The 57,671-nt window shown below is 70.5% G+C and carries 37 protein-coding genes and 4 pseudogenes (1 of these 41 cut by a window edge); 18 read left to right on the top strand and 23 right to left on the bottom strand.

Annotation, left to right across the window (positions count from 1 at the left end; all coding sequences use genetic code 11):
• The first annotated feature begins 110 nt into the window (after positions 1 to 110).
• The gene (locus tag OG206_RS10140) at positions 111 to 1,136 is read left to right on the top strand and encodes an ATP-dependent 6-phosphofructokinase (protein ID WP_327114487.1); all 1,026 of its coding nucleotides are present in this window, start codon (positions 111 to 113) and stop codon (positions 1,134 to 1,136) included.
• Positions 1,137 to 1,246: 110 nt separating this feature from the next.
• Here the strand turns inward: OG206_RS10140 and OG206_RS10135 are convergent, their stop codons facing one another.
• The 3 genes from OG206_RS10135 to OG206_RS10125 all read right to left on the bottom strand — a co-directional run bounded on the left by OG206_RS10135 (position 1,247) and on the right by OG206_RS10125 (position 4,364).
• Positions 1,247 to 1,870, bottom strand: a complete 624-nt coding sequence (locus OG206_RS10135) for a helix-turn-helix domain-containing protein (protein WP_327122227.1) — start codon at positions 1,868 to 1,870, stop codon at positions 1,247 to 1,249.
• Between the two features lie 164 nt (positions 1,871 to 2,034).
• Positions 2,035 to 2,709: a response regulator gene (locus tag OG206_RS10130; protein WP_327114485.1), complete on the bottom strand. Its 675-nt coding sequence runs from the start codon at positions 2,707 to 2,709 to the stop codon at positions 2,035 to 2,037.
• Complete coding sequence (locus OG206_RS10125) at positions 2,706 to 4,364, bottom strand: sensor histidine kinase (protein WP_327114483.1); 1,659 nt, start codon at positions 4,362 to 4,364, stop codon at positions 2,706 to 2,708. The genes OG206_RS10130 and OG206_RS10125 overlap by 4 nt, the downstream gene beginning before the upstream one ends.
• Before the next feature lie 154 nt (positions 4,365 to 4,518).
• Here OG206_RS10125 and OG206_RS10120 point away from each other — a divergent pair, with 154 nt between their 5' ends.
• Entirely contained in the window at positions 4,519 to 5,886 is a 1,368-nt protein-coding gene (locus OG206_RS10120; protein ID WP_327114481.1) for a cation:dicarboxylate symporter family transporter, read from the top strand.
• A gap of 213 nt (positions 5,887 to 6,099) precedes the next feature.
• On the top strand, positions 6,100 to 7,332 hold the full coding sequence (locus tag OG206_RS10115) for a hypothetical protein (protein ID WP_327114479.1): 1,233 nt from the start codon (positions 6,100 to 6,102) through the stop codon (positions 7,330 to 7,332).
• A gap of 7 nt (positions 7,333 to 7,339) precedes the next feature.
• On the opposite strand, the gene OG206_RS10110 is transcribed toward OG206_RS10115, so the two are convergent.
• Complete coding sequence (locus tag OG206_RS10110) at positions 7,340 to 8,812, bottom strand: glycoside hydrolase family 16 protein (protein WP_327114477.1); 1,473 nt, start codon at positions 8,810 to 8,812, stop codon at positions 7,340 to 7,342.
• 118 nt (positions 8,813 to 8,930) lie between these two features.
• On the opposite strand from OG206_RS10110, the pseudogene OG206_RS10105 reads away from it, so the two are divergent.
• Positions 8,931 to 9,324: pseudogene (locus OG206_RS10105) on the top strand (IS701 family transposase); the annotation flags it as partial.
• Positions 9,325 to 9,558: 234 nt separating this feature from the next.
• Here OG206_RS10105 and OG206_RS10100 read toward each other — a convergent pair.
• From OG206_RS10100 to OG206_RS10080, 5 genes and pseudogenes are all read right to left on the bottom strand, one after another.
• Positions 9,559 to 9,951 (bottom strand): carboxymuconolactone decarboxylase family protein, encoded by a 393-nt coding sequence (locus OG206_RS10100; protein WP_327114475.1) that lies wholly within the window; start codon positions 9,949 to 9,951, stop codon positions 9,559 to 9,561.
• 344 nt (positions 9,952 to 10,295) lie between these two features.
• A pseudogene (locus tag OG206_RS10095) lies at positions 10,296 to 10,739 on the bottom strand (MFS transporter); the annotation flags it as partial.
• 320 nt (positions 10,740 to 11,059) lie between these two features.
• A complete protein-coding gene (locus OG206_RS10090; RefSeq protein WP_327114473.1) occupies positions 11,060 to 12,511 on the bottom strand; it encodes an aldehyde dehydrogenase in 1,452 nt (483 codons plus the stop codon).
• A 225-nt stretch (positions 12,512 to 12,736) separates the two neighbouring features.
• Positions 12,737 to 13,621, bottom strand: coding sequence for an SDR family NAD(P)-dependent oxidoreductase (locus tag OG206_RS10085; RefSeq protein WP_327114471.1), 885 nt, complete (start codon positions 13,619 to 13,621; stop codon positions 12,737 to 12,739).
• A 117-nt stretch (positions 13,622 to 13,738) separates the two neighbouring features.
• Entirely contained in the window at positions 13,739 to 14,578 is an 840-nt protein-coding gene (locus OG206_RS10080) for an oxidoreductase (RefSeq protein ID WP_327114469.1), read from the bottom strand.
• Between the two features lie 167 nt (positions 14,579 to 14,745).
• Between OG206_RS10080 and OG206_RS10075 the strand changes: the two genes are divergently transcribed.
• Both OG206_RS10075 and OG206_RS10070 read left to right on the top strand, forming a co-directional pair.
• Positions 14,746 to 15,291: a TetR/AcrR family transcriptional regulator gene (locus OG206_RS10075; RefSeq protein WP_327114467.1), complete on the top strand. Its 546-nt coding sequence runs from the start codon at positions 14,746 to 14,748 to the stop codon at positions 15,289 to 15,291.
• Between the two features lie 168 nt (positions 15,292 to 15,459).
• Positions 15,460 to 16,239 (top strand): SDR family NAD(P)-dependent oxidoreductase, encoded by a 780-nt coding sequence (locus OG206_RS10070; RefSeq protein ID WP_327114465.1) that lies wholly within the window; start codon positions 15,460 to 15,462, stop codon positions 16,237 to 16,239.
• Positions 16,240 to 16,742: 503 nt separating this feature from the next.
• Here OG206_RS10070 and OG206_RS10065 read toward each other — a convergent pair.
• Positions 16,743 to 17,135, bottom strand: a pseudogene (locus OG206_RS10065) (FdhF/YdeP family oxidoreductase); the annotation flags it as partial.
• A gap of 269 nt (positions 17,136 to 17,404) precedes the next feature.
• Here OG206_RS10065 and OG206_RS10060 point away from each other — a divergent pair.
• Positions 17,405 to 17,821 carry a MerR family transcriptional regulator gene (locus tag OG206_RS10060; RefSeq protein ID WP_327114463.1) on the top strand — a complete coding sequence of 139 codons (417 nt, stop codon included), beginning with the start codon at positions 17,405 to 17,407 and terminating at the stop codon, positions 17,819 to 17,821.
• Positions 17,818 to 18,162, top strand: coding sequence for a thioredoxin (gene trxA, locus OG206_RS10055; protein WP_327114461.1), 345 nt, complete (start codon positions 17,818 to 17,820; stop codon positions 18,160 to 18,162). The genes OG206_RS10060 and trxA overlap by 4 nt, the downstream gene beginning before the upstream one ends.
• 78 nt (positions 18,163 to 18,240) lie before the next feature.
• On the opposite strand, the gene glgB is transcribed toward trxA, so the two are convergent.
• The 4 genes from glgB to OG206_RS10035 form a co-directional block, all read right to left on the bottom strand.
• Complete coding sequence (gene glgB / locus OG206_RS10050) at positions 18,241 to 20,646, bottom strand: 1,4-alpha-glucan branching enzyme (RefSeq protein WP_327114459.1); 2,406 nt, start codon at positions 20,644 to 20,646, stop codon at positions 18,241 to 18,243.
• Between the two features lie 64 nt (positions 20,647 to 20,710).
• Positions 20,711 to 22,150, bottom strand: coding sequence for a maltokinase N-terminal cap-like domain-containing protein (locus OG206_RS10045; protein ID WP_327114457.1), 1,440 nt, complete (start codon positions 22,148 to 22,150; stop codon positions 20,711 to 20,713).
• Positions 22,151 to 22,398: 248 nt separating this feature from the next.
• A complete protein-coding gene (treS, locus tag OG206_RS10040; protein ID WP_327114455.1) occupies positions 22,399 to 24,105 on the bottom strand; it encodes a maltose alpha-D-glucosyltransferase in 1,707 nt (568 codons plus the stop codon).
• The gene (locus OG206_RS10035; protein ID WP_327114453.1) at positions 24,102 to 26,198 is read right to left on the bottom strand and encodes an alpha-1,4-glucan--maltose-1-phosphate maltosyltransferase; all 2,097 of its coding nucleotides are present in this window, start codon (positions 26,196 to 26,198) and stop codon (positions 24,102 to 24,104) included. The genes treS and OG206_RS10035 overlap by 4 nt, the downstream gene beginning before the upstream one ends.
• 709 nt (positions 26,199 to 26,907) lie before the next feature.
• On the opposite strand from OG206_RS10035, the gene glgP reads away from it, so the two are divergent.
• Together glgP and OG206_RS10025 are read left to right on the top strand one after the other, a co-directional pair.
• Entirely contained in the window at positions 26,908 to 29,586 is a 2,679-nt protein-coding gene (glgP, locus tag OG206_RS10030; RefSeq protein WP_327114451.1) for an alpha-glucan family phosphorylase, read from the top strand.
• Positions 29,587 to 29,761: 175 nt separating this feature from the next.
• The gene (locus tag OG206_RS10025; protein WP_442805942.1) at positions 29,762 to 31,564 is read left to right on the top strand and encodes a SpoIIE family protein phosphatase; all 1,803 of its coding nucleotides are present in this window, start codon (positions 29,762 to 29,764) and stop codon (positions 31,562 to 31,564) included.
• A gap of 93 nt (positions 31,565 to 31,657) precedes the next feature.
• Here the strand turns inward: OG206_RS10025 and OG206_RS10020 are convergent, their stop codons facing one another.
• The 4 genes from OG206_RS10020 to glgX form a co-directional block, all read right to left on the bottom strand.
• Positions 31,658 to 33,703, bottom strand: coding sequence for a M4 family metallopeptidase (locus OG206_RS10020; protein WP_327114449.1), 2,046 nt, complete (start codon positions 33,701 to 33,703; stop codon positions 31,658 to 31,660).
• 472 nt (positions 33,704 to 34,175) lie between these two features.
• A complete protein-coding gene (locus OG206_RS10015) occupies positions 34,176 to 36,047 on the bottom strand; it encodes an ABC transporter ATP-binding protein (RefSeq protein WP_327114447.1) in 1,872 nt (623 codons plus the stop codon).
• Entirely contained in the window at positions 36,044 to 37,858 is a 1,815-nt protein-coding gene (locus tag OG206_RS10010) for an ABC transporter ATP-binding protein (protein WP_327114445.1), read from the bottom strand. Before OG206_RS10010 ends, OG206_RS10015 begins: the two co-directional genes overlap by 4 nt.
• Before the next feature lie 172 nt (positions 37,859 to 38,030).
• Positions 38,031 to 40,265 (bottom strand): glycogen debranching protein GlgX, encoded by a 2,235-nt coding sequence (gene glgX, locus OG206_RS10005; RefSeq protein WP_442805830.1) that lies wholly within the window; start codon positions 40,263 to 40,265, stop codon positions 38,031 to 38,033.
• Positions 40,266 to 40,421: 156 nt separating this feature from the next.
• Here glgX and OG206_RS10000 point away from each other — a divergent pair, with 156 nt between their 5' ends.
• From OG206_RS10000 to OG206_RS09970, 7 genes are all read left to right on the top strand, one after another.
• Entirely contained in the window at positions 40,422 to 41,642 is a 1,221-nt protein-coding gene (locus OG206_RS10000) for a L,D-transpeptidase (RefSeq protein WP_327114443.1), read from the top strand.
• A gap of 204 nt (positions 41,643 to 41,846) precedes the next feature.
• On the top strand, positions 41,847 to 43,094 hold the full coding sequence (locus OG206_RS09995) for a L,D-transpeptidase (protein WP_327114441.1): 1,248 nt from the start codon (positions 41,847 to 41,849) through the stop codon (positions 43,092 to 43,094).
• An 88-nt stretch (positions 43,095 to 43,182) separates the two neighbouring features.
• Positions 43,183 to 43,950, top strand: a complete 768-nt coding sequence (locus tag OG206_RS09990; protein ID WP_327114439.1) for an enoyl-CoA hydratase/isomerase family protein — start codon at positions 43,183 to 43,185, stop codon at positions 43,948 to 43,950.
• 251 nt (positions 43,951 to 44,201) lie between these two features.
• The gene (locus tag OG206_RS09985; RefSeq protein ID WP_327114437.1) at positions 44,202 to 44,717 is read left to right on the top strand and encodes an ATP-binding protein; all 516 of its coding nucleotides are present in this window, start codon (positions 44,202 to 44,204) and stop codon (positions 44,715 to 44,717) included.
• 378 nt (positions 44,718 to 45,095) lie between these two features.
• Positions 45,096 to 45,899 carry a polysaccharide deacetylase family protein gene (locus tag OG206_RS09980; protein WP_327114435.1) on the top strand — a complete coding sequence of 268 codons (804 nt, stop codon included), beginning with the start codon at positions 45,096 to 45,098 and terminating at the stop codon, positions 45,897 to 45,899.
• Complete coding sequence (locus OG206_RS09975; protein ID WP_327114433.1) at positions 45,899 to 47,071, top strand: YVTN family beta-propeller repeat protein; 1,173 nt, start codon at positions 45,899 to 45,901, stop codon at positions 47,069 to 47,071. The genes OG206_RS09980 and OG206_RS09975 overlap by 1 nt, the downstream gene beginning before the upstream one ends.
• A 102-nt stretch (positions 47,072 to 47,173) precedes the next feature.
• Positions 47,174 to 47,389 carry an EF-hand domain-containing protein gene (locus tag OG206_RS09970; protein ID WP_327114431.1) on the top strand — a complete coding sequence of 72 codons (216 nt, stop codon included), beginning with the start codon at positions 47,174 to 47,176 and terminating at the stop codon, positions 47,387 to 47,389.
• Between the two features lie 198 nt (positions 47,390 to 47,587).
• Here the strand turns inward: OG206_RS09970 and OG206_RS09965 are convergent, their stop codons facing one another.
• The 5 genes and pseudogenes from OG206_RS09965 to OG206_RS09945 all read right to left on the bottom strand — a co-directional run.
• The gene (locus OG206_RS09965) at positions 47,588 to 48,595 is read right to left on the bottom strand and encodes a terpene synthase family protein (protein ID WP_327114429.1); all 1,008 of its coding nucleotides are present in this window, start codon (positions 48,593 to 48,595) and stop codon (positions 47,588 to 47,590) included.
• Between the two features lie 182 nt (positions 48,596 to 48,777).
• A complete protein-coding gene (locus OG206_RS09960; RefSeq protein ID WP_327114427.1) occupies positions 48,778 to 49,179 on the bottom strand; it encodes a GntR family transcriptional regulator in 402 nt (133 codons plus the stop codon).
• A gap of 49 nt (positions 49,180 to 49,228) precedes the next feature.
• The gene (locus OG206_RS09955) at positions 49,229 to 50,197 is read right to left on the bottom strand and encodes an ABC transporter permease (RefSeq protein WP_327114426.1); all 969 of its coding nucleotides are present in this window, start codon (positions 50,195 to 50,197) and stop codon (positions 49,229 to 49,231) included.
• Positions 50,194 to 51,132 (bottom strand): ABC transporter ATP-binding protein, encoded by a 939-nt coding sequence (locus OG206_RS09950; protein WP_327114424.1) that lies wholly within the window; start codon positions 51,130 to 51,132, stop codon positions 50,194 to 50,196. The genes OG206_RS09955 and OG206_RS09950 overlap by 4 nt, the downstream gene beginning before the upstream one ends.
• 144 nt (positions 51,133 to 51,276) lie before the next feature.
• A pseudogene (locus OG206_RS09945) lies at positions 51,277 to 51,504 on the bottom strand (carboxymuconolactone decarboxylase family protein); the annotation flags it as partial.
• Positions 51,505 to 51,859: 355 nt separating this feature from the next.
• Here OG206_RS09945 and OG206_RS09940 point away from each other — a divergent pair.
• Positions 51,860 to 57,671, top strand: partial view of a glycoside hydrolase domain-containing protein gene (locus tag OG206_RS09940; RefSeq protein ID WP_327114422.1) — the 5' portion only. 1,079 nt of this gene lie beyond the right edge of the window; the window shows 5,812 of its 6,891 coding nt (coding positions 1-5,812); it begins with the start codon at positions 51,860 to 51,862; its stop codon lies off the right edge, out of view.

Raw genomic sequence — 57,671 nt, 5'->3', positions numbered from 1 at the left:
GGAAGCACGTGGCCAGGGCCCGGCGTGGGACAATCGTCGTGGCTCACGGTACGGGGGTTTTCGAGGGGTCCCTGGAATGCATGCCACTAGCGAGCAGGAGACAGAGCACGATGCGCATCGGAATTCTCACCGCAGGCGGCGACTGCCCAGGCCTCAACGCCGTGATCCGGTCGGTCGTGCATCGTGCCGTGGTGGGGCACGGCGATGAGGTCATCGGCTTCGAGGACGGTTTCAAGGGGCTGCTCGACGGCCACTTCCGGCCCCTCGACCTGAACGCGGTCAGCGGCATCCTGGCGCGTGGCGGCACCATCCTCGGCTCGGCACGGCTGGAGCGCGACCGGCTGCGCGAGGCGGCGGAGAACTGCGCGGAGCTCTCGCTCCGTTACGGCATCGACGCCCTGATCCCCATCGGCGGCGAGGGCACGCTGACCGCCGCGCGGATGCTGTCCGAGGCGGGCATGCCCGTCGTCGGCGTCCCCAAGACCATCGACAACGACATCTCGGCCACCGACCGGACCTTCGGCTTCGACACCGCCGTGGGCGTCGCGACCGATGCCATAGACCGTCTCAAGACCACCGCCGAGTCGCACCAGCGCGTCATGGTGGTCGAGGTCATGGGCCGCCACGCGGGCTGGATCGCGCTGGAGTCCGGGATGGCCGGCGGTGCCCACGGCATCTGCCTGCCGGAGCGGCCCTTCCAGGTCGACGACCTGGTGAAGATGGTCGAGGAGCGCTTCTCCCGGGGCAAGAAGTTCGCCGTCATCTGTGTCGCCGAGGGCGCGCACCCCGCGGAGGGCTCCATGCCGTACACCAAGGGCGAGATCGACCAGTTCGGCCACGAGCGCTTCCAGGGCATCGGCAACCGCCTCGCCGCCGAGCTGGAGCTGCGCCTGGGCAAGGAGGCCCGGCCGGTCATCCTCGGGCACGTGCAGCGCGGCGGCACGCCGACGGCGTACGACCGCGTGCTGGCGACCCGCTTCGGCTGGAACGCGGTGGAGGCCGTGCACCGCGGGGACTTCGGCCGGATGACCTCGCTGCGCGGGACCGACATCGTGATGGCGCCCCTGGCGGACGCCGTGACCCGGCTGAAGACGGTCCCGAGCGACCGGATGTACGAGGCCGAGTCGGTCTTCTGATCCCTCCGCCGGGCTCGCGTCCGGCGCCCGCACGGCCTCGGTCTCCCTCTGGAGCGCCGGGGCCGTCGCCGCGGGACGGAGCCGCGCCCACCCGGGCGGGGCCACGGGGCTCAGATGCCCGCGGTCCGCCAGAACTCCTCGACGACCCGGCCGATGAACTCCCGTCCCGCGTCGCCCGCTGTGCCGGCCCGGTCCCGGTTCGTGGTGTTCCAGCTGAGTGTCGAGACCATCAACGCCTGGTAGTCGGCGTGCAGTTGTTCCAGCACGTCCTGCACCAGGATCCGGTCCAGCGGGACGAGTTTGTCCACCGGCCGTACGTAGGCCTGCCAGCGGGTCGTCACCGCCCTGGTCAGCAGGTCGGCGAGCTCCTCGTTGCGGCCGGTCGCGGTCAGGAACTGCGCGGCCGACATGTCCAGCGCCTCGCAGAGGGCCACCGCCTGGCGCTCGTTGCCCCTCCAGCGGCCCGACTCCTCGATCCGCGTGTACGCGCCCCCGGTCATCCCGAGCGACCGGGCCAGGTCCTCCACGGAGAGGTCGCGCGCGATCCTGTGCTCGCGCAGCGTGCTCGCGGCGGCCAGCAGATCACCCGGGGCGCACCACAGCACACCGGCCAGTGCCATCAGTTCGCGTTCGCCGGGCAGGGCCGTACCCCGCTCCCAGGCCATCACGGTTTCCGCCGTGATCAGCAGCCCGTACTGGGCTCCGAGACCGTACGCAACATGTCCTGGAGCCATTCCCAGTGCCTCGCGGAGTCGGCGGGCGGCGGGGGCGTTGAAGGGTGGAGTGGGGTGCACGGCCCCACCGTATGAGGCCGGGATCGGCCTGGCTACAGGCTGTTCTTATCAGTTCACCCTTCGTATGATCCTCCTAGCGCGTCGGCGGAGGGCTGCCGGGCTCATCAGCGGGTTTCGGCCACCCAGTGGTAATGCAGTTCGGGACGGCCCACCTGGCCGTAGCTCGGGCGCCGTTCGGCCCGTCCGGCGGTCACCAGGTGCTCCAGATAGCGGCGGGCGGTGATCCGCGAGATGCCCAGTTCCTCCCCGGTGGCCGCTGCCGTCGCCCCCTCCGGGGACTCCCGCAGGGCCCGGGTCACGGCCCGCAGGGTCGGCCCGCTCAGGCCCTTGGGCAGCGTCGCGGGGTCCGCGACCCGCAGCGCGCCCAGAGCCCGGTCCACCTCCTCCTGGCCGCTCGCCTCACCGGCCGCCGCCCGGAACTCGGCGTACCGCACGAGCCGGTCCCGGAGCGTGGGATAGGTGAAGGGCTTCAGCACGTACTGCACGACGCCCAGCGACACCCCCTCCCGCACCACCGCCAGGTCGCGCGCCGACGTCACCGCGATGACGTCCGCACCGTGCCCCGCCGCCCGCAGCGAGCGCAGCAGCTGCAGGCCGTGCCCGTCCGGCAGGTAGAGGTCCAGCAGGAGCAGATCCACCTCCGTGCGGTCCAGCGCCCGTACGGCCTCCGCCCGGGAGTGGGCGACGGCCGCCACCTCGAAGCCCGGCACCCGGCCCACGTACAGCTGATGGGCGTCGGCGGCCACCGGGTCGTCCTCCACGACCAGCACCCGGATCATGCCGTGACCACCTTCGCCCCCGCGGCGCGGCCGGTGAGCGGCAGCCGCACCGTGAACTCCGCGCCGCCGTCCGGCGCCCTGCCCAGCGTGACCGTCCCGCCGTTGCGGTGGACCGCCTGCCGCACGAGCGCCAGGCCCAGCCCGCGCCCCGTACCGTGTGTCGTCCAGCCGCGACGGAACACCTCGTCCGCGTCGTCCGGGCCGATCCCGCCGCCGGTGTCCGCGACGCGCAGCAGCAGTTCGCCCGCCTCGGTGAGCGCGGTCACGGTGACCAGGGCCCGCACCGGACCGGTGCGCTGCGCGGGTACGGGGCCGCCCCCGCCCGTCGCCGTCTCGGACGCGGCGTCCACCGCGTTGTCGATCAGGTTGCCGAGGATCGTCACCAGATCCCGCGGTGCCAGCGAACGCGGGAGCGCCCCGTCGTCGATCAGGCTGTCCTCGGCGAGGGCCAGCTCCACGCCGCGTTCATGGGCCTGCGCCGCCTTGCCGAGCAGCAGCGCGGCCAGCACCGGCTCGGCGACCGCCCCCACCACCCGGTCGGTGAGGACCTGCGCGAGCTCCAGCTCGGCCGTCGCGAACTCCACGGCCTCGTCGACCCGGCCCAGCTCGATCAGCGACACCACGGTGTGCAGCCGGTTCGCGGCCTCGTGCGCCTGCGAGCGCAGCGCCTGCGTGAAGCCGCGCTCGGAGTCGAGCTCGCCCGACAGCGCCTGCAACTCCGTGTGGTCCCGCAGGGTCACGACCGTGCCGCGCCGCTCACCGCCGACCACCGGGCTCGTGTTGACCACGATCACGCGGTCCGCCGTCAGGTGGACCTCGTCCACCCGCGGCTCGGACGCGAGGAGCGCCCCGGTGAGCGGGGCGGGCAGCGCGAGTTCGTCGACCCGGCGGCCGACCGCGCCCGGCGCCAGCCCCAGCAGCTCCCGGCCCGCGTCGTTGATCAGGGCGACCCTGCGCCGGCCGTCCAGCATCAGCAGCCCCTCGCGCACGGCGTGCAGGGTGGCCTCGTGATACGTGTGCATCCGGCTCAGCTCCCGGGCGTTCATCCCGTGCGTGTGCCGCCGCAGCCTCGCGTTGATCACGTACGTCCCGAGCCCGCCGAGCGCGAGTGCGGCGCCCGCGGCGGTCCCGAGGGCGCCCAGCTGCTCCCGCACCTGGGTCGACACCCGCTCGACCGTGATGCCCGCGCTGACGAGCCCGACGATCCTGTCGCCGTCGCGGATCGGCGTGACGACCCGTATCGAGGGCCCGAGCGTGCCGGTGTAGGTCTCCTCGAAGGTCTCGCCGGCGAGGGCGCGCTCGGTGTGCCCGATGAACCTCCGGCCGATCTGGGAGGGGTCGGGGTGGGTCCAGCGGACGCCGTCCGGATCCATGATCGTGACGAACGCGATCCCGGTGTCAGCCCGCACCCGCTCCGCGTAGGGCTGGAGTACGGCGGACGGGTCCGGGGTACGGATCGCCTCCCGTACGGAGGGTGATCCGGCCATCGCGAGGGCGGCCGCACGCACCTGGCGGGCCGCGGTCTCCTCGGCCTGCGACCGGCCCGAGGCATAGGCGAAGAAGGCGCACCCGGCGACGACCGCCGCCACGAGCAGGGCCTGCATCGCGAACAGCTGACCGGCCAGGCTGCGGGGCAGGGTACGGGGCAGACGCATGCCCCACAGTCTGCCTGGCGCCGGGCACCGGCCCAAGGTGGCCGATAAACGTCCGTGAACGATATGAACACAAGGGTGACGGGCGTCACAGGGAAGTGAATAGTCACCGGGGCCCCCAGGGACGGGGAGCCACCGCATACCCGAGGAGACCCCCGTGGCAGAGAAAGCCGCACGACGGGACCGTACGCACTACCTGTACCTGGCCGTGATCGCCGCCGTGGTGCTGGGCATCACCGTGGGCCTGGTGGCGCCGGACTTCGCCGTGGAGCTCAAGCCCATCGGTACCGGCTTCGTCGCCCTCATCAAGATGATGATCTCGCCGATCATCTTCTGCACGATCGTGCTGGGGGTCGGCTCCGTACGGAAGGCCGCCAAGGTCGGCGCGGTCGGCGGGCTCGCCCTCGGATACTTCCTCGTGATGTCGACGGTCGCCCTGGCCATCGGCCTCGTCGTGGGCAACATCCTGGAGCCCGGCTCCACCCTGCACCTCACCGACGCTGCACGGGCCGCGGGCGAGAAGCAGGCCTCGGGCGCAAGCGAGTCCACCGTGGACTTCCTGCTCGGGATCATCCCCACCACCATGGTCTCCGCCTTCACCGAGGGCGAGGTCCTGCAGACGCTGCTCATCGCGCTGCTCGCGGGCTTCGCGCTGCAGGCGATGGGGTCGGCCGGCGAGCCGGTCCTGCGCGGCATCGGCCACATCCAGCGCCTGGTCTTCCGCATCCTTGCGATGATCATGTGGGCGGCGCCGGTCGGAGCGTTCGGTGCCATGGCCGCGGTCGTCGGCGAGACCGGCGTGGACGCCCTGAAGTCCCTCGCCATCATCATGGTCGGCTTCTACGTCACCTGCGCCCTGTTCGTGTTCGTGATCCTGGGCACGATCCTGCGGGTGGTGGCCGGCATCAACATCCTGTCGCTGCTGAAGTACCTCGGGCGCGAGTTCCTGCTGATCCTGTCCACGTCGTCGTCCGAGTCGGCGCTGCCGCGGCTCATCGCGAAGATGGAGCACATGGGCGTCAGCAAGCCCGTCGTCGGCATCACCGTGCCGACCGGCTACAGCTTCAACCTCGACGGCACCGCCATCTACCTCACCATGGCCTCGCTCTTCATCGCCAACGCCACGGGCGACCCGCTGAGCATCGGCGAGCAGATCTCGCTCCTCGTCTTCATGGTGATCGCCTCCAAGGGCGCCGCGGGCGTCACCGGCGCCGGCCTCGCCACCCTCGCGGGCGGCCTGCAGTCGCACCGCCCCGAACTGGTCGACGGGGTCGGCCTGATCGTCGGCATCGACCGCTTCATGAGCGAGGCCCGCGCCCTGACGAACTTCGCGGGCAACGCGGTGGCGACGGTGCTGGTGGGCACCTGGACCAAGGAGATCGACCGGGAGCGGGTGGACCGGGTCCTCTCCGGCGTCCTCCCGTTCGACGAGCAGACGATGACGGACGACGCCCACAGCGGCGAGCCGCACGTCCCGGACGCCAGGGGCGGGGACGAGGAGAAGCCCTCGCTCGTCAAGGCCTAGGTGTTCTGTCCGAGGAGGCCTGGGCGCGACGGTGCGGCCGGCACGGGTATCCCGTGCCGGCCGCACCGCCATGCCCTGGCATGTCCGGCCGCCCTGTCACCGATGTCCGGTAATCGGAGAGCGTGATCATTCCGTGCTGGCGCCGGGCGTCCGCAGCGATCACGATCAGACTTTCCGGCCAGGCGCGAACAATGCCCTGACCAGGCGCAAGGGGTGGGCACACTGAATACCGCACGACACCGGAGAGCCGCAGCCGCGCTGCTGCTCCCGGTCATCATCGGCATGGCCGGATGCGCCGCCGAGGACAAGGCCCCGGCGGGGGAAGCGGTCTACGGAAGGCCGCTCGCCGAGCAGTTCCAGGCGGCGACCGACGCCACCCGCGACGCGGGCACCGCCGTCTTCAGCTCGACGCTGACCTACGGGGCGGCCGGCGGCGACGCGGTGGACCGCACGCGGGGCAGCCTGGACTACGCGCGCGGTACGTCCTTCGCGAAGCTCGGCCTCGACGCCGACCGGCACTTCCCGGCCGGGCTCCGGGAGCGGCTCGGTGCGGCGGACCCGAAGGGCGGGCGGGTGCTCGCTACATCCGGTGAGGACGTCTACGTTCGGCACGGAGCCTCCTCCTGGCTGAAGTTCACACCCCGCGCCGTCAACGAACTCGGTGAGTCCACCGGCGTGATCGCGGCGCACGCCGCGGGCGACGCGGCCCCGTACAGCGGCACCCTCGCGGATCTCGTGCCGCGCCTGATCCCGCGGGAGAAGCCCGTACGCAAGGCCGACGGCAGCCGGGTGTACGCGGTGACCGCTCTCCCCGAGGTCGCGTCCGAACTGCTGCCCCGCGACCTGCAGAGCCTCCAGGGCGACTGGGGCCTCGACCCGGTCGACGTCACGGTGCGCCTCGACGCCGACGGGCGGCTGTCCTCGGCCACCGCCGACCTCGGGCCCGTGCTGGACCGGCTCCACGAGCAGCGGGAACTCCTCGGTGTGAAGCGGTTGCGCGCGGCCTTCGCGCTCAGCGCCTTCGGTGAGCCGGTGAAGGGCAAGGGGCCTTCCGGCGGCAAGGGCGCCGAGGACGCCGCCGAGGTGCTGGCCCCGGTCGCCGGCCTCGCGGACGGGCGGTGTGCCACCACGGGTGACACGGGGCTCGGTGCGGCGGAGGTCGTGCGGCCCGTGGACTGCGCGAAGCCGCACGACCTGAGGGTGCTCGGCCACGTGAAGGTGGACCGGACCCTCCCCGGCGACCCCGATGTCCGGGGAGGCGACGGATATGCCAGGACCGCGTGCGAACGCGTCTACGCCGCCGCGCCGAAGGACTGGCGGCGCGGCGGCGCTTACGCGGACGGGTTCAGCGTCATGGGGGACTCCGAGGTGACCCTGACGGTCGGCCAGGGAGGAACGGAGACCACCGTGACGGGTGCCTACACCTGCTATCTGCAAAGGTCCTGACGAATCATCAGCCGTACGGGATGTGGACGACCGACTGGTTGCCGGTCCCCACGGTGCTCGTGCCGTTGCCGATGGCGTTCCAGACCTCGACCTTCACCGTCCCGTTGGACAGGTTGCCGTGGCTTCCGGTCGAGGACTTGAGCCCCTTGGACTGGGTGTAGTGCTCGTACCCGCTGACGGGATCGGTGGCGAAGTAGTTGTACGTCTCCGTGCGGTCCCAGGTCCCGTCGCCGGTACGGTCGTAACTGATGCGCACCTGCACCCCGTTGGCGACGGTGGTGCCCGAATCGGCGAAGACGTCGAACTGGGTGGAGCCGCCGTCGTACGCCCGCGTGACGCCGGTGGCCGTGAACGTCTGCGGGCTGTGCGGGGTGCCGTCGTAGTTGCCGCCACCCGCGGAGGCGACCGTCACGGACGAGGCGGAGGACTGGGCCGCGCCGAGGCCGCCGCCGGTGCGCAGGGCGAGGGTGGAGGAACCGGTCGGCGGGTCGGTGGGGGGATCGGTGGGCGGGTCGGTGGTCCCGCCGCCGCCCTTGGTCCAGACACCGACGTAGTCGACCAGCATGGGCCGGCCCGGCACCGTCTCGGCGGTCGGGGTGGAGCCGCCGAGCGCGTTCGGGAACGCCCCGCCGATCGCGAGGTTCAGGAGGAGGAAGTACCCGGCGTGGTCCGTCATGTTCGCCCACGTCGCGGCGTCCAGTTGGCTCTGCGTGATGCTGTGGAAGAGCTGGCCGTCGACGTACCAGCGCAGCGCGTTGGGGGTGACAGCGCGGTCCCACTCGAAGCGGTAGGTGTGGAACGCGGACTGGCAGCTCGCACCCGGGCAGGTCCGGTTGCTGGCGAGGCCCGTGGTCTCGTTGCAGGGGCCGCCCGGGTTGACCCCGCAGTGCAGCACGCCCCAGACGGAGTTGATGCCGTTGACGTTCTCCATGATGTCGAACTCGCCGATGCCCGGCCAGTTCCAGTAGTTGCCCCGGTAGGGCGAGCCGAGGGCCCAGAAGGCGGGCCAGTAACCCAGGGCGGCGTTGCCGGTGACGTTCGGCATCTGGACGCGGCCCTCGATGCGCAGGGTGCCGCCGGCCGGCGCCTTGAAGTCGGCCCGCTTGGTCTCGATCCGGCCCGAGGTCCAGTTGCCGGCGCCGTCGCGCAGCGGCGTGATGCGGAGGTTGCCGTTGCCGTCGAGGCTGACGTTGTCGGGGCTGGCGGTGTAGTTCTGGATCTCTCCGGTGCCCCAGTTGCCGGGACCGCCGGGGTAGCCGTGGCCCGTGTCGATCTGCCAGTTCGCCGACGACGGCAGGCTGCGGTTCGCGCCGTTGAAGTCGTCGCTCCACTTCAGGTCCCAGCCGGGTGTGGTCGGCACGTCGCCGCGGGCGGACCCGGAGCCGGCGACGGTGATCACTCCGGCGAGGGTGAGTGCCAGGGCGGTGAGGAGGGCGAGGAGGGATGTGCGTCTGTGGGGGACGGTGCGGCTCGTACGCAAGTGAACCTCCGGTGGGGACGTGCCGGGAAGGATTCTGAGAGCGCTCTCAGTGTTATGTAGATGCACCTGGGCCGACCGTCAATGGCCCCGGCCGCTCTACTTCCCGAAGGCTGCCCCGTCGCCCGGCGAATTCGCCTTCTGCCGCTGCTACTCGGCCGCCCAGGTTCTGTTGTCCAACCCTGGTGCGGGTCGCCGGACGCAGATGGACCGCCGAGGAAGCCCAGCCCGGCAAGGTGCTGGCCGGGCTGGACGAACACCAGGTGAGGCGGCTGGACGTCCTGGTACTACTGGGTCACCCTCGCGATGCTGGCCCGTGCCTTCCTCACCGTCGTCCGTACGGACGAACACACCCGTCATCCGAAGCCAGACGGACTGATACCGCTCACCTGCAACGAGACCAAGCGCCTCTTCATCGCTCTCGTCGTCCACCTCTTCCACGGCGCGGCCAACCGGCCGACTGGTCCCACGGGCGACGCCGCCACCAGACCCGACCCATGGCTGCCACTACCCACCCTCATATCTGTCGCGCCCCTGTGATCTCGGACGACTTTGACGAGCGCTTCGAGTACGGCATGAACGCCCTGCGGAAGGCTTTGGTGCCTGAAACCTGCTCCCGTCGGTTCAAGTGTCGGCAGCCCGAGTTCCACACCGGATACGGCCGATGCCCCTCCCGGCCCTTCATCTCCTCCGCCGTCACATGCCCGTGACGGGTGCAGTTCGAGCCTGCGCCAGGCACAACGCATGCATCAGACGCCGCTGGAGGACGTGCCCTCAGCGAAGACGGCAACGGCGATCTGGTAGGTCTCGAACGCGCGAGCTACACCCGCGTAGACCGCAACGTGGATGAACAGGTCAACGACCTCGTCCTGGGTGACACCGTTGTTGAGCGCGATGCGCAGCTGCCCGCGCAGCGGTTCGAATGCGCCCAGTGTGGCGGTGATGGCGACTGAAACCAGAGACCGGTCGTGCTTCGAGAGTGCGGTACGGGTCCAGGAGTCTCCGAAGGCGTGGACCGTCGCGACCTTTCGGAAGTCAGCCCCGGATGGAGGCTCGCTGGGGCTCAGCGGGAGTTCCAGGCGCTGTCCGAGGAGTTCACTTGCGGTGTCCAGAGCCCGTTCGTAGGCCGCGTCCAAGTCCATGTCCACTCCTCGTCGGTAGGTCGGTTCAAGCAGGACAGGTGACCCCGGAACCCATCTCACGGGGTCCGTTCCCGGCTCAGCGCCGTGGCTTGGTCGACCCCGATCCCCCGTCACCGAGAGGCCGCAGCAGTTCGCACTTCGCCGCACCCTTTCTCGTTACCACGCCCCATTCACACGCAATCCTGCCTGTCGACCGCGTGAGCCCTCCGGGCTAGGGGATGAACGGAAACGTGTACGAGACCGGCTCTCCCCGAAGCCGGGAGCCCGGCGGAACTAGCGCGCTATACGGGACCGAGTTGCCCGGTCGGCGGCCGTCACCAAGGGGACCGGTTGGAGCGGCGAATGACGGGGATCCAGAACAGCCAGTGGTAGTCGATGATCGGGCCTGCAGCAACCGTACCGAGGCCGCCGCCGGCGGCGATCACGGCAGACAGGTTGCTGATGCTGCTGCTGGCCTTGTCGCGCGCGAACTCTGGTCGCGGATGATGCCGGACGGCAACGGGAAGAGGGCTCCGCCGGCACCCTGGATCATCCGGGCGATGATCAGGACACCGATGTCCGGTGCGAGGGTGGCGAGCAGGCAGCCCGCAAGGACGGTCACCAGGACGGCGACCATGGTCCGCTTCTTGCCCCGAGCAGGTCGCCGGCGCTGCCAAGATCGGCGTGAACACCTAGGCGGACAGCAGGAAGGCGGTCATCACTCAGGTCGCGGTGGACCGGGAAGTGTGCAGTGCGTGCTGGACCGTCGGCAGAGCCGGTGCAATCAGTGACTGAAGCATCGAGAACACGCCGGCACCGGTCGCGAGGACCGCGAAGGTGAGTCGGTTGGAGAACGGGGCATGGAGCGACTCTCCGGGGCGGGTGCGGGCGGGCCGGGTCCGTCCTACGGGCGCGTTTCTGACGCAGGCAGGTAGGACGGCGGCGGTATGGCCCGCGTTGCGGGTACTTGGGGAGGAGACCCACGGCGGGCTCATGCCGGCCACCGGTCTCGGCCACTGGGTGCAGTAGTGGTGCAGGCGGGGGCACGGGCTGGGGGAGAGGCCGGTTGGACCGGCGCTGAGGTGGGACGGGCCCTGTGTGCTTGAGGGCCCGTCCCGATGGAGCGTGACTACCGGGTGCGGGTGATCGACTTGTGCTCGACGTAGCCGGTCAGGCCGACCTTGCCGTACTCACGGCCGAGACCGCTCGCCTTGTATCCGCCGAAGGGGCCGTCGAAGCTGATGGGCGATCCGTTCAGCGTGACGGTGCCGGTGCGCAGGCGTCGGGCGACGTCCAGGGCACGGTCGGCATCCGACGCCCATATGCCGCCGGACAGACCGTACTCGGAGTCGTTGGCGATGCGGACAGCGTCGTCCTCGTCGTCGTAGGCGATGACGACCAGAACCGGGCCGAAGATCTCCTCCTGTGCTATGCGCATGCTGTTGTCGACGTCGGCGAAGACGGTCGGGGTGACGTAGTTGCCCTTTTCGAGCCCCTCGGGGACCTGCGGTCCGCCGGTCACCAGCCGCGCGCCGTCCTCGATGCCGATGTTGATGTAGTCGATGACACGCTGCTGCTGGTCGCGGCGGATCATCGGGCCGATGAAGGTGTCGGGTGCGGCGGGGTCGCCGACCTTCAGTGACTCGACCATGTCCTTGACGGCTGCCACGACCTCTTCGTAGCGGCTGCGCGGGGCCAGGATGCGGGTCTGCAGGATGCATGCCTCACCGTTGTTACCGAGCGAGCCGAATCGCAGACCCTGCATCGCGGCGGTGAGGTCCGCGTCGTCCAGGATCAGGGCAGCGGACTTGCCGCCCAGTTCCAGGCCTACGCGCTTGAGCTGCTCACCTGCGATGGACGCGATTCGCCGGCCGGCTCGCGTCGAGCCGGTGAAGGAGATCTTGTCCACCCCGGCGTGCGAGACGAGGTACTCACTGGTCTCACGGTCCGCCGGAAGGACGCTGAGCACACCCTGGGGCAGGCCGGCTTCGTGCCAGAGGTCCGCCAGCAAGGCCATGCTCAGCGAGTTCTCCGGGGAGACCTTCAGCACGACGGTGTTGCCGGCCAGGAGAGCCGGGATCAGCTTGGCAGTGGCCGCGGAGAAAGGCGAGTTCCAGGGGATCACTGCGGCAACCACGCCGATCGCCTCGCGGCGCACGATGGTGTCGAAGGCCACCGACGGGTCGGAGGGTGCGACGACCTCTTCCCAGCCGAACTCCTCGGCCGCCTTGAGGTAGGCATTGACCTGGCGGGTCAGGAAGGGCTGCCCGACCTTGGTGAACCAGCCGGCGGAACCGTTTTCCGCAGAGATGGCCGCAGCGATTTCGTCTGCGCGGGCGGTACGCAGGGCGTCGTAGCGGCGGACGACCTCCTGGCGTTCCTCCGGCGTGGTGTGGGGCCACGGGCCGTGGTCGAAGGCGGCGCGGGCCGCGGCCACAGCCTTGTCAACGTCGGCCGGTGCGGCCTGCGCCACACGGCCGAGGACCGATTGGTCGTGGGGGGAGAGGATGTCGAGGGTCAAGCCTGGGTCACTGGGAGCGATCCAGGAACCACCGATGTACAGGTTGTTACGCACAGTCATGTCTGTCGTTCCTTCGCGTGCATAGGGGGAAGAGGTGGGGAGATCAGGGCGTAGGCGCGCTGATGGGTCCCGATCGGGTCTTGTGCGACGTGCTGCGGAGGCAAGCCGGACTGGCTCGCGAGCCTGCGATAACGGCGCGCCGAAGGTCGCAGCGGTGGTGGTGCCAGCCGTTCTGCGGGAGCGAATGCTGCTGGGCGGCACGCCTGGCTGGCAGTCCAGCTGTGGTCAGTTCCTCGTGGGCGGGCGGACCATTCGGGCGACTGCTGAGTCGGCGAAGTCTCCGAGTCCGTCGCGGTCGGTGGAGGCGCTGACCTCGCGCCAGGCGGCGTCCTCGGCGGCGCGTGCCTCGGCGATCTGCGGGGCGAGCCAGGCAGCGTCGGAGCCCAGCAGCAGCCGCATCGGAGGTGCCGGCTCCTCGGTGAGGCGCAGGATCACGGCGGCCATCTTGACCGGGTCGCCACGCTGCACGTCGGGGTTGTTGTTGTACGTGCGGGCGAAGACGCCGACCGTTTCCTCGTACTCCTCGTGGATGTCCGGCACAGGCATGGGGGCTGCTGCCCAGGGGGTTCGGATGCCGCCCGGTTCCAGGAGTGTGACGCGGATCCCGATGGGGGCGACCTCACGCGCGAGGATCTCGGTAAAACCGCCCAGTGCCCACTTCGATGACTGGTAGGCGCCTAGACCGGGCTGGTTGCGGCGGCCGCCGATGGTGGAGAGGTTGATGATGCTGCCCGAACGACGCGGGCGCATCACCGGAAGTACGGCGCGCACCGTGTTGACGGCGCCGAAGAAGTTGACGTTCACGTCGCTGTGAAACGCGTCCTCGGACATGTCCTCGATGGAGCCGACGCTTCGGGCGCCGGCGCTGTTCACGAGGACGTCGATGGCTCCGAACTCGGCAACCGCGTGGGCGACGGCGCCACGGGCGGAGGCCGGATCGGTCACGTCCATGGCGCGTATGCGCAGTCGCTCGCGGTGCTCGTCGGGGACGGGCACCGCGTCGGGTGACAGGTCAGTTGCCATCACGTTGTGGCCGGCGGCGAGCGCCGCCTCGACGATGCGGCCTCCTAGGCCCCCCGCGGCACCGGCTATCAGAAAGGTCTTGCTCACTGCTTCTCACCTCTGCAGGAATCGGTGGTCTGCTCGACGGGGCGGACTGTCGCTGGGGTCGATGCGGCGGGCACGGCGCGGGTTTCGACCGGCGCGCGCCCTTTGCCCGCGGCGCTCTCAGGCGGAGGGGTAGTCCGTGGAACGGCTGACCTCGGCCCACTTGTTGGCCTCGGCGAGGCGGCCTTCTTCCGAGGCGATGGCGATGCCAAGGGCGTCGCTGCCGAGCAGCAGGCGGCGCGGGGGCTCCTCGGCGTCCACGGCTCGGGTGATCGCGCGGGCCATGCGGTCAGGGTCACCGGGCTCGTTGCCGGCGTACTCCGCGAACCGGGCCAGCCACAGACCCACGGTCTCCTCGTAGTCAGGGGTGATGGGGCCCGAAGGCTCCGCCGCACCCGCGGCCCAGCCGGTACGGATGCCACCCGGCTCGACAATGGTGACCTTGATCCCGAACGGTGCCACCTCGTTCGCCAGGGCTTCGGAGAATCCCTCGACGGCGAACTTGGCGGTCTGGTAGGCGCTCAGTCCCGGCGTTCCGCCCACGCGTCCGCCGATGGAAGAGATCTGCACGATGTGTCCGGACCGCTGGCGGCGCATGACCGGCAGGACAGCCCTGGTCACGTTGACCACGCCGTACAGGTTGACGTCGATCTGCGCGCGGAACTCGTCCTCGGGGAAGTCCTCGATCGAGCCGCTGGTTGCGTAGCCGGAGTTGTTCACCACGACGTCCACGGAACCGAACCGGTCTACCGCAGTGGCAACAACGTCCCGGGACTGGGACGCGGAGGTGACGTCCAGCGCCACCGTCTGAAGGTGTTCGGGGTTCTCGGCCTTCAGAGAAGCCAGCGCCTCAGGCTTGCGGGAGGTCACCACGACGTTGTCGCCGGCCTCCAGGGCGGCGAGCACGAGAGCCTTGCCCAGGCCCTGCGAACCCCCAGTGATCAGCCAAGTCCGTGACATTGAGTGTTCCTCGTTTCGTCTCGTTCAGCACCCCGAGTGGCGCAGCAACTCAACCGTAGACGAAACGGACACAAATGCAACAGCAGAGATGCAGAACAGTAGCGTGTTGCATCTCACGCTGGGACGATATCGATTTAAGTGACCCGAAGGGATAGGCTCGCCGGACCATGAGAGCTGACGCCGCACGCAATCTGACTGCGGTCCTCCATGCCGGAGCTCGGCTCCTGGCCGAGGACCCGGGCACCTCCATGTCGGCCATCGCCGCCGCCGCCGGAGTCGACCGAACCACCGTCCACCGACGCTTCGCGAACCGTGAAGCCCTGCTCAGCGCCGTCTTCCAGGCCAAGCTCGATTCCTCCGAGCGTGTCCTGGACGAGGCCCGCCTGGTGGAGGCCCCCCTGCCGGTCGCCCTCCACCGCTACCTGGAGGGGATCATCCCCGTCAGTCGCGAATGGCCTCTCGACACTCGCCGCTTGATGCAGAACGATCCCTCTGCCCGTAACCGTCGGCAGGAGCAGAGCGCACGCCTCGACTCCTTCATCCGCCGCGCGCTGGACGAGGGATACCTGCGCGCCGACGTCGACGCGGTCTGGGCGCGGAGCGTTCTCGACCAGCTCGTCGACACTGTCGCCCACCGGTTCCCCGACCTGGACCCTCCGCAGGCGGCGGACCTCGTCGCCTCCACACTCCTGAACGGCCTAGGCGCGGCCTGACCCCCTGCCCCTGAGCGGAACGAAGACGCCTCGCCACATCAGGCCGAAACATACTTTTGCCGGACCGCCAGGCGTGAACCGCATGCCTGGCGCGTCCCTGCGCAGACCCCGCAATCGCAGACGGGGGTTGCGGCTCACGCACCCATGCACACGAAGGGAAGGACCGTTGTGGACCTCGAACTCACAGGCCGCCGGGCTCTTGTGACGGGCTCCAGTTCCGGCCTCGGCGTCGCGATCGCGCGGCTACTGGCAGCTGAGGGCGCGGACGTTGTTGTGCACGGACGGGACGAAACCCGAGCACACGCAGTAGCACAGGACATCGGCGCGGTCGCGGCGGTAATCGGTGACCTCGCGACAGAGGACGGAGCCGACACCGTGGCCGATCGCGCCGGCGACATCGACATCCTGGTCAACAATGCCGGAGCATACGATCACGCAGGCTGGGACTCAGCCGACGCCGCCACCTGGACACATACCTACGAGGTGAACGTCGTTTCAGGCGTACGTATGATCCAGCGACTGGTGCCGGGCATGCGGGCCAAGGGCTGGGGGCGCGTCATCCAGATCGGCGGCGGACTCGCCTCACAGCCCATGGCCGCGCAGCCCCACTACAACGCCACGCTCGCTGCGCGTCACAACCTTGCCGTCTCCCTGGCTCGTGAGCTGAAGGGAACTGGAGTGACCTCGAACATCGTCTCACCAGGAGCCATCATGGTGGACGCCGTCCGGGACATGCTTACAGAAATGGCCCCCGAACGCGGCTGGGGTGATACCTGGGAAGAGATCGAACGCAACGCTGCCGACAGCTACGTGCCCAACGACACACACCGCTTCGGCCGACCCGACGAGGTCGCCGGCGCAGTCGCCTACCTCAGTAGTCCCTACGCCGACTATGTCAGCGGCGCGACCATCCGCGTCGACGGCGGCACCATCCGCTCCGTCATGTGACGTCGAGAGCCGCACGGGTCCCGTGATGCCTCAAATTCTGCACAGCGCTGTTTTCGTCCCACCACTTGGCATATCGGCTTCAGGGACGAACAGCAGGTGGAGCCATCGCAACCCGCGACGATCCTACGGATGTCCCCCGGCATCAGCCCATCTGCCCGATTACTCTCTGTCCTGTGGTCGTCTCGGTCACCGCATGCCTGAGCGCCGTGTCGATCGGTTTCGCGCTGGGGCAACGAGCCCTGGGCGATGGGGGTCGGCCGCCTGCCGGCGCCTTGCTCGGCCGGACGGCTGCGCCGTCGCTGAGTCAAGGACAGAAACACGACGCTACTGCTGCGATTTCCCACTGGCGCCTGACGTAGAACTGCTCAGCGGTAGTGGTCGGTTCGGCATTCGAAGGCGGCGAGTGTCAGCGCTTTCATCGCTGCTTGGGCGCGTTCCTCGTCCACAGCATCCACGATGCCTGCCCCGCCGTCGGATCACAACGTTGCGCGTCACGGTCGCCAGATTGTGCCGAGCGCCAGGGTGCCGGGCGCGGGGACCACGTCGGGCAGGGGCGCGGTGGAGAACTCGGCCTGGCCGCTCGAGGGTGAGGAAGACCAGTTCGCGGGCGGGCTGTTTGATGCGGAAGCCGAGCGGCAGACGCACGCGGCGGTTGAAGTCCTCGAAGCCGTCGAGGGTCTGCGCCATCGTGTCGCGGATGCGGTCGTAGTCCTCGACGGATGTGCTCTGGATGCCGCCGCGCTGGTGGTCCTTCTCGATCCGGCCGTGGCACGGCAGGGTGACGCGCGCCGTTCGTGCACGAGGTGGCTGAGGTTGAGCTTGGTGCTCACCTGGACGGTGAGGTCGCACCGACGGAGTGCGGCGTAGGGGTAGGGGGTGTCGGGCGCAGCTAGGGCCGACCGGTCCTCCTCGCCGCAGTGGCGCGGGCAGCCGCGACACCGCTGCGCCGTACGGACCGCGCGGACACAGCCCTGCAGGTGCTCGAGGAAGCACACGATGAGCTGAACGCCGGCCCCCGGCCGTCCGTGAGCGTCCTGGACGTGTCCGGCATGGTGGCATTGACCGCCGCGTACACCGCTGCCCAGGCCCGCATGCCCTCCGAGGCCGAGCAGTTCGCCCCTTCGGCTCTTGCCTTGACGCCGACGTCAAGGATTACGGTCGCGGTATGCGAATCGGGGAACTGGCCGAACGCGCCGGGACGACGACACGGACGCTGCGGTACTACGAGTCACGCGGCCTGCTGCACGCGCGCCGCGCCGAGAACGGCTACCGCACGTACGACGAGGGCGATCTGCGTCTGATCGAGCAGATCCGGACCCTGCAGGACTTCGGGTTCGACCTGGAGGAGACCCGCCCCTTCGTCGACTGCCTGCGCGCCGGTCACCCGGCGGGCGACGCGTGCCCCGCGTCTCTGGCGGTCTACCGGCGCAAGCTCGACGAACTGGACTCGCTCATCGACCAGTTGAAGTCCATTCGTGCGGAGGTGGGTGCCCAGCTCACCCGTGCCGAACTGGAGGCCTCCGCCGGTCTGCCGGGCGGCCCCGAACCACGATGCGAACTGAGCCGGGAGGACGAGGGATGATCCACGCAGAGGGTGTCGCCGAGGTCACGGACGCGACGTTCGGCGCCGAGGTACTGGAGGCGGGCCTGCCGGTCCTGGTCGAGTTCACGGCGGACTGGTGCGGCCCCTGCCGCCAACTGGCGCCGGTGCTCAGCGCTGTCGCCCGGGAGGAGTCGGACCGCCTCAAGGTCGTCCAGATCGACGTGGACCACAACCCCGGGACCGCGAGCCGCTACGCCGTGCTGTCGATGCCGACACTGATGGTCTTCCAGGGCGGCGAACCGGTGAAGTCGATGGTCGGCGCCAGGCCGAAGCGCCGCCTGCTCCAGGAGTTGGAGGACGTGCTCCCGGCGGCGGTCTGACCGGGCGGGCGCGTTCCGCCGCACGGGACGGCGAGGGGGCGGCGCCCCGGGAAACCGCGCGCCGTCCCCTCGCGGACCTCAGGCCGGCCGCAGCCAGACCGTCGCCAGCGGCGGGAGCGTCAGCGTGATGCTGGTGTCCCGGCCGTGCGCCGGCACCGCCTCCGGCTTCAGCGGCTCCTCGTTGCGCACGTCGCTCCCGCCGTAGCGGGCCGCGTCCGTGTTGATGATCTCCACCCAGGCCTCCGGGCCGTCCGGGACGCCGATGCGGTAGTCGTGCCGCACCACCGGGGAGAAGTGGGAGACGGCGATCAGCGGCGAGCCGTCCGCGTCGTAGCGCACGAAGGAGAACGCGTTGTCCTCCGCCGCGCCGCCGTCGATCCAGGAGAAGCCCGCCGGGTCGGTGTCGCGCTGCCACAGCGCGGGCAGCGCGCCGTACACGGCGTTCAGGTCGCCGACGAGGGTGCGTACGCCGCGGTGGTCACCGGAGGCCTCGTAGGTCTCGTCGAGCAGCCACCAGTCGGGGCCGTGGCCCTCGGACCACTCCGCTCCCTGTGCGAACTCCTGTCCCATGAAGAGGAGTTGCTTACCGGGGTGCGCCCACATGAAGCCGAGGTAGGCGCGGTGGTTCGCCCGCTGCTGCCACCAGTCCCCGGGCATCTTGCTGACCAGCGCCTGCTTGCCGTGCACGACCTCGTCGTGCGAGATCGGCAGCACGTAGTTCTCGCTGTAGGCGTACACCATCGAGAACGTCATCTCGTTGTGGTGGTACTTGCGGTGCACCGGCTCCTTGGACACGTAGACCAGGGAGTCGTGCATCCAGCCCATGTTCCACTTGAGGCCGAAGCCGAGGCCGCCGTGGTCGGTGGCGCGGGTGACCCCCTCCCAGGCGGTCGACTCCTCGGCGATCGTGACGACGCCGGGGTTGCGGCGGTAGACCGTCGCGTTCATCTCCTGGAGGAAGGCCACAGCGTCCAGGTTCTCCCGGCCCCCGAACTCGTTCGGCGACCACTGGCCGTCCTCGCGGGAGTAGTCGAGGTAGAGCATCGAGGCCACCGCGTCCACGCGCAGGCCGTCGATGTGGAACTCCTCGCACCAGTACGTGGCGTTGGCGACCAGGAAGTTGCGGACCTCCGTCCGGCCGTAGTCGAACTCCAGGGTGCCCCAGTCGGGGTGCGCGGCCCGCCTCGGGTCGGAGTGCTCGTACAGTGGCCGCCCGTCGAACTCGGCGAGTGCCCAGTCGTCGCGCGGGAAGTGCGCCGGCACCCAGTCCATGAGGACCCCGATGCCCGCCGCGTGCAGCGCGTCGACGAGGAAGCGGAAGTCGTCGGGGGTGCCCATCCGGGACGTCGGGGCGAAGAAGCCGGTGACCTGGTAGCCCCACGAGCCGCCGAACGGGTGCTCCGACACCGGCATCAGCTCCACGTGCGTGAAGCCCAGCTCGCGGACGTACGCGGGTAGCTGTGAGGCGAGTTGCCGGTACGTCAGGCCCGGCCGCCACGACGGCAGGTGGACCTCGTACACGGAGAACGGCGCCTCGTGGACGGGGCGGTCGCCCCGGTGCGCCATCCAGTCGGCGTCCTGCCAGGCGTGGTGGGACGCCGTGACCACCGAGGCGGTGGCGGGAGGCACCTCGGTGTGCCGGGCCATCGGGTCGGCCCGCTGGGTGTGCGACCCGTCGGGCCGGCAGATGTCGTACTTGTAGGCCGAGCCCTCGCCCACACCCGGGAGGAACAGCTCCCAGATGCCGGTGGAGCCCAGCGAGCGCATGGGGAAGGCGGTGCCGTCCCAGTAGTTGAAGTCGCCCGTGACACGGACGCCCCGGGCGTTCGGCGCCCAGACCGTGAAGCGGGTGCCCATGACGCCCTGGTGCTCCATGGGCGTGGACCCGAGCGCCTTCCAGAGCTCCTCGTGCCGGCCCTCACCGATCAGGTGGAGGTCCAGTTCGCCGATGGCCGGCAGGAAGCGGTACGGGTCGTCCACCTCGATCGTGTTGTCGTCGTACGCGACCTGCAGGCTGTAGGCGTCGGGCACCGCCGGCATCGGGAGGATTCCGGAGAAGAAGCCGTCGCCGTCGCTCTGCAGCTCGGCACGCTTGCCCCCGGCCAGCACGGCCACGGAGCGGGCGAAGGGGCGCAGGGCCCGGAAGAGCACCCCGCCCGTGACCGGGTGCGCGCCCAGGACGCCGTGCGGGGCGTGGTGCTCACCGGCGAGCAGCCTGCCCCGGTCCGCGTCGTCCAGGACGGTGGCGGGCAGTACGTTTTTGCTGCCCCCGCCGCGGCGCGGACGCGGCGGGGTACCGGTGGCCGCAGTGGTCCGCTTGGCGCGGGCACGCTTGACCGGTGCCGGTGCCGCGGCGGTGGTCTCCGCGGCCGGGACGGGGGGCTCGGCCGGAGCGGCCGCCGTGACCTCGGTGGTCACCGGCTTTGCCGCGGGCGGGGCCTCGATGGGCTCGGGCGACTTGCGGGACGGCTTGCGGGCGGTCACAGAGACTGCCTCCTCGGAAGACTCGAAGGGGAGAACGGGGAAGGGGGGAACGGGGAAGGGGAGTTCACGCCGGCGCGGCGGCCAGGCGCTGGATGGCGGCCATCGGGACGGGCAGCCAGTCGGGACGGTGCCGGGCCTCGTAGAGCACCTCGTACACCGCCTTGTCGGTCTCGTGGGCGCGCAGCAGTTCCGGCTCGGCGCGCGGATCGGTGCCGGCCGCGCGGGCGTAGCCCTCGCAGTAGGCGGTACGGCAGCGGGCCGCCCACTCCGGGTTCCACGGGTGGTGGGAGCGGGCCGCGTAGTCGAAGGAGCGGAGCATTCCCGCGACGTCGCGCACCGTCGGCTGCGGGCTCCGGCGCTCGGGCAGCGGTCTGGCCGGCTCGCCCTCGAAGTCGATCAGTGACCAGAAACCGTCGTCGTCCCGCAGGGTCTGACCGAGGTGCAGATCGCCGTGGACCCGCTGGGCGGCCCAGCCGCGTCCCGTCTCCCCCAGCGCCGCGACCGCGTCGAACGCGGTCCGCAGGCCCGGTACGTACGGGACGAGCGCCGGCACCGCCTGCGCGGCGGCCTCCAGCCGCTCCACCATCCCGGCCACCAGGTGCCGGGTCCGGTCGTGTGCCAGCGGGGGTGTCGGCAGGGCGGCGGCGAGCGCCGTGTGGACCTCGGCGGTGGCCCGGCCGAGCGCGTGCGCCTCGGGCACGAAGTCACGTCCGGCCGCGAGGGCGGCGAGGGCGAGCTGCCATCCGTCCTGTGCGCCGCGCAGGAACGGCTGCAGTACCCCGAGCGTGAGCGGCTCCGGCCCGGTGGCCGCCTCGAACCAGGCGACCGGGGCCGGGACCCGGCCGCAGCCCTCGCGGCCGAGGGCGAGCGGCAGCTCCAGATCGGGGTTGATGCCCGGAAACACCCGGCGGAAGATCTTCAGGATGAGCGCGTCGCCGTACACCAGAGAGGAGTTGGACTGCTCGGTGTCCAGGACCCGCGGGGTGAGCCCCGCCGGGACCGGACCGGCCCGGTCGAAGTGGAGGGGGCCGAGGGATCCGGGGTTACGGAATCGTTCCAGCAGAAGGTCGGCGACGCGGGGGTCGTGCAGCCCTTCGTACAGGGTCCGCCCGGCCAGCGGTCCTTCGGTGACCTGGCCGATGCGTGCCGCGGCCAGCCGTTGCGGCAGAGCCGTGCGCACACCGAGCAGGAGCTGGTAGCAGTCGCCCTGCGACTGCGCGGGCCGTGCGCTCGGCTGGTGGACCCGGACGAGCAGGTGCAGCAGTCCGGGTCCCGTGCCCGCGGCGTCCAGCGGCAGTATCTCCGTCGCGGCCACCAGCGAGAACCCGGTGACGGGCTGTCCTTTGCCCGCGAACCACCGCTGCCGGGGCACCCACTCGTGGAGGAGTGGCGCGAGTGACGGCAGCAGGGCGGTCGTGCCCGTGCTCGCCGGGTGTCGTCTTGTCGTCTTTCTCGATGTTGTGCTCTTCGCCAGGGCGACTCGAGTGGATGCAGCCTCCGACATGGCATCGCGTCCTTTCCCCGGGCACACCACAGGATGCGAAGAGTGTCCCGGATTGCGGCAATGGCTGTCCGGCTGTGCGGGACGTGTCGGGTGAGGAAATTCCGTACGGACTCGATCGATCGGCCCCAGGGGCCGGATGGAGCCCGGAGAGCTCGATATGGGGGAGAGTGCCCCGTGCGGGGCGGTGGAAACCGCCCCGCGGGTGGCGCCCCGGAGCCGGAGCGCCGTCGGCCGCCCGTTACCGGCGGTCAGCCGACCGGAGCATCCTTCCGCATCCGGAACCAGTAGAAACCGTGGCCCGCGAGTGTCAGCAGGTAGGGCCACTGACCCACGGCCGGGAAGCGCACCCCGCCGATCAGCTCCACCGGATGACGCCCGTCGAAGGCCCGCAGATCGAGCTCCGTCGGCTGTGCGAACCGCGAGAAGTTGTGGACGCACATGACGAGATCGTCCTTGTACTCACGGGTGAACGCGATCACCGCGGGGTTCGACGACGGCAGCTCGTTGTACGAGCCGAGGCCGAACGCGGGGTTCTGCTTGCGGATCTCGATCATCCGCCGCGTCCAGTGCAGCAGCGACGACGGCGAGGCCATGGACGCCTCGACGTTGGTGACCTGGTAGCCGTAGACCGGGTCCATGATCGTGGGGAGGTAGAGCCGCCCCGGGTCGCTGGACGAGAAGCCCGCGTTGCGGTCCGGCGTCCACTGCATCGGGGTGCGCACCGCGTCCCGGTCGCCCAGCCAGATGTTGTCGCCCATCCCGATCTCGTCCCCGTAGTAGAGGATCGGGGAGCCGGGCAGGGACAGCAGGAGAGCCGTGAACAGTTCGATCTGGTTGCGGTCGTTGTCCAGGAGCGGGGCGAGCCGGCGGCGGATGCCGATGTTGGCGCGCATCCGCGGATCCTTGGCGTACTCCGCGTACATGTAGTCGCGTTCCTCGTCCGTCACCATCTCGAGCGTGAGCTCGTCGTGGTTGCGAAGGAAGATGCCCCACTGGCACCCGGACGGGATCTCAGGCGTCTTGGCCAGGATTTCCGAGACCGGGTAGCGGCTCTCCCGTCTGACGGCCATGAAGATCCTCGGCATCACCGGGAAGTGAAACGCCATGTGGCACTCGTCGCCGCCCCCGGTGTAGTCACCGAAGTAGTCGACGACGTCCTCGGGCCACTGGTTGGCCTCGGCCAGCAGCACCGTGTCGGGGTAGTTGGCGTCGATCTCCTTGCGGACCCGCTTGAGGAAGTCGTGGGTCTCGGGAAGGTTCTCGCAGTTGGTGCCCTCGCGCTGGTAGAGGTAGGGCACGGCATCCACGCGGAAGCCGTCGATGCCCAGGTCCAGCCAGAAGCGCAGGGCCGAGATGATCTCCTCCTGCACCGCCGGGTTCTCGTAGTTGAGATCGGGCTGGTGCGAGAAGAAGCGGTGCCAGTAGTACTGCTTGCGGACCGGGTCGAAGGTCCAGTTGGACGTCTCCGTGTCGACGAAGATGATCCGTGCGTCCGGGAACTGCTTGTCGTCGTCGGCCCAGACGTAGTAGTCGCCGTACGGTCCGTCCGGATCGGTACGAGACTGCTGGAACCAGTCGTGCTGATCGCTCGTGTGGTTCATGACGAAGTCGATGATCACGCGCATGCCGCGCTGGTGCGCGGCGTCCACGAACTCCACGAAGTCGGCGAGGTCGCCGAACTCGGGCAGCACGGCGGTGTAGTCGGAGACGTCGTAACCACCGTCCCTCAGCGGGGACTTGAAGAACGGCGGCAGCCACAGGCAGTCGACGCCCAGCCACTGCAGATAGTCCAGCTTGGCGGTGAGGCCCCTGAGGTCACCGACACCGTCCCCGTTGGAGTCCTGGAAGGAGCGGACGAGTACCTCGTAGAAGACGGCGCGCTTGAACCAGTCGGGGTCGCGGTCCTTGGCGGGAGTGTCCTCGAACAGGTCGTGGACAGGCTCGTTGACGATCATGGTGTGGGTGACCCTCCGGTCGGCGGGGACGGTCGCAGGGCGACGATGTGCGCGGGTGTCACACCCGGCTCGAGACGCACATAGAAGGCCCTGCCCCAGTGATAGGTGTCGCCGGTGAGCTCGTCGCGCACCGGCACGCTCTCGTGCCAGTCGAGGCCGAGACGCGGCATGTCCAACGAGACCGTGGCCTCCTGGGTGTGGTGAGGGTCGAGGTTGACGACCACCAGGACGACGTCAGGACCCGATCGCTTGCTGTAGGCGATCAGTGCGTCGTTGTCGACGGAGTGGAAGTGCACGTCGCGCAGTTGCTGGAGCGCCGGATGGCGACGCCGGACCCGATTGAGGGAGGTGATCAGGGGTGCGAGCGAGCGGCCCTCACGTTCCGCCGACTCCCAGTCCCTGGGCCTGAGTTGGTACTTTTCCGAGTCGTGGTACTCCTCGCTCCCGGGATGCGCCGGGGTGTTCTCGCACAGCTCGAAGCCCGCGTACACGCCCCAGGAGGGGGACAGCGTCGCGGCCAGCACGGCCCGGGCCTCGAAGGCGGGGCGCCCCCCGTCCTGGAGGTAACCGGGAAGAATGTCGGGCGTGTTCACGAAGAAGTTGGGGCGCATGTACGAGGAACTCTCGCCCGAGAGCTCAGTGACGTACTCGGTGAGTTCGCCCTTCGTGTTACGCCAGGTGAAGTAGGTGTACGACTGCTGGAAGCCGACCGAGGCCAGCGCGCGCATCATCGCGGGCCGGGTGAATGCCTCCGCCAGGAAGATCACGTCCGGGTCGGTGCGGTTCACGTCGGCGATCACCTTCTCCCAGAAGACGACCGGTTTGGTGTGCGGATTGTCGACACGGAAGATCCGTACGCCGTGCTCCATCCAGAACCGCAGGATGCGCACGGTCTCGCGCACGATCCCGCTCATGTCCTTGTCGAACGCGATGGGATAGATGTCCTGGTACTTCTTCGGCGGGTTCTCGGCGTACGCGATCGACCCGTCCGGGCGGTGATGGAACCACTCCGGGTGCTCGGTCACCCACGGGTGGTCCGGTGAGCACTGGAGCGCGAAGTCCAGCGCGACCTCCATCCGCAGGGTGCGTGCCGTCGCCACGAAGTGGTCGAAGTCCTCCAGCGTCCCGAGGTCCGGGTGCACCGCGTCGTGGCCGCCGTCGGCCGAACCGATCGCCCAGGGCACTCCCGGGTCGTCGGCTCCGGGGGTGAGGCTGTTGTTGGGCCCCTTGCGGTGGGTGGTGCCGATCGGGTGGACCGGCGGGAGGTAGACGACGTCGAACCCCATCGCGGCCACGGCCGGAAGCCGCTCGGCGGCGGTGCGGAACGTGCCGCTCACCAGCCTGGTGGCCGGCGCGCCGATCTCCGCCGTGACCGCCGGGGTCTTCCTCCGCGCGGCGGCGGCCGTCTTCGCGGTCTTCGTCGCCCTCGGTTTCCGTGCCGGCTTCGCGGGTGTGACCGGCTCCTGCCGGGCGCCCTCCGAGCGCGGGAACAGCTCGTACCAGGAGCCGTACAGCGCGCGCCGCCTCTCGACGGTCAGCGGCAGCGGCCGGGACGCGGTGACCAGCTCGCGCAGGGGGTGGCGGCCGAGCGCGTCGTCCACCTCGGGGGCCATCGCGGCGGCGAGCCGGGCGGCCGCGGGGCGGCCGGTGTCGCGCAGCGCGTCGACCGCGGCCAGCACGGCCTCGCGGCCGTCCTTCTTGGGCACGCCCTCGGCGGCGCGTGCGTAGAGCTCGGCCCCCTCCGCGAGGACGAGAGCGGTGTCGATGTCCGCGGGGATCTTGATCTGCGCTGCCGTCCGCCACGTGGTGACGGGATCGCTCCACGCTTCGACGGTGTACGTCCAGGCTCCCTCGGCATCGGGGGTGACGTCGGCGCCCCAGCGGTCGGTGCCGGGAGCGAGCTCGCGCATCCGGGTCCAGGGGCCGGGCCGTCCGTTCGCGTCGCACAGGACGACGTTGGCGGCCACCGCGTCGTGGCCCTCGCGAAAGACTGTGGCGCCGACCTGGAAGGTCTCGCCCGCGACGGCTTTGGCCGGCCGTCTGCCGCAGTCGACGAGCGGAGTCACGTCCAGGACGGGAATGCGACCGATCATGGAATCACCTGGGGGTCGGAGCTCGGCATGCACGGTGCGCGACGTGGGCGTGAAGGGCTGACCGCGCGCGCCGCGATGGTGGGGTTGCGTCCTTTGTAGCTGCTCGGTCGTCGGCTGGCGGGCTGTGGGCATGGCCGCTCCTGTCCGCGTTCACTCGAATGGCACTCGAATGGCAGGTGCGCGGGGGATTCGGGCTCCTACCGGGGCACCTGGGGTGTGCAGCGCGGGACTGTTACCGGGGGAGCCTTCCCACCGTTCTCGGGCGGCCAACCCGGCGGTGTGTTAACTCCTGGGTGCAACCGGCGCACACGCTCATGTCCGCGCGCCGGTTCTCCGGCGGTTTCACGGGCACCTCCGAAGCCTTCCCTGTGGTGCGGGGTGCCACAAGTCCGCGTGAGGTGGGGAAATCAGCCATATCGCCCGTGGCAGATGGGTACGCAACTGGCGCATCTGGCCCACGGGACAGCCGGGGCTGAGAGAGCGCACGGGGCCCAGGTGGCGGATGGGGCGTCAGGGACGGCAGAGGGAGGGCGCGTACGGTGCAACGCGGGGGACGGGGGCGGGCGTGCCGGACTCCATGGGGCCCACTGAGCCGTCCGCGCGCCGTGGCCGCGTACGGCGGCACACCGCTACCGTCGAGGGTGACGGAGAGGGCGTCCACCGTCGTGCGTCCCCTCGGATCCGTACGTCCCCTGTAAAGGTGGGATACGTGAAGGCCATTCGTCGATTCACCGTGCGTCCCGTCCTCCCCGAACCCCTGCGACCGCTCAGTGACCTCGCCCGCAACCTGCGCTGGTCCTGGCACACCGACACCCAACAGCTGTTCCGGGCGGCCGACCCCGAGGGGTGGCGTCCCGCTGACGCCGACCCCGTCCGGCTGCTCGGTGCCGTCTCCGCCGCCCGGCTCGACGAGCTGGCCGGGGACCAGAACTTCCTGGGCCGCCTCGCCGAGGTGTCCGAGGACCTGAAGGAGTACCTCGGCGGCCCGAGGTGGTATCAGGACCAGCTCTCCCACGGCGCGGACCTCCCCGCGGCCATCGCCTACTTCTCACCCGAGTTCGGGGTGACCGCCGCCCTGCCGCAGTACAGCGGCGGGCTCGGCATCCTGGCCGGTGACCACCTGAAGGCCGCCAGCGACCTGGGTGTGCCCCTTATCGGTGTCGGCCTGCTCTACCGCCACGGCTACTTCCGTCAGAGCCTCTCCCGGGACGGCTGGCAACAGGAGCACTACCCCGTCCTCGACCCCAACGAACTGCCGCTCACCCTCCTGCGGGAGACCGACGGCACCCCCAGCCGGGTGGTGCTCGCGCTGCCCGGCGGCCGCTCGCTGTACGCCTGCGTCTGGCAGGCCCAGGTGGGCCGCGTGCCGCTGCTGCTCCTGGACTCCGACGTCGAGGAGAACGCGCCGGGCGAGCGTGACGTCACCGACCGGCTCTACGGCGGCGGCAGCGACCACCGGCTGCTGCAGGAGATGCTGCTGGGCATCGGCGGGGTGCGCGCGGTGCGCACCTACTGCAGGCTGACCGGGCACGCGGCGCCCGAGGTGTTCCACACCAACGAGGGCCACGCCGGGTTCCTCGGCCTGGAGCGGATCAGGGAACTCTCCGAGACCGGACTGGACTTCGACGCGGCCATCGAGGTCGTGCGGGCCGGCGCGGTCTTCACCACACACACCCCGGTCCCCGCCGGGATAGACCGTTTCGACCGTCAGCTCGTGGCCCGCCACTTCGGCGACGACGGCGAACTGCCCGGGGTCTCGGTGGACAAGGTCCTGCGCCTCGGCATGGAGACCTACGAGGGCGGCGAGCCCGGCCTCTTCAACATGGCGGTGATGGGACTGCGGCTCGCGCAGCGCGCCAACGGCGTCTCCACCCTGCACGGGGCCGTCAGCCGGGAGATGTTCTCGGGACTGTGGCCGGGATTCGACCCCTCCGAGGTACCGATCACCTCGGTGACCAACGGCGTGCACGCGCCGACGTGGGTCGCCCCCGAGGTCATGCGGCTGGGAGCCGGCACCTTCGGCTCCGAACGGGCGGAGAACACCACGGCCGGAGCCGAGGCCGGCGCGGCGGACGGCACCAGTGGCGGCCGGGCCGGCACGCCCGCGCCCCGGGACGCCGTGACGACCGCCTCCGACCGCGAGATCTGGGACCTGCGCAGGGGACTGCGCGAGCAGCTCGTCACCGAGGTGCGCAAGCGTCTCCACGCCTCGTGGCGCCGCCGGGGCGCGGGCACCGCCGAGCTCGGCTGGATCGACGACGTGCTCGACCCCGACGTGCTCACCATCGGCTTCGCCCGCCGGGTGCCCTCGTACAAGCGCCTCACGCTCATGCTCCACGACCGTGACCGGCTCAGGGAACTGCTGCTCCACCCGACGCACCCGATCCAGATCGTCGTCGCCGGCAAGGCACACCCCGCCGACGACGGCGGCAAGCGGCTGATCCAGGAACTGGTGCGCTTCGCCGACGACCCGCGCGTACGCCACCGCATCGTCTTTCTTCCGGACTACGGCATGGCCATGGCACAGAAGCTCTACCCGGGCTGCGACGTCTGGCTCAACAACCCGTTGCGCCCCCTGGAGGCGTGCGGGACCAGCGGGATGAAGGCGGCACTCAACGGCTGCCTGAACCTTTCCGTGCGCGACGGCTGGTGGGACGAGTGGTTCGGGCCCGACTTCGGCTGGGCGATCCCCACCGCCGACGGCTCCGCCACCGGGGAGGAGCGGCGCGACGAGCTGGAGGCCAACGCCCTCTACGCGCTCATCGAGGACCGCGTCGCCCCGCGCTTCTACGACCGCAACGCCGATGACCTGCCCGAGCGGTGGATCGAGATGGTCCGCAGCACCCTGGTCACCCTGGGGCCCAAGGTTCTCGCGGGACGCATGGTGCGCGAGTACGTGGAACGGCTCTACGCCCCCGCCGCCCAGGCCCGCCGGGCACTGGAACCGGCGGCCGCCCGGGAGCTCGCCGCCTGGAAGTCCAGGATCCGCGCGGCCTGGCCACAGGTCGCCGTCGACCATGTGGAGGCCGCGGCCGACACGGTCGTCGGCGACTCTGCGGAGCTCGGGTCCACCCTGGCGCTCCGGGTCCGGGTCGCCCTGGGCGGTCTCGACCCGGACGACGTGGAGGTACAGGTCGTCGCCGGGCGCGTCGACTCCGGCGACGCGATCGCCGAGGCCCGGACGTATCCGCTGAAGCCGGCGGGCGGGCACGACCTCGAGGGCCGCTGGCTCTACGAGGGCCCGCTCGCCCTCGACCGCACCGGCCCGTACGGATACACCGTGCGTGTCCTGCCCTCGCACCGGCTGATCGCCTCGGGTGCGGAGCTCGGCCTCGTCGCGGTGCCGAACGCGTCCACGGGCGACGGCGGCGGGGTGCTCCTGCGCTGACGTCTCCCGCTCAGGAGGGCCCGGCGTGCGTGCTGCGCCGGGCCCATCTCCGTGCCCGGCGGTCCACCGCACGACCGGCAGGGGTTTTTTCGCCGTGATCTCGCTAACATGACAGCCCTGCCGGTGCTGCCCAGCAGCCACCGACGTGACGAGCGAGGCGTTCCCCCGGACGCGAGTGGAGGTCAGCACGGTGAACGGCGGCGGAGGCCGAGCGAGACGCCTGACCCGTCGGCCGGCCGCGAAGGGGGGTGTCTCCCGGCGGCTGCACATCCGCCAGTCCGAGCCAGGTGCCCTGCGCGGCGACCGCTTCACCTCCGCGGTCCGGATGCGCTGGCTCAACGCGGCGAGCACCCGGATCGGCACGAGCCTCGATCTGGAGCGGACGGCCGAGGAGCTGGCCGCGTACAGCGTCCCGAGACTGGCCGACGGTGCTGCCGTCGACCTGCTGGAGTCCGTGCTGCGCGGCGAGGAGGGCGAGCGCGTGACCGGCGCGGCCGTTCCCGTCACCCGTGCCATGGCGGTCCGGGCCATCGAATCGCTGAAGGGTCTCGAACCCTCGCCCGTGGGTGAGGTGGTCGACCGCAGGGAGCGCCGCGAGACGCTGCTGACCACCGAGTGCCTGCGCAACGGCCGGCCCGTGCTGGTCAGCCGGATGACCCCGCAGGACTACGAGCGCGTCACCCCCACCGCGAGTGCCGCGGTCGCGATGCGGCGCCAGGGTGTCCACAGCTACATGGCCGTGCCCCTGACCGCGCGCGGCGTCCTGCTGGGTTCCGCGGACTTCGTGCGCGCGGGGGACAGCCCGCCCTTCAACCGCGCGGACCTGGACCTGGCCGGGCAGCTGGCCTCCATGGCAGCCGTCTTCATAGACAACGCGCGGCTCTACGGGCGGGAGCGCGAGCACGTCGTCTCGCTCCAGCGCTCCCTGCTCCCGCGTGCCACTCCCCGTACGCCGGGACTGAGGGTGCACGCCCACTACGCGCCCGCCGTCGACGCGCACGGGGTGGGCGGCGACTGGTACGACGTGGTGGCACTGCCCGGAGGCCGGACGGCGCTGGTCGTCGGTGATGTCACCGGCCACGGTCTGCCCGCCGCCGCCACCATGGGCCGGCTGCGGACCGTCGCCCGCACCCTCATGACCCTGGACATCGCGCCCGACAGGGTGCTGGCCCGGCTCGACCTCGCCACCCGCGACCTGGAGGACGACCAGGTCGCCACCTGTCTGTGCGCGGTGTACGACCCGGCGGACTCCAGCTACACGATCGCGAGCGCGGGGCATCCGCCGCCCCTGCTGGTGGAAGCCGGCGGTACCGCCCGCTACGTCGACGTACCGGTCGGTGCGCCGCTGGGGGCGGGCGTCATCCCGTACGACCCGCTGCGGCTGCGCGGTCCGGTCGGCGCTCGGCTGGTCCTCTACACCGACGGGCTGATCAAGACGCGGACCGACGACGTGGACGTGCAACTGGAGACGCTCCGCACGTCCGTCGCCGCCATGCCGGCCGAACTGCTGGACTCCGGGAAGCCGTTGACCTGCCCGAGACAGGACGACGGCCGGTTCGACGAAGCGGTGCTGCTCGTCGCGGGGGGCCATGAGCTGCCGGCCGAGGTCCGGCTGAGGGAGTGGGACCTGCCCACGGAGGGGAACCCTGCCTCCACGGCCCGCAAGCTCGTCACCGAGCAGCTCGCCCTGTGGGATCTCGACGATCTCGCGGACGTGACGGAACTGGTCGTCAGTGAGCTGGTCGGCAACGCCCTGCGGTACGGCGGCGGGCCTGGCCGGCTCAGGCTCCTGCGCGACGAGCGGCTGGTGGTGGAGCTCGCCGACACCGGGCCCGACCTGCCGCAGATCCAGCACGCCGACGTCAGCGACGAGGGCGGCCGGGGACTCCAGCTCATCAACCTGCTGTGCCGGAGCTGGGGTTCGTGCCGCACGGCGACCGGCAAGGTGGTCTGGGCCGAGCAGAACATCCCCGACTGAGCGCGGTACGGCCCGGGGAAGCATGCTTCCCCGGGCCGTCGGACGTTCTCCGCGCCGTCCGGGGACGCCTTGTCAGGCGCCCCCGGGCGGTGCTCAGAAGGTCAGCTTGACGCTGTTGAAGGTGCCGGTGTCGCCCGAGTAGGCGTCCTGGATCCTGAGGTTCCAGGTGCCGTTGGCCACCTCGGACGAGGCGTTGACCGTGTAGGTCGCCACCACGTTGTCCGCGGAGTCGCTGGACGAGGAGTTCTTCAGCCGGTACGCCGTGCCGTCCGGGGCCACCAGGTCGAGGACGAGGTCACCGCGGTAGGTGTGCGTGATGTTGACCGCCACCGACAGGGTGCTCGGCGCGTTGCCGGTGAGGCCGGTGACGACGACCGGGATGTTGGTGGTGCTGCGGTCGGCGAGCGCCTTCACGGTCGTGTTCTGGAAGACCTTGCCACCCGGGTCGGGGTCGCCGCCGCCGGGGCGCGAGCCCACGGCGATGCCGGCCCAGGCGTTGGCCACCGCGGTGTACTCGGCGCTCGACGCGCCGTACAGTTCGGTCGCCACCGCCAGCGTGCCGGTGCGGGCCGCCGCGTAGTTCGTGGTGGAGGTGAACTTCGTGGTGAGCGCCTTGAACCAGATCTGCAGCGCCTTGTCCCGGCCGATGCCGGTCACCGGAAGGCCGTCCGATGTCGGGGAGTTGTAGGACACCCCGTTCACGGTCTTCGCGCCGCTGCCCTCGGACAGCAGGTAGAAGAAGTGGTTGGCCGGACCCGAGGAGTAGTGGACGTCGATCGAGCCGAGGCCCGAGTACCAGGAGTCCTTGGACGCCCCGTCCTTGCTCGGCTTGTCCATGTAACGCAGCGGCGTGCCGTCACCGTTGATGTCGATCTTCTCGCCGACGAGGTAGTCGCCCGGGTCCGTCGAGGTGTTGGAGTAGAACTCCACACCCGCCGCGAAGATGTCCGACGTGGCCTCGTTGAGGCCGCCCGACTCGCCGCTGTAGTTGAGACCGGCGGTGTTGGAGGTGACGCCGTGCGTCATCTCGTGGGCCGCCACGTCCAGCGAGGTCAGGGGTGCGGCGTTGCCGCTGCCGTCGCCGTACGTCATGCAGAAGCAGCTGTCGGACCAGAAGGCGTTGACGTAGCTGTTTCCGTAGTGCACGCGCGAGTACGCGCCGACTCCGTCACCCCGGATGCCGGTGCGCCCCATCACGTTCTTGTAGAAGTCCCACGTCTCCGCGGCGCCGTAGTGCGCGTCGGCCGCGGCGGTCTCCGTGTTGGACGCGCTGCCGTTGCCCCAGACGTCGTCGGGGCCGGAGAACAGGGTCCCGGTGCCGGACGTACCGCGGTTCAGGTTGTACGTCTTGTGGCTGCCGCGCGCGGTGTCGGTCAGGTTGTACGAGCTGCCGGAGCCCGAGGTCCCCAGCGTGACCGTGCCGCTGTACTGCGTGTTGCCGGTGCCGTTCTCGATGGCCTGCCACTCGAACAGCTTGGCGCCCGACGAGGCGTCGGTGATGACGTGCAGCTCGTTCGGCGTGCCGTCGTGCTGGAGACCGCCGACCACGGTCTCGTACGCGAGCTGCGGGGTGCCGTTCGCGGCCCAGACGACCTTGCGCGGGGCCTTGCTCGCCTCGGTGCTCTTCGAGCCGTCCGCCCTGGCCGCGGTCAGAGCCTGCTTCTCGGCGGCGGCCGGCGCGACGTCCGCCGCCGTGCCGACGGCCTTCAGCTGCGCTCCGGTCGCCTTCGACGCCTTGGTGACGCCCTCGGTCTTCCCCGCCTTGGACTCGGCCACGACGAGGTCGCCGCCGAGGACCGGGAGCCCGTCGAGCGTGCGCTCGTAGCGGGTGTGGGTGGTGCCGTCGACGTCCTTGACGACATCCCGTACCACGAGCTTCTCCGTCGACCCGAGGCCGAGCTCCTTGGCGGTGGCCGCCTTGGTGGAGTTGGCCTCCCGGAGCAGTTCGGCCCGCTGGGCGGGGGAGAGCTTCGCGGGCAGCGCGCCGGGGTCGGCGCCCTTCACAGCGGCGGCCGGGGCCGCGGACGCGCCTTCGGGGGCGGCCGTTGCGGCACCGCCCTGCATTCCGACGGCGAGGAGTGCTGCTGCGGCTATCAGAGCGCCGGTCGCGGTGGCACGACGGCTGGGCGTGGGTCTCACGCGGACTCCTTCTGCGAGGGGGGTCACGGCCGACTGGGTGAGCCGACCGGCAGAGCAGGCGGTGCGCGGAACGGGGGAAGAGTGCCAGCAGAAACGTGTGCGTGTCAGGACCGTGTCAATGAATTGGCCGGAAGTCGTCCGTTGCCGGAAGTGCCGTGTTCGTTAAGCGGACGTTTCGTTGTGTGTCATACCGGTGCCGTATGGGGGTCGCCCGAGTGCCGAGGGGACCGGGAACGTGGGAGGACTTGAGATTTCGTTCGAATCCGCGCCGTTCGAACAGGAATGCGCGCAGGAGGTGCGGAAACGGAGTCGGGACGGCGCGGAACTGTGGCCAGTTCCGCGCCGTCCCGAACGGTCGCTCAGAAGACGCCGCAGGCACCGGGGGAGACGCCGTCCCGGCGGACGGAACTCCGGAGCGCCGGCGCCGTCGACGCCGGGTGCGGCCGTAGGGCGACCACACCCGGCACACGCGTCACGCCAGGCTCTCGCGCCACGCACGGTGCAGGCCCGCGAACCGGCCGGTCCCTGCGATGAGGTCCGCCGGGGCGCCGTCCTCCACCACGCACCCCCGCTCCATCACCAGGACCCGGTCGGCGATCTCCACGGTCGACAGGCGGTGGGCGATCACCACCGCCGTGCGCCCGTGCAGCACGGTGTCCATCGCCCGCTGCACCGCGCGCTCGCCGGGCACGTCGAGCGAGCTCGTCGCCTCGTCCAGGATCAGCACCGCCGGATCCGCCAGCAACGCCCGTGCGAAGCCGACGAGCTGACGCTGCCCGGCGGAGATGCGGCCACCCCGCTTCCGTACGTCGGTGTCGTAGCCGTCGGGCAGGGCGCTGATGAAGTCGTGCGCCCCGATCGCCTTGGCCGCGTGCTCGATCTCCTCGGGCGTCGCGTCCGGACGGCCGATCGCGATGTTCTCGGCGATCGTCCCGGAGAACAGGAACGCCTCCTGGGTCACCATCACCACGCCTCGCCGCAGTTCGTCGGTGGCCAGATCGCGCAGATCGGTCCCGTCGAGCAGCACCCGGCCCTCCGTCGGGTCGTAGAAGCGCGCCAGCAGTTTGGCGAGCGTCGACTTGCCCGCGCCCGTCGAACCGACCACCGCCACGGTCTGTCCGGCCGGGATCGTCAGGGCGAAGCGGGGCAGGACCTCGCCACCCGTCCGGTACGCGAACCGCACTCCGTCGAAGGTCACCTCGCGGCCCGGGTGCTCACCGGCCGAGGGCGGCAGCGCCTTCGGGGTGAGCGGTTCGGGGACCGTGGGCGTCTGGGCCAGCAGACCGGCGATCTTCTCCAGCGAGGCCGCCGCCGACTGGTAGGAGTTGAGGAACATCGCGAGCCGGTCGATCGGGTCGTAGAGCCTGCGCAGATAGAGCACCGCCGCGGCCAGCACGCCGAGGGCCAGCGTGCCCGACGCCACGCGGTAGGCGCCCCACAGCACCATGCCGGCCACCGCCGTGTTGGCGACCAGCCGGGACCCGACGACGTAACGGGCCATCTCCAGCAGGGCGTCGCCGTTCGTGCGCTCGTGGCGGTGGTTGAGCACCGCGAAGTCCTGGTCGTTGACGCGCTCCCGGCGGAACGCCTGCACCGGGCGGATCCCGTTCATCGTCTCGGCGAACTTCACGATGACCCCGGCCATCGCCGACGAGCGGGCCGAGTACGCCTCGGCGGCCCGTCGGCGGTAGCTCCGCACCAGCAGGTACAGGGGAGCGAAGGAGGCCACCGCGATGGCCCCGATGCCGAGATCGAGCCAGAGCAGCAGGAGCGAGATCGACACGAACGACAGGATCACGCCGATCAGTTCCTGGAGACCCTCGCTGAGCAGTTCGCGCAGGGACTCCACGTCCGTCGTCGACCGGGAGATCAGCCGGCCCGAGGTGTAGCGCTCGTGGAAGTCCACACTCAGCGCCTGGGCGTGGCGGAAGATCCGGCCGCGCAGATCCAGCAGCACGTCCTGATTGATCCGCGCGGCCGCCCGGATGAAGGCGTACTGCATGATCCCCGCGGCCAGCGAGCACAGCGCGTACCCGGCTCCGACGGCGGCCAGCGGGCCGTAGTCGTGGTCCCGGAACGCCGGCACGCCGCTGTCGATGGCGTACGCCACCAGCAGCGGCCCGGCCTGCACGGCCGCCTGCTGGACCAGCAGGAGGAGGGAGGCCACCACCACCCTGGCCCGCATCGGGCCGAGCAGGGACATCAGCAGCGCGCGGGTGGCGCCCCTGGGTGCCGGCAGGGAGTCACCCTCGAAGGCGTCGTCCTCTCCCGGCGCCCGTCCGGACGCCTCGCCGGGCAGGTCGTCGCCGGCGAGGGCGGGGCCGTCGGCAGTCGTACTGGTCATCGGGCGCCGCCTTCCTCGGGGACGAGAACACCGGCGCCGTCACGGGCACCGGACATCAGCCAGGCGTACTCCGCGCTGGTCCGCAGAAGTTCCTGATGGGTGCCCACGGCACTGATCCGGCCCTCCGACAGGAGCGCCACCCGGTCCGCGAGCATCACGGTCGACGGGCGGTGGGCGACGACCACGGCCGTCGTCTCCGCCAGGACCCGCCGCAGGGCCGCCTCCACCAGGGTCTCCGTGTGCACGTCCAGGGCGGAGAGGGGGTCGTCGAGCACGAGGAACCGGGGTCTGCCCACCACGGCACGGGCCAGCGCGAGGCGCTGCCGCTGGCCGCCGGAGAGACTCAGCCCCTGCTCCCCGACCTGGGTGTCGACGCCCTGCGGGAGGTCGTCGACGAAGCCGGCCTGGGAGACCGCCAGTGCGCGACGCAGGTCCTCTTCGCCCGCGTCCTCCGCTCCCATCAGCACGTTCTCCCCGACCGTGGCCGAGAAGAGGGTCGGTTCCTCGAAGGCCACCGACACCAGCTCGCGCAGCCTGGGGCGTTCCATGAGGGCGATGTCCTCACCGTCCAGCAGGATCCGGCCGGCGGTCACGTCGTGGAGCCGTGGGACGAGCGCCGTCAGGGTCGTCTTGCCGGAACCCGTCGCCCCCACCAGGGCCATCGTCTCGCCGGGACGGATCCGCAGGTCGATCCGGGCGAGCACGGGCGGGGAACCGGGTCCGGCGTCGGGATAGCGGAACTCGACCGCCTCGAAGACGATGCCCTCCTGTCCGTCACCGGCCTTCCCCGAGGCGATGTCCGGCACCTCCGGCTCCGGCTCCTCCGCGACGTCCATCACCTCGAAGAAGCGGTCGGCGGCCGTGGCCGACTCCTGGCTCATCGCCAGCAGGAACCCGATCGACTCGACCGGCCAGCGCAACGCGAGGGCGGTCGACAGGAACGCCACCAGCGTCCCGGCCGACAGCCGGCCGTCCGCCACCTGCACCGTGCCGAGCACCAGCGCCGCTCCGATGGCCAGCTCGGGGATTGCGGTGATGAGCGCCCAGATCCCGGCGAGCAGCCTCGCCTTGCCGAGCTCCGTGCCGCGCAGCCGCTGGGCGAGCGAGCGGAAGGCCAGCGCCTGGCTGCGGTTCCGGCCGAAGCCCTTGACGATCCGGATGCCGAGCACGCTCTCCTCGACGACCGTCGTGAGGTCACCGACCTGGTCCTGGGCCTTGCGGGCCACGACCGCGTACTTCGTCTCGAAGAGGGAGCACAGGATCATCAGAGGCACCGCGGGCACCAGCAGTACCAGTCCCAGCGACCAGTCCTGGGCGAACAGGATGACGAAACCGACCAGGATCGTAGTCCCGTTGACCAGCAGGAAGGTCAGGGGGAAGGCCAGGAACATCCGCATGAGCATCAGGTCCGTGGTGCCCCGGGACAGGAGCTGCCCCGAGGGCCAGCGGTCGTGGAACGCCACGGGCAGGCGCTGCAGATGGCGGTAGAGGTCGGCGCGCATCGACGCCTCCACGCTCGCCAGCGGCCGGGCCACGAGCCACCGCCGCAGCCCGAACAGCCCTGCCTCCAGGATGCCCAGCAGCAGCAGCCACAGCGCCCCCAGCCACACGCCGCCCGGGTCGCGCCGGGCGACAGGCCCGTCCACCATCCACTTCAGCACCAGGGGGATGACCAGGGTGAGACCGGAGGCCAGAACCGCCACGAGGGCGGCGCTGGCCCAGCGCGCGCGCACCGGCCGGACATAGGGCCACAGTCGCAGGAGGGAGCGCACGGCGGACCGGTCCGTGGGCTCTGCAGGTTTTTCGGGCATCAGGAGTGAGCCTAAGGTTCACCACTGACATCGCTCACCTGGTTTTCCGGTCACTCCGCCCGGTGGCAGCGCCGCATCAACCGATCGGCCGATGTGGTCCGAGCGCGTCGGCGGACGAACCCGCCGGAGCGCCGTCGGAGCGTGGAGGACGAACCCGCCGGCCGGACGTGTCTCACTCCGTCACCCGCAGCAACAGCACGGACCTCCCCGGCACGGTGAGTACGGTGCCGCCGGTGTGGAGCGTTCCCGGGGCCGTGGACTGGTCCTCGCGCGAGGTGTCCAGGACCAGTTCGTAGGCCTGTGCCCACGGCGGCCCCGGGAGCCGGAAGTCGCACGGGCGGTGGTCGGCGTGCAGGACGGCCAGGAAGCTGTCGTCGGTGATCTGCCCGCCGCGGGCGTCGCGGCCGGGGATGTCGCGCCCGGACAGATAGAGGCCGAGCGTCGCCGCAGGCGCGTACCAGTCGGCCTCGGTCATCTCCTCGCCCCGCGAGGTGAACCACGCCAGGTCCCGCAGCCCGTCGGGGGCCTGGGGCGTCCCGGCGAAGAACGCGCGGCGCCGCAGTACCGGATGCCGGTGGCGCAGGGACAGCACCCGGGCGGTGAGTTCGGTCAGCTGCCGCCACTCGGGCCGCTCCAGCAGGGACCAGTCCAGCCAGCTGACCTCGTTGTCCTGGCAGTAGGCGTTGTTGTTGCCGCCCTGGGTGCGCCCCATCTCGTCCCCGGCGACGAGCATGGGCACCCCCGTCGACAGGAGGAGCGTGGTCAGGAGGTTGCGCAGCTGCCCGCGGCGCAGGGCGTTGACCTCCGGGTCCTCGGTCTCGCCCTCGGCCCCGCCGTTCCAGGAGCGGTTGTCGTTCGTCCCGTCGCGGTTGCCCTCGCCGTTGGCCTCGTTGTGCTTCTGCTCGTAGCTGACCAGGTCACGCAGGGTGAAACCGTCGTGCGCGGTGACGAAGTTGACGGAGGCGTACGGGCGCCTGCCTCCCCAGGCGTACAGATCGCTCGATCCGGTGAGGCGGTAGCCGATGTCGCGTACGTCGGGCAGCGCGCCTCGCCAGAAGTCCCGTACCGCGTCCCGGTAGCGGTCGTTCCACTCGGTCCACAGCGGCGGGAACGCGCCCACCTGGTAGCCGCCGTTGCCGACGTCCCACGGCTCGGCGATCAATTTGACCCGCCGCAGCACCGGGTCCTGGGCGATCACGGCGAGGAACGGGGAGAGCATGTCGACGTCGTGCATCGAGCGGGCGAGCGCCGCCGCCAGGTCGAAGCGGAAGCCGTCCACGCCCATCTCCGTCACCCAGTAGCGCAGGGAGTCGGTGATCAGGCGGAGCACCTGCGGCTGCACCACGTGCAGGGTGTTGCCGCAGCCCGTGTAGTCCGCGTAACGGCGCGCGTCCTGGGCGAGGCGGTAGTAGCCGCGGTTGTCGATGCCGCGCAGGGACAGCATGGGGCCCAGCTCCCCGGCCTCCGCGGTGTGGTTGTAGACCACGTCGAGGATGACCTCGATCCCGGCGTCGTGCAGGGCGCGCACCATCTGCTTGAACTCGCCGACCTGCTGGCCGGTGGTGCCGCTCGCCGCGTAGTCGGCGTGCGGGGCGAAGTAGCCGATCGAGTTGTAGCCCCAGTAGTTGTGCAGTCCGCGCCGCAGCAGGTGGTCCTCGTGGGCGAACTGGTGGACCGGAAGCAGCTCGACGGCCGTGACCCCGAGGCGTCTGAGGTGGCCGATGGCCGCGGGGTGGGCGAGGCCGGCGTAGGTGCCGCGCAGCTCCGGAGGGATACCGGGGTGGAGCTTGGTGAACCCGCGTACGTGCAGTTCGTAGATGACCGAGTCCGCCCACGGCGTCTTCGGGCGGCGGTCCTCGGCCCAGTCGTCGTCGTCGTGGACCACGACGGCCTTGGGCACGAAGGGAGCGGAGTCACGGTCGTCGCGGACGGTGTCGGCGACGTGCTGCTCGGGCCAGTCCCGCACATGGCCGTACACCTCGGGCGGCAGGGTGAACGACCCGTCCACCGCCCGGGCGTACGGGTCGAGGAGCAGCTTCGCCGCGTTCCAGCGGGCTCCGGTCCAGGGGTCCCACCGCCCGTGCACCCGGTAGCCGTAGCGCTGTCCCGGCCGCACCCCGGGGACGAAGCCGTGCCAGATCTCGTGGGTCAGCTCGGTCAGGGGCAGCCGGGTCTCGTGTCCCCGTTCGTCGAAGAGGCAGAGCTCGACGGCTTCCGCGCCGCCGGCCCAGAGGGCGAAGTTGGTGCCCGCCACACCGTCGGGTCCGACCCGGAAGCGTGCCCCCAACGGCATAGGGGCACCCGGCCATACGGGTGGTTCGTCCGGACCGTTCCTCAGGACCGGTCCGGTCGCCACGACCCTCCCGGCGGTACGCGGCGTTTCCTCCTGCTCGGCTGTGCTCGACACCTCTCAGCCTCCTGCGGCTCGTCGGAGCGGTCACCCGCAGAAGGAGTCCGCGGCGTCCCGGCGGCGGCCTTCCTGATGGTGTCCTCACCCCTTGTTCTGCCCACCGGGGGGCCCGCACTCACGTTTCCCCCGGACGACCCCTGTCGTTGGGGGAGCGTGAACCACGTAGCGAAGAGAGCACGGGCGGGTTCGACCGCCGTGCTGACATGGGCAGGACTGTTCACCGTGCTGGCCGTACTGGCCGGCTGCACCGGGACGTCGTCGTTCTTCGGTGACGACCGCTCACCCGGGGACGCCATCCGGATCGTCCCCAAGGACGGCGCCGCGAATGTCGGCGCCGGGAGCCCGTTGGAGGTGACCGTCCCCGAAGGCCGCCTCGAACGGGTCAGGGTCACCCGGATCGAGGACGCGGAACAGCAGGAGGTGCCCGGCCGGATCGCGGGTGACGGCCGCTCCTGGGCTCCCAGGGAGGAGGGCTACCGGCTCGGGCTGGCCGGGAAGTACAGCGTCGAGGCGGTCGCGGTCGACGGGGACGGTCACCGCTCGGCCCGCAGCACCACCTTCACCACCCTGGTCCCCAAGGACCGCTTCATCGGCTACTTCAAGCCGGAGAACCGGTCCACCGTCGGCACCGGGATGATCGTCTCCTTCGACTTCAGCCGGGAGGTCACCGACCGGGCCGCCGTCGAGAGGGCCATCCGGATCACCACGGAGCCCGAGGTCGAGGTGGCCGGCCACTGGTTCGGGAAGAACCGTCTCGATTTCCGCCCGGCCGGTTACTGGGAGCCCGGCACCGAGGTCACCGTCGACGTCGGCCTGCGGGACGTCGAAGGGGCACCCGGTGTGTACGGCAGCCAGCGGAAGAAGGTGACCTTCCGGGTGGGCCGTTCCCAGATGTCCGTGGTGGACGTCAGGGAGCACACGATGGAGGTGCGCCGCGACGGCGAACTCGTCAGCGCCGTACCGATCACGGCGGGTGCCGAGAAGACGACCACCTACAACGGGAAGATGGTCGTCTCCGAACTGCACGACGTGACGCGGATGAACGGCGACACCGTCGGCTTCGGCGGCGAGTACGACATCAAGGACGTGCCCCATGCCATCCGGCTGACGAAGTCGGGCACCTTCCTGCACGGCAACTACTGGGAGTCGCCGGACGTCTTCGGTTCGGAGAACACCAGTCACGGCTGTATCGGGCTGCGCGACGTGAAGGGCGGCGGCTCGGACACCCCTGCCGGATGGTTCTTCGAGCGGACGCTCGTGGGCGACGTGGTCGAGGTCGTCAACTCCGCCGACCGGACCGTCGCACCGGACAACGGCCTCGGCGGATGGAACCTCGACTGGCCCCGGTGGAAGGCGGGTTCCGCGCTGCGCTGACCCCGGTCCCGACCTGCGAAGGTCCCGGGGAAAGGCTCTCCGGGACCACCGGGCACCGCCGCAGGCCGACTTGGGACTGAACGGTGACGTTCCAGGGAACTTCTCCCGACGCGCGGTGTGATTATCTAGCGCTGGCGCGCATGTACAGCGCGCGGGGGTGCGGGCCATGGCGGGGCCAGGGCCGTGCGAGGGGAGACGACCACAATGAACGGGCAGCCGATATCGGGGGCGGGATCCGGCGCGGGCGGGGAACGGCGTGGGCGCAGGGCCTCCGGACTCCTCCCGCTGGTACTGGGCGCGCTGCTGCTGGTGACCGCGTGCGGTGGGAACGGGAGCACCGGCGCGACCGACGGCAAGGGAGCGGGCGCCGCGGTGGACGACACCAGCGCCTCGCAGGCGGTGGTGACCATCGCACCCAAGGACGGCGCCGACGACGTCGCGACCAGCGGGGTGCTGAAGGTCTCGGCCGCACAGGGCAAGCTGAGCACGGTGAAGGTGGCCGACCCCAAGGGCAAGGAGGTCGCGGGCAGGATCGCGGCGGACGGCCTGAGCTGGGCCCCCGACCGCCATCTGGCCGCCGCCACCAAGTACACGGTGCACGCGGTCGCCAAGGACGCCAAGGGCCGCCAGTCGGCGAAGGACACCACCTTCACGACGCTGGTCCCGCAGAACACCTTCATCGGGCAGTACACCCCCGAGGACGGCTCGACCGTCGGGGTCGGGATGCCGGTGTCGATCCACTTCACCCGGGGCATCACCGCCCCCGAGGCCGTCGAGAAGGCCGTCACCGTGACGGCGGAGCCGGCCGTGGCGGTCGAACCGCACTGGTTCGGCAACGACCGTCTCGACTTCCGCCCCGAGAAGTACTGGGCGGCGGGCACGAAGGTGACCGTGCGCCTCGACCTCGACGGTGTCGAGGGCCGGCCCGGGGTCTACGGCAAGCAGGCCAAGACCGTGAAGTTCACCATCGGCCGCAGTCAGGTCTCCACGGTCGACGCGCGCTCGCACCGGATGAAGGTGGTCCGGGACGGCAAGCAGATCAAGGACATCCCGATCTCCGCGGGGGCCCCGGCGACGACCACGTACAACGGCCAGATGGTCATCAGCGAGAAGCTCAAGGTGACCCGGATGAACGGCGACACCGTCGGCTTCGGCGGTGAGTACGACATCAAGGACGTCCCGCACGCGATGCGTCTGTCGACCTCGGGCACCTTCATCCACGGCAACTACTGGGGTGCGTCGGGCATCTTCGGCTCGACCAACACCAGTCACGGCTGCGTCGGGCTCCGGGACGTGCGCGGCGCGTGGGACAGCAAGACCCCCGCCGCGTGGCTCTTCGACCACTCGCTGATCGGCGACGTCGTGATCGTGAAGAACTCCAAGGACAAGGTGATCCAGCCGGACAACGGCCTCAACGGCTGGAACATGGACTGGGCGGAGTGGACCGAGTAGGTCCCCGCGCCACGGATGCGGAGCGGGCCCGGTGCTGTGACCAACAGCACCGGGCCCGCGCGCGTTAGCGGCGGTTAACCTGCTTCCCATGACCGTAACCCTTGAAGTGAGCGACAACGTCGGCACGATCCGGCTGGACCGCCCGCCGATGAACGCCCTGGACGTCGCCGTCCAGGACCGGCTCCGCGAGCTCGCGGAGGAGGCGACCCGACGCGACGACGTGCGGGCCGTCATCCTCTACGGCGGCGAGAAGGTGTTCGCGGCCGGAGCGGACATCAAGGAGATGCAGGCGATGGACCACACGGCCATGGTCGTGCGGTCCAGGGCACTCCAGGAGTCCTTCACCGCCGTGGCGCGCATCCCCAAGCCCGTCGTCGCGGCGGTCACCGGCTACGCCCTGGGCGGCGGCTGCGAGCTGGCGCTCTGCGCCGACTTCAGGATCGCCGCGGACAACGCCAAGCTCGGCCAGCCGGAGATCCTGCTCGGGCTGATCCCCGGCGCCGGCGGCACCCAGCGCCTGGCCCGGCTGGTGGGGCCCTCGCGGGCCAAGGACCTGATCTTCACGGGCCGTCAGGTCAAGGCCGAGGAGGCCCTGGCGATCGGCCTGGTGGACCGGGTGGTGCCCGCTGCCGAGGTCTACGAGCAGGCCAGGGCCTGGGCCTCCAGGCTCGCCCAGGGGCCCGCGCTGGCGCTTCGGGCCGCGAAGGAGTCCGTGGACGCGGGGCTGGAGACGGACATCGACACCGGCCTCACGATCGAGCGGAACTGGTTCGCCGGTCTGTTCGCCACGGAGGACCGGGAGCGTGGCATGCGCAGCTTCGTGGAGGAAGGTCCGGGCAAGGCCAAATTCCTCTGACCGAACGCCAGTTGCGTACAGAGTGGCGTGCGTTCATCCGTGTGGGCGGATTAGCTGGACCTTAAGAGAGCCTTAAGGTCCAGCGCTCCGACCGCCCGTGCAATTACCTCGCTCTCCGGTGTCCGCGCAGGTGGAAGTGGCTGCAGAGGTGCCCGTAGTGCCTCTGGCATATGCCGGAGAACCAACCCGGAATGACTGGTTCCGGGAAGGGGATTCCGTCGGAACGGTCACGGAGAGCGTTCCGTGAGGCCATGATGGGGGGCATGGCGGGCCTGGAGGGTGTGGAACAGCCGCGACCGCGCAGCAGTGCGACCGCGGCGCGCTGGACGTCTGCCGTCGATGACGAACAGGCGTTCAAGGCGCTGGAGTTGTTCGGTAATCCGACGGACGGCGAGGTGGCGCTGCCCTCCCGCCCGGAGTCCGCCGCGACCGCCCGGCGCATCACGTCGTGCGTGATGCAGCGCCAGTGGCAGCTTCCGCCGCAGGCCGTCGAACACGGTGTGCTACTGGTCTCCGAGCTCGTGGGCAACGCGGTACGGCATACCGGTGCGCGGGTTTTCGGGTTGCGCATGCTCCGCCGGCGCGGCTGGGTCCGGATCGAGGTGCGTGACCCGTCGCGCGGCCTCCCGTGTCTGATGCCCGTCCGGGAGATGGATGTGAGTGGCCGGGGGCTCTTCCTCGTGGACAAGCTCTCGGACCGCTGGGGCGTGGACCTCCTGCCGCGCGGGAAGACCACCTGGTTCGAGATGCGCACCGTCGACCGCTGACACACAGAAACCCCCGGGGCGGCCGGGGTGCGGCACGTCGGGGGCTTCTGAGGGGGCCGTGGAATGGGGGGTGTGTCCACGGCCGCTCGCGGGACCTGGCTCGGGTCGGAGGAGGTCGTGCCACCGACTATGGCAGACGGGCGACCCGGGAGCCAAAGCGGCAAAACGGTCATTGTGCATTAAAATCGCATGTTTCGTTTCTGAATCACAGGTGTGTTGGGTCACTCGCCTGGCTTTCTTTACACTTTCATCGCCTCCGCTGGGTGATTCATCGATGACCTCCTGAAAGCGTCCAGCCGAACAATCCGCTGGTTCCGTCTTAACGTGTGGGTGTCTCGGGAAGATCAGCACCCGAACCGACCCGCGAGGTGGACGGCCATGGACGGTCGCAGGACACCGGTGCCCCGCCGTGACGCGCTGCGCGCCGCAGCCGGGACACTCCTGACGGGTACCGCCGCCGCGGGCTGTGCGCGGGACACCCCCGCACGGCCGGCCGCCACCGCCGACGAGCACCGCGCCCGCCCCGCCCGCAAGGCCCACGGCGCCGCGCGCCCTGCCGCCGCCCCGCGCCGGTTCCCCGCGCAGCCGGTCCAGATCGCCCACGGTCCCCGCAGCCGCCCCCGCGTCGCCCTGACCTTCCACGGCCAGGGCGACCCCGTCCTCGCCCGCGCCGTCCTCGCCGAGGCCGAGCGGGCCGGGGCCCGGGTCACCGTCCTGGCCGTCGGCAGCTGGCTCGACGAGCACCCCGGCATGGCGCGGCGGATCCTCGACGGCGGCCACGACCTCGGCAACCACACCCAGGGCCACCTCGACATCAACGCGATGGACGAGACCAGGGCCTTCGCCGAGATCACCGGCTGCGCGCAGCGTCTGCGCAGGCTCACCGGTTCCATCGGCACCTGGTTCAGGCCCTCGCGCGCCCGGTTCGCGACCCCCCTGGTCCAGGACCTCGCCCGCCGGGCCGGATACCCGCACGTCCTGTCCTACGACGTGGACTCCCTCGACTTCACCTCGCCCGGAGTCCCGGCGGTCACCCGCAAGGTCGCCGGCGAACTCCGCAACGGTTCCGTGGTGAGCCTGCACTTCGGCTATCGCGACACCATCGCCGCCCTGCCCCTCCTCCTCACCGAAATCGACCGGCGCCAACTGCGCGCGGTGACCACCACGGAGCTGTTGACCTGATGCCTCCCTCCCCGCGCACCACCGCCGCCGCGACCCTGCTGGTCGCCGCTCTCGCCGCCTGCGCCGCCCCCTCCGACCACGCCCGGTCCGCCGCCCCGCGCACCGAGGCCGCCGCGCCGCCCGACAGGGCCGCGGCACCTCCGGGGTTGCCCGGGATGCCGCCGGTACTCGACCCCGCGGACATCTACGCGGCGGACCGGCCCGGGAAGCTGGCCGCGGCCGTCAAGGACTTCCCGTCCCGGGTGTACGTGCCCAACACCAACTCCAACACGGTCTCGGTGATCGACCCGGCGACGTACAAGGTGATCGAGACGATCCCCGTCGGCAACCAGCCCCAGCACGTCGTGCCCTCCTGGGACCTGAAGACGCTCTGGGTGAACAACGACCTGGGCGACAGCCTCACCGCCATCGACCCCGCGACCGGGAGGACCGGCCGGACGCTCGACGTATCGGACCCGTACAACCTCTACTTCACGCCCAACGGCAAGTACGCCGTGGTCATGGCGTCCATGGACCGCGAACTGGTCTTCCGCGACCCGCACACGATGAAGACCGCCAAGACGCTGCCGGTCGACTGCGCGGGCGTCAACCACGCGGACTTCTCGGCGGACGGGCGGTACTTCATCGTCTCCTGCGAGTTCTCCGGCGACCTCCTCAAGGTCGACACGGAGAAGATGAAGGTCGTCGGCCAGCAGAAGCTGCCCCAGCAGGGTGCGATGCCGCAGGACGTGAAGCTCTCCCCGGACGGCAGCACCTTCTACATCGCCGACATGATGTCGCACGGCGTGTGGGTCCTCGACGGCAAGGCCTTCACCGCGCCGAAGCTGCTGCCGACGGGCAAGGGGGCCCACGGGCTCTACGTCAGCCGGGACTCCCGGGAGATGTACATCACCAACCGGGGCGAGGGCTCCGTGTCGGTCTTCGACTTCGCGGCGGACCGGCTCACGAAGAAGTGGCACCTGCCCGGTGGCGGAAGCCCCGACATGGGCGGCGTCTCGGCCGACGGCAAGGTGCTCTGGCTCTCCGGCCGCTACAACGCCGAGGTGTACGCCATCGACACCCGGAACGGGAAGGAGCTGGCCAGGATCCCGGTCGGCAGCGGGCCGCACGGCCTGGCCGTCTATCCCCAGCCCGGCCGCTACTCGCTCGGCCACACCGGGGTCTTCCGCTGACAGCCGCCGCGGGGCCCGCCCGTCGGTCGCCCCCCGGATCGCCCGCCCGTGCCGCCGGATAATCTGACCTCCGTCAGCAACGCTTAACGAAGGGGCGGAACAGTGGCGGACATCGAGTCGGCACGCAAGGCATTCGAGCGCTTCGACCAGAACAGCGACGGCAGCATCACGGCCGCCGAGTACAAGAGCGCGATGGCGCAGCTCGGCGACCCCTACGTCACCGAGACCGTGGCCCAGGCCGTCATAAACGCGCACGACACCAACGGTGACGGCGAGCTCACGTTCGACGAGTTCTGGGCCTCGCAGAACAAGGCCTGACCGCACGGGACCGGCGGTGGCCGGTCCGGCGCGGCGGCGGCGGGGCCGCTCTCGATGCGGACCAGGCCGTCGGTGGTGAGGGTGGGCCGGCCCTTCGTGCCCACCACCACGATCTTGACACTGTGCGCGGCGGAGCCCGACCAGGACCTCGTCCGCGTCGGCCGCCGGTACGCGGCGGCCCGTCGCCCGGTCCGCCGGTCAGGCCGTGAAGTGAGGGGACAGGGCGTCCTGCCACCCGGCCCGGACGAGATCGGGGCGGGTGTAGCGCTCGGCCCGCGCGTGGTGGTCGAAGGTGCCGCGCGCCAGGCCGCGATGGCTCCGCGCACAGTCCAGCAGTGCCGCACGCACAGGGCCCGCGAGGCCTGCGGCGCCGGTCTCCCGGGCGAGGTCCTTCTCCGCGCGCTGTATCCGCTCGGCCGTGCGGGACAACTGGATGCCCGCCTCGTTCACCGCTTCCTGGAGCGTGTAGCCGCGGTCCCGCTGAAGGAGGAGGACCCCGTTGTGCCCGTATCCGAGGACGGACTCCTTCTCCAGCGAGCAGATGTCGTTGCACAGTCCGGCGTGGTCGGTCACCGCGTTGCGCAGGGCGATGTACGAGGGCAGGCCGCGGGCGGACTCCGGGAGGTCCGTCCCTTCGGCGATCTCCTGGAGGTCCAGGAAGGGCCGCACGGCCACGGAGTCGCGGCGGTGGTCCGTGAAATCGGCCCTGGCCGGCTTTCTTCCGGCGGCCCGCTCGACGGCCTCCGCGTAGTACGTCCACAGCCAGGAGGCGGTGTCGCGCCGGAACTGCCGGATCCAGCCCGCCGACCGGCCCCGGCAGGCTCGTTCCCGCAGGTCCCCGAGGGCGTACTCCATGGGGCTGCCCGGTCCGGAGCCGTCGAGGACGTGCACCAGCCGGGCGACCACCTCCTCGCACAGACGCGGGTCGCGGCCCGCCGCCCCGTCGTCGAACTCGTCGTCGACCAGGAGCACCCAGAAGAGCCACTGGGAGAAGAGGTCGAGGTGGTTCTGCGAGGCCTGGGGGAAGACGAGCGAGGTCCAGAGCTCCGGCCGGGCCCGGAGCATCCTGCTCCGGGCGGCGGGGGAGAGCGAAAGGCCGTTCTCCCCCGCCCAGTCCCAGGCGGCCTTCCCGGCGATCTCCATGCGAGGGTTGCAGCCCGCGCTCCTGAAGGGCATGTGCAGCGCGGGCAGGACGATCTTGCTCATTGCGGCCCCTCGTCGGAGAAGGGTCGGCGGGCCGGACGGGCGGCCGCGTCACCTCGAGTCACCGACAGTGAACCCTTTGGGGGTGCCTGGGGGAAGGCGTAGGCCGCCGGGGCCGCATGATTATGGCGGAAAGCTGTCCATATCTGCCTACTTGGCGACGCGCGCGCTCGCGGGAGTGCGGTTCAGTTCTCCGGTCCGGAGGGGTAGACGGTTTCGAAGGACGACTGGAACAGCGCCCGGACCTCCTCGTCGCCGAGCCCCTCCTCGCGCGCCAGGTGCAGCCACTCGTCCAGCTTGGTCCGCAGGGGCCACTCCGGTCCGGAATCCGGCCCGCTGAGGCTGCGCGTGATGAAGGTGCCCGCCCCCTGGCGTACCTCCGCCAGCCCGGCACGCTCCAGTTCCCGGTAGGCCTTGAGCGTGGTGTTCGGGTTGACCTTGGTGGTGGCAGCGACCTGTGCGGCCGTGGGCAGCCGGTCGCCCTCCTCCAACGCGCCCATACGAAGGGCCTGTTCGACCTGACGGACTATCTGGAGATATGTCGCCACACCGCTGCGCCGGTCGACGCGGAACACGACCACGGGCATCACCTTCCGCTCTGATAGCGATACTTTACGTAGAGGATGAATCGGCGGCCTAGAAGGGCCGCCTGGAACCGCGCCACAGGACGAACGCCACCAGGGCGGCTGTCGCGGCGAGCAGGATGCCCGCGCCGGTCCACTGCATGGCGGACATCTGGTCGTATCCGAGGTACTGGACGACGTTGTTGACGATGCCCTTCTCGGAGATGCATGCGTCCGCGGCCTTCTCGGTCGCCTTCGCGCACGAGCCCCATCCGTACAGATGGCCGTCGGCGCTGCCGATCCAGCTGTCCAGTTCGTACGCGCCGTCGAGACGCGCGGGGGGTGCGCCGTTCAGCGGGTACGTGAGGGTGCGCGAGGCGGCCAGGTGGTCACGCAGCACGCTCCACGCCACCTTCGCGGCGACGCAGAAGACGAAGGTCGCGACCATGGAGGCGAGGACCCGGCGCAGCAGGACGCCGATGGTGACACCCGCCGCGGTGAGGAACAGGGCGAGTGCCGGGAGGACCGGGCCCGTGGTGTCGAAGACCGAGGCGTCGTACCAGCTGTCGCCGAGGACCGAGCGGTGGGGCCGCCACCACCAGGTGAAGATCGCGGAAAGGGTCACGGAGGCCACCAGGACGGCCAGGAAGCACCAGCCGAGCTTCGCGACGAGCCAGCGGCGGCGCGTCACGGACTGGGTGGTGACGAGCTGGGCGGTGCCCTGTTCCTGGTCGGCCGCGATCAGCGGGGCGCCGAAGAAGACGGCGAGGATGCCCGGCAGCAGTCCGAGGAGCGTGGTGAGTCTGCTGTAGCCCTGGCCCACGACCGGCTGTTGTGGGGTCTTTCCGGGCCATCCGGCCGCGTCGAGCAGGTCGGTCAGCTGGGCGCGCTGATACAGGATCCAGAGTGATCCGAGCACCGTCAGCGCGAGGAGGCAGAGCAGTGTGACGCGGTGCTGGCGCAGCACGAGCCAGGTGAGCCCGCGCGTCATCCGGCGGGGCGCGGTCCGGGCGGTGGGTGCGCCGGTCAGGGTGGTGCTCATGCGGTCCTGGCCTCCTCGGGATCGACGTGGGCACCGGGTGTGTAGAGCGCGGGCGCGTCCGGCGACCTCAGATGGGCGAGCAGCACTTCCTCCAGGCTGGGCTCGGCTACCTGCCAGTCCCCCTGCAGCGGGCCGTTCGGCCGGACCAGGGCCTGGAACTGCCGCCCCTGCACCCGGTTCTCGATGACCGTGTGGGCGGCGAGCGTGCCGGGGAGTGCGCCGTCGCGGGTCACTCCGGTCACCAGCGCGTGGGCCGGGACCAGGGCGTCGACGTCACCGGCCATCCGGATCCTGCCTCCCGCGACGACCAGCAGGTAGTCGCACATGTCCTCCAGCTCGGCGAGCATGTGGGAGGACATGACCACGGTGGTGCCGCGTTCGACGGCCTCCGCCATGAGGAGGGTGCTCATCTCGTGCCGGGCGAGCGGGTCGAGGTCCGACATCGGCTCGTCGAGCAGCAGTACGTCGGGCCGTTTGCCGAAGGCCAGCGCGAACGCGACCCGGGTGCGCTGACCGCCCGAGAGCGTCCCGACCGCCGCATCCATCGGCACGTTCCCCGAGCGCACGATCCGCTCGGCCGCGGCCGCGTCCCAGCCGGGGTTGAGCTCATCGCCCATCCGCAGTGTGTCCGCCACGGTGAACCGCTTGAACAGCGGCTTGTCCTGCCCGAGGAAGGCGAACCTCGGCATCACTCCGGGGTCGCCCACCGGCACACCGAAGACACGCAGTTCGCCCTCGGTCGGCTCCACCTGCCGGGAGGCGATGCCCAGCAGGGTGCTCTTCCCGGCGCCGTTGGGCCCGACGAGGCCGCAGATCCGTCCGGCGGGCAGCCGGAAGGAACAGTCGCGCAGAGCCCAGCCGCGCCGGTAGCGCTTGCCCAGGCCGCGGGCCTCCAGCGCCCAGGCGCTCGTGCCCGGGGTACTCGTTTCCACCATGCGCCTCACTTCAATTCCATGAGTCAATTAATGGAATCATGGTCATGAGAAGGTGCAGCTGTCAACAAAGAGGCTCCCGGGGTCCGCCGGCCGGTGACCGCGGACCCCGGGAGCCGGGGTGCTGTGCCGGTGTTGCGTGACGCGTCAGCCGAACATGCCGGGCCGGTAGTCGCCCGCGGGCTGCTGGACGATGACGTTCAGCCGGTTGTAGGCGTTGATGACCGCGATGAGACCCACCAGGGCGATGAGCTGGTCCGTGCCGAAGTGCTCGGCGGCGGCGGACCACGCCTCGTCCGTGACCCCGCCGGCCTCGTCCGCTCTCCGCGGTGCCGTCGTCGCGCGGTACGTGAGGGCTCGCCCGGCGACGCGGAAACCGGCCGGCTTCTTACGGGCGCCGGCCCGCGACGCGTGCGCGTGCCCGCTCCGGCGGCCGCTGGTCCCGTCGTTCATGAGCGGCCGACGGACGTGATGAGGGCTCGAAGGTGCGGGAGAGTCCAATGGTCCCAACCGACGTGCGGGACAAGGGTGTTCACGGTATGAGTGAGGTCCGTGAGTCGGCCGGCGTCCGGTCGTGGCGCACACTGTATGAATTCAGTTTGCCCACTGTCCGCTTTCTCCGTGTCTAATGACGGGTGGTCGTGAACGCGGTGGCCGTGACCCCGTGCGTCCACCACCATGTATCCCCGGTGCACACCGGCCGGAGTTGGACAACGTTGTCATGCCCTGGATGTCGTCCACCGGACCGTGCGTGCGTATCGCGACCTGGAGAGGTTACGTGTCCATCAGATCCCATCCCCCCTTGCCTGGCTCGGCGGTTCCGAGACCCGCCGCCCGGCACCGCCGCCGACTGCGCGCGACGGTCGCCACCCTGCTGTCCGGGGCGCTCGGCCTCGCCGCACTGGCCGGTGGCGGCGCGGCCGCGGCCGCGCCCCACCCGACGGCGTCCGCAGGGACGTCCGGCGGCACGGACTACACGGCACTCGTCGATCCGTTCGTGTCGACCGCCGGTGACGACGGCAACGATCTCCCGGGCGCCCAGGCACCCCACGGCCTGGCCAAGGTCAACCCGATGACCACGCCCGGGCGCAACCACTCCGGGTACGACTACAACGAGAAGCAGATAGCCGGGTTCACCGCGACGAACCTCGACGGCGTCGGCGGCTCGGGAGGCGGTGGCGACCTGCTGGTCGTCCCGACCTCCGTGCAGTACGACAAGCGGCCCGTCCCCAGCACGTACGCGCACACCTACAGCCACACGGACGAGAGCGCGACGCCCGGCTCCTACAAGGTGGGCCTCGGGGCCGTTTCCGGGACCGGTTCCTCGGTCGAGCGGGACTCCGGCACCATCAAGGCCGAGATGACCGCGACGACGCGCACGGCGCTCGAGCGCTACAGCTTCCCCGCCGGGTCGAAGCCCCAGCTCGTCCTCGACCTCGCCAACAACTACACCAGCCGCACCCGCTCGACGCTGAAGGCGACGACGCTCCCCGACGGGACCGGCTCGATCTCCGGACTCATCGCGGGATCGTTCAACGGCGCCGCGTACCAGCTGTATTACCACGCCACCACGAACGTCCCGGTGACCTCCCTGAAGAGCTGGGGCAGCGACGGCAAACTGAGTGACGCGACCACGCAGAACGGCTCCGACACCGGCGCCGTCCTCGGGTTCGACACGTCCGACGCGAACGACGTCGAACTGCGCATCACCCTGTCGCCGATCAGCGCGGAACAGGCCGCGACCGACCAGGCCAACGAGGTGGGCCACCTCACCTTCGACCAGGCGCGCGCCGGTACGAAGGCGGACTGGAACCGTACGCTCGGCGCCGTGGCGGTGCGCTCCTCGGCGGTGTCCGACCCCGGGTCGACGCTCACCAAGGAGTTCTACACACACCTGTACCGCATGTACGCGCTGCCGGTGAACGCCACCAGCACGACCGGTACGTACCGCGGCGCCGACGGCGCGGTGCACAAGGCGAACGGCTTCACGTACTACGACGGCTGGTCGACCTGGGACGACTTCCGCAAGTACTCCGTCGAGGCGTACATCGACCCGGCCACCTACCGGGACATGATCCAGTCGCTCATCGAGCTCTTCGCCGACACCCGCACCTCGGGCAAGAGCCTCGGCAGCCTCACGCACTCGGTCCCGACCGTGCGCTGGGAGCGTTCGGCCGTGCTCGTCGCCGACGCGCTGTCGAAGGGCTTCAAGAACTTCGACCGGCTCGACGAGGCCTACCCCGCGCTGCTGTCGTACTCCGGTTACTACACCGGGGCGCAGCTGCGCCAGGGATACGTGACCGGTGACCCCGGCACGACCGTGCAGCGCGGCTACGACCAGTGGGCGCTCGCCGTCATCGCCGACGCGCTCGGCAAGAAGGACGACGCGAAGAAGCTGCGCACCCAGTCCACGATGGCGATCGACAACCTCGTGAAGTCCGGCGCCTGGACCGCGCCCGACGGCACGAAGGTCGGTCTGCTCACCCCGCGCGCGGCGGGCGGCGACTGGCAGAACGCCGACTACGAGAAGTTCGAGGCGGCCGGCCTCTACCAGGGCACGCTCTGGCAGTACCACTGGTACGACGCGTACGACATGGACCGCCTCATCAAGGCCATGGGCGGCGCCAAGGCCGGCAAGGCCGCGGTCAAGCACATGTTCGGCGAGGACTCCGCCGTCGACGACGGCTCGACCATGCTGCACTCCAACGCGAACGAGATCGACCTCCAGGCCCCGTACCTCTTCAACTACGTCGGCGAGCCCAGCCTGACGCAGAAGTGGGTGCGCTCCATCTACACCGGCACGACCTGGAACCGCTACATCGCGACGGGCTCCTCGAACGAAGCCCCCAGCTCGGGCGGCCAGTTCACCCCGCCGGTCAAGACACAGGTCTACAAGCTCTCCCCGAACGGCTTCCTGCCGACCATGGACAACGACGCCGGCACCATGTCGACCATGTTCGTCGGCGCCGCCCTGGGCCTGTTCCCGGTGACCGCCGGCTCCAGCCAGTTCCAGATCGGCAGCCCGTTCTTCGACTCCACGACGATCACCTACGCCAACGGCACCCGGTTCACCGTGAAGGCCGACGGCGTCTCGCCGGACAACTACTACGTGCAGAGCGCGAAGCTCAACGGCTCGCGGTTCGACAACACCTGGCTCGACTACTCCCAGATCATCTCCGGCGGAACGCTGGACTTCACCATGGGATCCAAGCCCTCCCAGTGGGGCGCGCACACGAAGCCCGCGTACTCCCTGAGCACCAGCACGGGTGACGGCGGAACGGGCACCGGCAAGGGCGATGCCGTCGTCTCCGCCAAGCCGGGGACCGTCTCCACCGCCGCGGACGGCAGGCTGGGCGGCAGCGTGCAGCTCACGCTGTCCGGACCGGCGTCCTTCGCCGCCCGCACGGGAACGAGCCTCACCAAGACCGGTGCGGCGACCGTGACCGGCCTGCCGGCCGGTGTCACGGCGGACCTCCGCGTCAGTGGACCGCGCACGGCGACGCTGTCGCTGAGCGGCACCACGACGGCCGACGCCCGACTCGGCATCACCTTCCAGGACGCGGCCTTCGCCCACGGCGTGCAGGCCTCCACGGTGCGCGGCACCGGGATCTCCCCGACCGACCCGCTCCTCGTCTCCGCCGCCGCGGTGCACCGCAAGGCCCTCGGCACACTCGTCACCGAGGCGTCCCTGGTGCGCAGCGGCAACTACTCCGACGGTTCCTGGGCCCTGTTCCGGTCGGCGCTCGAACGCGCACGGACCGTCGTCGCGGACACCACCACCGCGACGGGCACGATCATGGCCGCGGACGACGCGCTGCGGTCCGCCGTCGACGCGCTCACCATCGACGAGGGCGGCTACGCCGTCCTGCAGGCCGAGTCCCCCGATCAGAAGGAGGGCCCCAGCCTCGTCAGTGAGCGGAACAACTCGGACGGCAACCTCGGCGGCGTCACCGAGGGATCGTGGGAACGGTTCGACAAGCTGGACTTCGGCGGGGTCGCCCCGCGGAGCATCTCGGTCCGCTACGCGAACTCGCAGGCGACGAACGCGAAGGCGAGCAGCGTCGACATCCACGCCGGCGGCGCCGACGGCCCCGTCGTCGCCACCGTCCAGCTCCCCGGAACCGCCGCCTGGCAGAACTACAGCACGGTGCAGGCGGCCGTCACCGACGCGGACGCACTGCTGGACGCCTCCCGTGCGACGTTCGTGTTCCACGCCCCGTCCGGCCAGCAGTGGGTGTCGAACTTCGACTGGTACCAGTTCTCGCCGTACGACGTCTCCTCGTCCCCGGCGACCACGCTCGCCACGCTGACCGCGGTGAACAGCACCACGACCGGCGGAGGATCGCTCCCGCTCAAGCTCTCCAACGGCATCTTCGAGAACGTGACGAACGGCGCGTGGGCCGAGTGGAAGGACACCGACCTCCGCGACGGCGCCGACACCGTCACCGTCCGCTACGACAAGCCCCAGTCGCGCGCGGCGTCGGACTCGCACATCGAGCTGCACCTCGGCTCGAAGGACGGCCCGAAGACCGTCACCATCCCGCTCGAGTACAGCGGACCGGGCTGGGGAACCACCGCCACCACGAGCGTGCACCTCGACCCGGCCGTCTTCACCGGCGTCCAGGACGTGTACGCCGCCTTCGTCTCCAGCACGCAGTCGGACGCCCAGCCCTACGTGGGCAACGTCCACTCGCTGACCCTGACACAGGAGGCCGACGCCCCGGTGGCGTTCGACGCCACCGCGTTCCGTTCGCACAGCGGCGGCGGGCTCAAGAGCGAGCCGGCCGGCTGGAGCGGCGCGGGTTCCACCACCAGCCTCGGCGGCACCTACGACGGAGCCTGGCTCGACTACGGGGACATCGACTTCGGCGCCTCCGCGAAGAGCACCGTCACGCTCACCTACGTCAACAACTCCGCCCGCTGCGGCACCGGCTCCGCCGTCCAGGTCTACCTGGACTCGTTCGACGCGGCCACCCCCGGTGCTCCGTACGCCACGGTGCCGCTTCCGGTCACGGGAGCCGCATGGTCCTCGGGCGGGACGACGAGCCTGACCCTGCCCACGGCGATCACCGGTAAGCACTCCGTCCACCTGCGGCTGACGACGAACGCGGACGCGTCGCACCCCTACGTCGCCAACCTCGGCCGGGTCACGTTCAACCACGTCGACACGCCCGCGGTCACCGACAAGTCCGCCCTGCGCAAGGCGATCGCCCAGTACGAGGCACTGTCCGGCGACGCCGGACGCTACGACGCGATCGACTTCGGTGTGTACCGGCGCGAACTCGCCGCCGCGCGCACCGCGGCCGACGCCGACGGCATCACCCAGCTGGAGGCCGACACCCGGACCCGCAGCCTCACCCTCGCCGCCAAGCAGCTGATCCCACTCCCGAGGCTGAAGCTGGAGGACCTCGTCACGACGGCATCGGCCCTCGACAACGCGCGCTACACGGACGCGTCGTGGAAGGCGTTCACCAAGGCACTTGCCGAGGCGAAGACCGCACTCGCCGACGCCACGACGACGGACGCCGCCCTCACCGCACGCCACGACGCACTCGCCCACGCCGAGTCCGCTCTCGTCACGAAGCCCAGGACGGTGCCGGCCACACCCGGCGCGGTGTCGGCGGCGGCGTCGGGCACGAGCGTGACCGTCGCCTGGTCCGCCCCCGCGGACACCGGTGGCTCCCCGGTCACCGGCTACAGGATCACCCTCAGCGACGGCCACGAGATCAAGATCTCCGACCCGGGCAGCCGGAAGGTGACGTTCACCTGGCTGCGGGCCGGCTCCTCGTACACCGCGCGCGTCCGCGCGGTGAACACCGTCGGCAGCTCCGCGCAGAGCGCCGCCACCGCACCTGTGGTCATCGGCGGCGTCAAGCCGCACAAGCCGGCCGTGACGAGTGTGATCACGGACGGCAAGCAGGTCCGCGTGACCTGGCGGACGGCCGACATGGGCGGCTTCCCCGTCATCGGCTACACCGTGACCCTCGGCGACGGCACCACCGTGCACGTACCCGCCACGATGAACACGGCACTGCTGACGGCCTCGGACAAGGCGAAGGCGCACACGGCCACCGTCACCGCGGTCACCCTGGCCGGAACCTCGGCCGACTCCACCACGAAGGCCCCGGCACGGGCCGCCGACCCGGCGTACGAGCCGTCGCCCTTCCCGGACGACACACTGAACGCGGACTACGCGTCGGACAAGTGGCCGGGCGACGGCGACGGGACGGACTACTTCTTCGGCCTGCTCAACGGTTTCGACGACCTGGGCTCCGGCATCCTCGGCGCCAACACCAAGGTGCCGCACGGCGCCGCGATCACCGCCGAGAACGACCGCATCGCCACGGGCATCAACAACGCGGCGACGCAGAAGGAGGTGGACCGGGCCGAGATCGACGCGACGAACAGTTCCACCGTCACGATGGCCGACGGCCTGGGCTCCCGGCTCGGCCGGATCTACAGCGACGCCCTCGGAGGCGGCCGGCTGCCGAAGACCAGCGCTCTCTTCTCCCGCGTCACGAAGGGCCTCGACAAGGGCGGAG

The organism is Streptomyces sp. NBC_01341 (assembly GCF_035946055.1).
Lineage (GTDB): Bacteria > Actinomycetota > Actinomycetes > Streptomycetales > Streptomycetaceae > Streptomyces.
This window is presented reverse-complemented; position numbering and strand designations above follow the sequence as displayed.

Excerpts from the sequence above, each read along its gene's own strand:
- treS (WP_327114455.1), bottom strand. The coding sequence starts at position 24,105 with ATGATCGTCAACGAGCCTGTCCACGACCTGTTCGAGGACACTCCCGCC.
- OG206_RS09980 (WP_327114435.1), top strand. The coding sequence starts at position 45,096 with ATGGACGGTCGCAGGACACCGGTGCCCCGCCGTGACGCGCTGCGCGCC.
- OG206_RS09965 (WP_327114429.1), bottom strand. The coding sequence starts at position 48,595 with ATGAGCAAGATCGTCCTGCCCGCGCTGCACATGCCCTTCAGGAGCGCG.
- OG206_RS10090 (WP_327114473.1), bottom strand. The coding sequence starts at position 12,511 with ATGACTGTGCGTAACAACCTGTACATCGGTGGTTCCTGGATCGCTCCC.
- OG206_RS10010 (WP_327114445.1), bottom strand. The coding sequence starts at position 37,858 with ATGCCCGAAAAACCTGCAGAGCCCACGGACCGGTCCGCCGTGCGCTCC.
- OG206_RS10035 (WP_327114453.1), bottom strand. The coding sequence starts at position 26,198 with ATGATCGGTCGCATTCCCGTCCTGGACGTGACTCCGCTCGTCGACTGC.
- OG206_RS09960 (WP_327114427.1), bottom strand. The coding sequence starts at position 49,179 with ATGCCCGTGGTCGTGTTCCGCGTCGACCGGCGCAGCGGTGTGGCGACA.
- OG206_RS10015 (WP_327114447.1), bottom strand. The coding sequence starts at position 36,047 with ATGACCAGTACGACTGCCGACGGCCCCGCCCTCGCCGGCGACGACCTG.
- OG206_RS09990 (WP_327114439.1), top strand. The coding sequence starts at position 43,183 with ATGACCGTAACCCTTGAAGTGAGCGACAACGTCGGCACGATCCGGCTG.
- OG206_RS10135 (WP_327122227.1), bottom strand. The coding sequence starts at position 1,870 with ATGGCTCCAGGACATGTTGCGTACGGTCTCGGAGCCCAGTACGGGCTG.
- OG206_RS09995 (WP_327114441.1), top strand. The coding sequence starts at position 41,847 with ATGAACGGGCAGCCGATATCGGGGGCGGGATCCGGCGCGGGCGGGGAA.
- OG206_RS10125 (WP_327114483.1), bottom strand. The coding sequence starts at position 4,364 with ATGCGTCTGCCCCGTACCCTGCCCCGCAGCCTGGCCGGTCAGCTGTTC.
- OG206_RS09950 (WP_327114424.1), bottom strand. The coding sequence starts at position 51,132 with ATGGTGGAAACGAGTACCCCGGGCACGAGCGCCTGGGCGCTGGAGGCC.
- OG206_RS10075 (WP_327114467.1), top strand. The coding sequence starts at position 14,746 with ATGAGAGCTGACGCCGCACGCAATCTGACTGCGGTCCTCCATGCCGGA.
- OG206_RS10140 (WP_327114487.1), top strand. The coding sequence starts at position 111 with ATGCGCATCGGAATTCTCACCGCAGGCGGCGACTGCCCAGGCCTCAAC.
- OG206_RS10045 (WP_327114457.1), bottom strand. The coding sequence starts at position 22,150 with ATGTCGGAGGCTGCATCCACTCGAGTCGCCCTGGCGAAGAGCACAACA.
- OG206_RS09985 (WP_327114437.1), top strand. The coding sequence starts at position 44,202 with ATGATGGGGGGCATGGCGGGCCTGGAGGGTGTGGAACAGCCGCGACCG.
- trxA (WP_327114461.1), top strand. The coding sequence starts at position 17,818 with ATGATCCACGCAGAGGGTGTCGCCGAGGTCACGGACGCGACGTTCGGC.
- OG206_RS09955 (WP_327114426.1), bottom strand. The coding sequence starts at position 50,197 with ATGAGCACCACCCTGACCGGCGCACCCACCGCCCGGACCGCGCCCCGC.
- OG206_RS10130 (WP_327114485.1), bottom strand. The coding sequence starts at position 2,709 with ATGATCCGGGTGCTGGTCGTGGAGGACGACCCGGTGGCCGCCGACGCC.
- OG206_RS09975 (WP_327114433.1), top strand. The coding sequence starts at position 45,899 with ATGCCTCCCTCCCCGCGCACCACCGCCGCCGCGACCCTGCTGGTCGCC.
- OG206_RS10080 (WP_327114469.1), bottom strand. The coding sequence starts at position 14,578 with ATGTCACGGACTTGGCTGATCACTGGGGGTTCGCAGGGCCTGGGCAAG.
- OG206_RS10100 (WP_327114475.1), bottom strand. The coding sequence starts at position 9,951 with ATGGACTTGGACGCGGCCTACGAACGGGCTCTGGACACCGCAAGTGAA.
- OG206_RS10060 (WP_327114463.1), top strand. The coding sequence starts at position 17,405 with ATGCGAATCGGGGAACTGGCCGAACGCGCCGGGACGACGACACGGACG.